General features: G+C 69.8%; 38 protein-coding genes (1 of these 38 running past the window's edge). 16 read left to right on the plus strand and 22 right to left on the minus strand.

Going from position 1 to position 57,671, the window contains the following annotated elements; all coding sequences use genetic code 11:
* Positions 1-202 precede the first annotated feature (202 nt).
* Complete coding sequence (locus QSK35_RS00005) at positions 203-460, minus strand: hypothetical protein (RefSeq protein WP_285741068.1); 258 nt, start codon at positions 458-460, stop codon at positions 203-205.
* Between the two features lie 109 nt (positions 461-569).
* On the opposite strand from QSK35_RS00005, the gene QSK35_RS00010 reads away from it, so the two are divergent.
* The 7 genes from QSK35_RS00010 to QSK35_RS00040 all read left to right on the plus strand — a co-directional run bounded on the left by QSK35_RS00010 (position 570) and on the right by QSK35_RS00040 (position 6,594).
* The gene (locus QSK35_RS00010; RefSeq protein WP_285741069.1) at positions 570-773 is read left to right on the plus strand and encodes a DUF1918 domain-containing protein; all 204 of its coding nucleotides are present in this window, start codon (positions 570-572) and stop codon (positions 771-773) included.
* A gap of 6 nt (positions 774-779) precedes the next feature.
* Positions 780-1,985, plus strand: coding sequence for an MgtC/SapB family protein (locus tag QSK35_RS00015; protein WP_285741070.1), 1,206 nt, complete (start codon positions 780-782; stop codon positions 1,983-1,985).
* A 71-nt stretch (positions 1,986-2,056) separates the two neighbouring features.
* Positions 2,057-2,545 carry a universal stress protein gene (locus tag QSK35_RS00020; RefSeq protein WP_285741071.1) on the plus strand — a complete coding sequence of 163 codons (489 nt, stop codon included), beginning with the start codon at positions 2,057-2,059 and terminating at the stop codon, positions 2,543-2,545.
* Positions 2,542-5,118: a bifunctional acetate--CoA ligase family protein/GNAT family N-acetyltransferase gene (locus tag QSK35_RS00025; RefSeq protein ID WP_285741072.1), complete on the plus strand. Its 2,577-nt coding sequence runs from the start codon at positions 2,542-2,544 to the stop codon at positions 5,116-5,118. Before QSK35_RS00020 ends, QSK35_RS00025 begins: the two co-directional genes overlap by 4 nt.
* On the plus strand, positions 5,115-5,534 hold the full coding sequence (locus tag QSK35_RS00030; protein WP_285741073.1) for an OsmC family protein: 420 nt from the start codon (positions 5,115-5,117) through the stop codon (positions 5,532-5,534). Before QSK35_RS00025 ends, QSK35_RS00030 begins: the two co-directional genes overlap by 4 nt.
* Positions 5,531-5,974, plus strand: a complete 444-nt coding sequence (locus QSK35_RS00035; RefSeq protein ID WP_285741074.1) for a universal stress protein — start codon at positions 5,531-5,533, stop codon at positions 5,972-5,974. The genes QSK35_RS00030 and QSK35_RS00035 overlap by 4 nt, the downstream gene beginning before the upstream one ends.
* A complete protein-coding gene (locus tag QSK35_RS00040; protein ID WP_285741075.1) occupies positions 5,971-6,594 on the plus strand; it encodes a CBS domain-containing protein in 624 nt (207 codons plus the stop codon). Before QSK35_RS00035 ends, QSK35_RS00040 begins: the two co-directional genes overlap by 4 nt.
* A gap of 309 nt (positions 6,595-6,903) precedes the next feature.
* Here the strand turns inward: QSK35_RS00040 and QSK35_RS00045 are convergent, their stop codons facing one another.
* Positions 6,904-7,059, minus strand: a complete 156-nt coding sequence (locus QSK35_RS00045) for a hypothetical protein (protein WP_352242929.1) — start codon at positions 7,057-7,059, stop codon at positions 6,904-6,906.
* 215 nt (positions 7,060-7,274) lie between these two features.
* Between QSK35_RS00045 and QSK35_RS00050 the strand changes: the two genes are divergently transcribed.
* Positions 7,275-7,847, plus strand: a complete 573-nt coding sequence (locus tag QSK35_RS00050; RefSeq protein WP_285741076.1) for an Rv1733c family protein — start codon at positions 7,275-7,277, stop codon at positions 7,845-7,847.
* 1 nt (position 7,848) lies between these two features.
* Here QSK35_RS00050 and QSK35_RS00055 read toward each other — a convergent pair whose 3' ends face one another.
* Together QSK35_RS00055 and QSK35_RS00060 are read right to left on the minus strand one after the other, a co-directional pair.
* Complete coding sequence (locus QSK35_RS00055; protein ID WP_285741077.1) at positions 7,849-8,325, minus strand: flavodoxin domain-containing protein; 477 nt, start codon at positions 8,323-8,325, stop codon at positions 7,849-7,851.
* Between the two features lie 163 nt (positions 8,326-8,488).
* Positions 8,489-9,040: a DoxX family membrane protein gene (locus tag QSK35_RS00060; protein WP_285741078.1), complete on the minus strand. Its 552-nt coding sequence runs from the start codon at positions 9,038-9,040 to the stop codon at positions 8,489-8,491.
* Positions 9,041-9,173: 133 nt separating this feature from the next.
* Here QSK35_RS00060 and ppk2 point away from each other — a divergent pair, with 133 nt between their 5' ends.
* Positions 9,174-9,974 (plus strand): polyphosphate kinase 2, encoded by an 801-nt coding sequence (gene ppk2 / locus QSK35_RS00065; RefSeq protein ID WP_285741079.1) that lies wholly within the window; start codon positions 9,174-9,176, stop codon positions 9,972-9,974.
* Here ppk2 and QSK35_RS00070 read toward each other — a convergent pair.
* From QSK35_RS00070 to QSK35_RS00100, 7 genes are read right to left on the minus strand one after another with little or no spacing between them, the layout of a single operon-like run.
* The gene (locus QSK35_RS00070; RefSeq protein ID WP_285741080.1) at positions 9,961-10,710 is read right to left on the minus strand and encodes an O-methyltransferase; all 750 of its coding nucleotides are present in this window, start codon (positions 10,708-10,710) and stop codon (positions 9,961-9,963) included. The two genes, ppk2 and QSK35_RS00070, sit on opposite strands and share 14 nt — an antisense overlap.
* Complete coding sequence (locus QSK35_RS00075; RefSeq protein ID WP_285741081.1) at positions 10,707-11,858, minus strand: aminotransferase-like domain-containing protein; 1,152 nt, start codon at positions 11,856-11,858, stop codon at positions 10,707-10,709. Before QSK35_RS00075 ends, QSK35_RS00070 begins: the two co-directional genes overlap by 4 nt.
* Positions 11,855-12,976 (minus strand): enoyl-CoA hydratase/isomerase family protein, encoded by a 1,122-nt coding sequence (locus QSK35_RS00080; RefSeq protein ID WP_285741082.1) that lies wholly within the window; start codon positions 12,974-12,976, stop codon positions 11,855-11,857. Before QSK35_RS00080 ends, QSK35_RS00075 begins: the two co-directional genes overlap by 4 nt.
* Positions 12,973-13,581, minus strand: a complete 609-nt coding sequence (gene dpgB, locus QSK35_RS00085) for an enoyl-CoA-hydratase DpgB (protein ID WP_285741083.1) — start codon at positions 13,579-13,581, stop codon at positions 12,973-12,975. Before dpgB ends, QSK35_RS00080 begins: the two co-directional genes overlap by 4 nt.
* On the minus strand, positions 13,578-14,594 hold the full coding sequence (gene dpgA / locus QSK35_RS00090) for a 3,5-dihydroxyphenylacetyl-CoA synthase DpgA (RefSeq protein WP_285741084.1): 1,017 nt from the start codon (positions 14,592-14,594) through the stop codon (positions 13,578-13,580). The genes dpgB and dpgA overlap by 4 nt, the downstream gene beginning before the upstream one ends.
* Entirely contained in the window at positions 14,591-14,806 is a 216-nt protein-coding gene (locus tag QSK35_RS00095) for an MbtH family protein (protein WP_285741085.1), read from the minus strand. The genes dpgA and QSK35_RS00095 overlap by 4 nt, the downstream gene beginning before the upstream one ends.
* Positions 14,803-40,392 carry a non-ribosomal peptide synthase/polyketide synthase gene (locus tag QSK35_RS00100; protein ID WP_352242934.1) on the minus strand — a complete coding sequence of 8,530 codons (25,590 nt, stop codon included), beginning with the start codon at positions 40,390-40,392 and terminating at the stop codon, positions 14,803-14,805. The genes QSK35_RS00095 and QSK35_RS00100 overlap by 4 nt, the downstream gene beginning before the upstream one ends.
* An 86-nt stretch (positions 40,393-40,478) precedes the next feature.
* Between QSK35_RS00100 and QSK35_RS00105 the strand changes: the two genes are divergently transcribed.
* On the plus strand, positions 40,479-41,483 hold the full coding sequence (locus tag QSK35_RS00105; protein WP_285741087.1) for a MupA/Atu3671 family FMN-dependent luciferase-like monooxygenase: 1,005 nt from the start codon (positions 40,479-40,481) through the stop codon (positions 41,481-41,483).
* 1 nt (position 41,484) lies between these two features.
* Here QSK35_RS00105 and QSK35_RS00110 read toward each other — a convergent pair whose 3' ends face one another.
* The 3 genes from QSK35_RS00110 to QSK35_RS00120 all read right to left on the minus strand — a co-directional run bounded on the left by QSK35_RS00110 (position 41,485) and on the right by QSK35_RS00120 (position 44,293).
* A complete protein-coding gene (locus QSK35_RS00110) occupies positions 41,485-42,945 on the minus strand; it encodes a pyridoxal phosphate-dependent decarboxylase family protein (protein WP_285741088.1) in 1,461 nt (486 codons plus the stop codon).
* A gap of 72 nt (positions 42,946-43,017) precedes the next feature.
* The gene (locus QSK35_RS00115; RefSeq protein ID WP_285741089.1) at positions 43,018-43,860 is read right to left on the minus strand and encodes a PaaX family transcriptional regulator; all 843 of its coding nucleotides are present in this window, start codon (positions 43,858-43,860) and stop codon (positions 43,018-43,020) included.
* Positions 43,861-43,867: 7 nt separating this feature from the next.
* On the minus strand, positions 43,868-44,293 hold the full coding sequence (locus QSK35_RS00120) for a RidA family protein (protein ID WP_285741090.1): 426 nt from the start codon (positions 44,291-44,293) through the stop codon (positions 43,868-43,870).
* 52 nt (positions 44,294-44,345) lie between these two features.
* Between QSK35_RS00120 and QSK35_RS00125 the strand changes: the two genes are divergently transcribed.
* Genes QSK35_RS00125 through QSK35_RS00140 form a run of 4 tightly spaced genes read left to right on the plus strand, consistent with a single transcriptional unit; the run spans position 44,346 to position 49,698 of the window.
* A complete protein-coding gene (locus QSK35_RS00125; RefSeq protein ID WP_285741091.1) occupies positions 44,346-44,816 on the plus strand; it encodes a cupin domain-containing protein in 471 nt (156 codons plus the stop codon).
* Complete coding sequence (locus QSK35_RS00130; RefSeq protein ID WP_285741092.1) at positions 44,813-45,718, plus strand: acyl-CoA thioesterase; 906 nt, start codon at positions 44,813-44,815, stop codon at positions 45,716-45,718. The genes QSK35_RS00125 and QSK35_RS00130 overlap by 4 nt, the downstream gene beginning before the upstream one ends.
* Before the next feature lie 24 nt (positions 45,719-45,742).
* On the plus strand, positions 45,743-47,326 hold the full coding sequence (locus tag QSK35_RS00135) for an AMP-binding protein (protein WP_285741093.1): 1,584 nt from the start codon (positions 45,743-45,745) through the stop codon (positions 47,324-47,326).
* On the plus strand, positions 47,323-49,698 hold the full coding sequence (locus QSK35_RS00140) for a bifunctional salicylyl-CoA 5-hydroxylase/oxidoreductase (protein ID WP_285741094.1): 2,376 nt from the start codon (positions 47,323-47,325) through the stop codon (positions 49,696-49,698). The genes QSK35_RS00135 and QSK35_RS00140 overlap by 4 nt, the downstream gene beginning before the upstream one ends.
* On the opposite strand, the gene QSK35_RS00145 is transcribed toward QSK35_RS00140, so the two are convergent.
* Complete coding sequence (locus tag QSK35_RS00145; RefSeq protein ID WP_285741095.1) at positions 49,667-50,152, minus strand: glutathione peroxidase; 486 nt, start codon at positions 50,150-50,152, stop codon at positions 49,667-49,669. The two genes, QSK35_RS00140 and QSK35_RS00145, sit on opposite strands and share 32 nt — an antisense overlap.
* Before the next feature lie 14 nt (positions 50,153-50,166).
* Entirely contained in the window at positions 50,167-50,802 is a 636-nt protein-coding gene (locus QSK35_RS00150; RefSeq protein ID WP_285742430.1) for a LysR family substrate-binding domain-containing protein, read from the minus strand.
* A 105-nt stretch (positions 50,803-50,907) separates the two neighbouring features.
* Between QSK35_RS00150 and QSK35_RS00155 the strand changes: the two genes are divergently transcribed.
* Positions 50,908-51,288, plus strand: a complete 381-nt coding sequence (locus tag QSK35_RS00155; protein ID WP_285741096.1) for a DUF5997 family protein — start codon at positions 50,908-50,910, stop codon at positions 51,286-51,288.
* A gap of 9 nt (positions 51,289-51,297) precedes the next feature.
* Here QSK35_RS00155 and QSK35_RS00160 read toward each other — a convergent pair whose 3' ends face one another.
* Both QSK35_RS00160 and QSK35_RS00165 read right to left on the minus strand, forming a co-directional pair.
* Entirely contained in the window at positions 51,298-52,101 is an 804-nt protein-coding gene (locus tag QSK35_RS00160) for an SDR family NAD(P)-dependent oxidoreductase (protein WP_285741097.1), read from the minus strand.
* A 25-nt stretch (positions 52,102-52,126) separates the two neighbouring features.
* Positions 52,127-53,767 (minus strand): ankyrin repeat domain-containing protein, encoded by a 1,641-nt coding sequence (locus tag QSK35_RS00165; protein WP_285741098.1) that lies wholly within the window; start codon positions 53,765-53,767, stop codon positions 52,127-52,129.
* Between the two features lie 83 nt (positions 53,768-53,850).
* On the opposite strand from QSK35_RS00165, the gene QSK35_RS00170 reads away from it, so the two are divergent.
* Entirely contained in the window at positions 53,851-54,642 is a 792-nt protein-coding gene (locus QSK35_RS00170; RefSeq protein ID WP_285741099.1) for a hypothetical protein, read from the plus strand.
* Here the strand turns inward: QSK35_RS00170 and QSK35_RS00175 are convergent.
* The 4 genes from QSK35_RS00175 to QSK35_RS00190 all read right to left on the minus strand — a co-directional run.
* On the minus strand, positions 54,639-55,157 hold the full coding sequence (locus tag QSK35_RS00175; protein WP_285741100.1) for a hypothetical protein: 519 nt from the start codon (positions 55,155-55,157) through the stop codon (positions 54,639-54,641). The two genes, QSK35_RS00170 and QSK35_RS00175, sit on opposite strands and share 4 nt — an antisense overlap.
* A gap of 36 nt (positions 55,158-55,193) precedes the next feature.
* A complete protein-coding gene (locus QSK35_RS00180; RefSeq protein ID WP_285741101.1) occupies positions 55,194-55,625 on the minus strand; it encodes a hypothetical protein in 432 nt (143 codons plus the stop codon).
* The gene (locus QSK35_RS00185; protein ID WP_285741102.1) at positions 55,622-56,275 is read right to left on the minus strand and encodes a hypothetical protein; all 654 of its coding nucleotides are present in this window, start codon (positions 56,273-56,275) and stop codon (positions 55,622-55,624) included. The genes QSK35_RS00180 and QSK35_RS00185 overlap by 4 nt, the downstream gene beginning before the upstream one ends.
* Before the next feature lie 241 nt (positions 56,276-56,516).
* Positions 56,517-57,671: the 3' portion of a choice-of-anchor B family protein gene (locus tag QSK35_RS00190; RefSeq protein ID WP_285741103.1), read on the minus strand. 720 nt of this gene lie beyond the right edge of the window; only the last 1,155 of its 1,875 coding nucleotides appear in the window; the start codon falls outside the window, past its right edge; it ends in the stop codon at positions 56,517-56,519.

Here is a 57,671-nt window from a genome sequence, read left to right on the forward strand (position 1 = left end):
CGGAACCGTTGCAGCGCCCGGAGTTGGGCACCCGGACCTTGATCGGGCAGACTATGAGCCACGGCCACCACTTGTCATGATCGAGTTCTTTGGACGGAACCCGAAAATGATCAAGCGGTGGCCGTGCTCATGTCAAAGATCAGGAGCTTCCCGGTTAAAACACCAGCCAGCGGTCAGCGCTGGGAAAGCTCCCCCCATAGCGCTATGTCATCGCGAACCGGGAGGCGCGGGCCAGTTCGTGGGACGCGTCGCCGACGATGGTGACCTCGGTGACTTCCGGTGCGGCCGGCAACTCGGCCCGGACGTCCTGCACGAGGTTGTGCAGCTCCTGGGCGGGGTGCCGGCGCGGCTTCTCGCCGTACGGGTTCAGCCCCATCAGCGTCGCGGGAACGAAGTTCTGTTCGTGTTTCCACGCCAGCATCGCCTCGACCTCGGCGCCGCTGCGGACCGCCTCCCGCAACGCCCAGCGCGTGCGACGAGCGCGAACCCGGTGGCAGGGACCAACGTCACCTCACCGGTGAGCCGATCCGCTCTGCTGAACCGCCGGAAGCCGGCGAAACCTGGGACCCATGAACGCGAAACCGGGCGACTGGCTCGTCGTCAAAGGAACCGGCGGCAGACGCGGGCAGATCGTGTCCGTGCGGCACGAGGACGGCACGCCGCCGTACGTGGTGCGGTGGGCCGGCACCGACCACGAGGTGCTGGTGTTCCCGGGCCCGGACGCCCACGTCGTGACCGCGGAGGACGAAGCCGCGCGACTGCGCGCGGGCTGATCCGAGGTGGGCACCACCACCGCGCTCGCGCACCTCGCCACGGCACTGGCCATCGGGCTGTTGCTGGGCGTGGAACGCGAGCACGACAAGACGAGATCTCCGGCGGGATCACGCACGTTCCCGCTGATCGCGCTCGCCGGCGCGGTCGCGGCGGCGGTGTCCCCGGTGGCGCTCGGCGTTGGGCTGGGCGCGGTCGCGTTGCTCGTGCTCGCCTGGTATCTGCGCTCCGACGACCCCGGTGCGACGACCGAGGTGGCGGCGATCGCGGCGTTCCTGCTGGGCGCGCTGGCGTGGCAACGGCCGGAGCTCGCCGTACCGGTCGGGGTGGTCATCACCGCGCTGCTCGCCGCGAAACGCCCGCTGCATCGGTTCTCCCGCAAGGCCGTCACCGACCGGGACGTGCGGGACGCGATGATCCTGTTCGTCGTCGCGTTCGTGGTGCTTCCGCTGCTGCCCAGCCGGCCGCTCGGCCCGTACGGCGTGCTCAACCCGGCGCGCGTGTGGTGGCTGGTCGTGGCGGTCACGCTGATCGGCTGGGCCGGATACGTGGCGGCGCGCGCACTCGGGCAACGCTGGGGACTGCTGGTCACCGGGTTCGCCGGCGGCTTCGTGTCGGGGTCCGCGACCACCGCGGTGATGGCGCGGAAGTTCCGGACGGAGGGCGAAGCGGCGTTTCCGGGTGCGGTCGCGGTCAACCTGGCCACCCTCACGCAGATGGTCGCGGTGACGGCGGTCGCGAGCCCGCCGGTGGCACTGCGGCTGCTGCCCGCCGCCGTCGCGGGCGCGGTCGTGCTGGCCGGCGAAGTGGCGTGGCTGGTGTGGCGGACGAAGCGCGTCGAGCCGGCCGATGACGAGCCCGTCGTGGCCAGGCCCATGTCGCTGCGCGCGGCGTTGTCGCTGGCCGGGATTCTGGTGCTCTTCCTGGTGGTCACCCGGTCCGCCGCGGACTGGCTGGGCGGCGGGGGAGTGGTGGCCGCGTCCGCGCTCGGCGGCCTGGCGGACGCCCATGCCGCCGCGATCGCGGCCGCTTCGCTTGCCCCGCAGTCGATCTCGGTGCACACCGCCGTCGTGGCCTGTGGCGCAGCGTTGGCCACGAATACCGTGGTGAAGCTGACGCTCGCGACGGTCGCGGGTGGGCCGCGGTTCGCGCTGCGCCTGGCGGCGTGGCTCGCACCGGCCGTCGCGGCGGTTGCCATTGGCATCGTCTGGTAGGACGAAGGTCCCGCGTGGTGCGGGACCCGTGCCACTGAACACCGGCGTCGCCGGGGGCGACGCTGAAGTACATGAGCGACAACGAATCCCGGCCCATCGTGGTCGGTGTGGACGGATCACCCGCCGGCCAGGCGGCCTTGCGCTGGGCCGTTGACGAGGCCCGGCGCCGGAACTGCCCGGTCGACGCGGTCTCCGCGTGGCACCGCGACTACGGCATGGTCATCGGCCCGCTGCCCGCCGAGGTCGGCATGGAGCTCTCGCCCGAACGGATGCGCGAAGGCCAACAGGCCGTGCTCGACGAGGCCACCCGCGGCTTCGACGGGGTCCGCCTGGTCCTCGTCGAGGGCGACCCGAGGACCGTCCTGACCGAGGCGTCGGAGAACGCCGAACTGCTCGTCGTCGGCAACCGCGGGCACAGCCCGTTCGTCGAGGCGATCCTGGGCTCGGTCAGTGCCCACTGCGTGCACCACGCCGCGTGCCCGGTCGTCGTGATCCGGGCGGTCGAGACCGAGGCCGAGCGGGAGGCACCCGAGCCGCTGACGCCCGGTCCGCTGCTGTGAACACGCTGGAGGAGCTGGCACTGCTCACCGACGGGTCGGTCGTCACGCTCCGGGAGCTGGGTCCGCGCGACGTCGGCACGCTGCTGACGTTGCACCGGTCACTGCCGATCGAGGACCAGTACCTGAGGTTCTTCAGCACCTCACCGCGGCAGCTCGAGGACTTCGTGCGGCGGATGGTGTCGCCGGAGGAGCGGCGGCACGTGGTGATCGGCGCGTTCCTGGGCGAACGGCTCCTCGGCGCGGCCAGCTACGTGCTGGCCGGTGACGGTGCCGAGGTCGCCCTGGTCGTGTCGCACGCCGACCAGAAGCACGGCGTCGGCACGTTGCTGCTGGAGCACCTGGCGTCGCTCGCACGCGGGCGGGGTGTGCGGCATTTCGTGGCCGACGTGCTGACGATCAACTCACGGATGCTGCGGGTGTTCACCGACATGGGGCTGGTGTCGCGGATCGTGCCCGACGGCGAGGTGGTGCACGTCGACCTCGGGCTCGAACCCGACGAGCATTATCTCGACACCGTCGCGGAACGCGAGCTGACGGCCGATGTGGCCAGCCTCGCGCACGTGTTGCGACCGGCCTCCGTCGCCGTGGTCGGCGCGAGCCGGTCGCCCGGTTCGGTCGGCAACGCCGTGCTGCGCAACCTCGGCGGCTTCACCGGAGACCTCTACGCGGTCAACCCGCACGCGACGTCCGTCGCGCACGTCACCTGCTACGCCTCGGTCGCGGAACTGCCGGAGGCGCCGGAGCTGGCCGTGTTGTGCGTGCCCGCGAAGGCCGTGCCAGAGGTCGCCGACCAGTGCGGACAGCGCGGCGTCAAGGCGTTGGTGGTCATCTCCTCCGGTGTCGTGGCCGACGACCTGATGGAACCGGTGCGCAGGCACGGTATGCGGCTGGTCGGGCCCAACTGCCTCGGTGTGTCGACGAGCGCGCCCGGTGTCCGGATGAACGCGACGTTCGCCGCCGACGGCATACTTCCCGGCGACATCGGGGTGGCGACGCAGTCCGGTGGCATCGCGATCGCGGTGCTGGAGGAGCTGCGGCGCCTCGGGCTCGGCACGTCGAACCTGGTGTCCACCGGGGACAAGTACGACGTGAGCAGCAACGACCTGTTGATGTGGTGGGAACGCGACGAGCAGACCCGGATCGTCGTGCTGTACCTGGAGTCCTTCGGCAACCCGCGCAAGTTCTCCCGCGTCGCCCGCCGGGTCGCGCGGCGCAAGCCCGTGCTCGCGATCCGGTCCGCGAGCAGCGAGGCCGGTCAGCGGGCGGCCGCGTCGCACACGGCCTCGACCGCCACCCCGTCGGCCACGCGCGACGCGTTGTTCCGCCAGGCCGGGGTGATCGCGGTGGACGGCGTGCCGGAGCTGACCGACGTCCTGACGGCACTGAGCCGGCAGCCGCTCCCGCGCGGCCGGTCCGTCGCGGTGCTGAGCAACGCCGGTGGGCTCGGCGTGCTGGCCGCTGACGCGTGTGTCCGCCAGGGGCTGCGGATGGCCGCCCTGTCGGACGAGACCGGCGCGGCGCTGGCGAAGCTGGTGCCCGCCACCGCGAGCGTGCACAACCCGGTTGACACGACCGCCGTCGTCACCGGCGAGAGGTTCGCCCGGTGCCTGGACATCGTCGGCGCGGACCCGGCCGTCGACGCGGTGATCACGGTGACCGTGCCGACCGCGCTGGGCGATCCGACCGGCGGCGTGCATCCCGTCGACGGCAAGCCCGTACTGGCCGTGCGCACCGGGCAGACCGGCCGGCTGGCGGGGGAGGTGCCCTGTTACGCGGAGCCCGCCCGTGCCGCCGCGGTGCTGGCCCGGCTCGCCGAACGGGCCGAATGGCTGGCCCGGCCCGATGAGCGGCCGATAGTCCAGGTGGACTTGGATTCCGCGCGGTCCGTTGTGGACGGACACGCCGAGGGCTGGCTCGCGCCGGACGAGGTCGTGACGCTGCTGAGGGCGTTCGGCCTGCCCGTGCTCGGCGGAATGCTGACCACGACCGCGGCGAGCGCGATCGCCGCGCAACGCGCCTATGACGCTCCGGTCGCGCTGAAGGCGGTGGCGTCGGGACTGCTGCACAAGAGCAGGGGCGGCGGAGTCGAGCTCGGTGTGCGGACCGCCGACGGCGTGGCGACCGCGTTCCGCGGGTTCCAGCAGCGGTTCGGCGACCGGCTGCGCGGCGTGTTCGTGCAGCCGATGGCGTCGGGCGGCCGTGAGCTGCTCGTCGGCGTGGTGAGCGATGAGAAGTTCGGTCCGCTGGTGGTGACCGGGCTGGGCGGTGTGGACACCGACCTGATCGACGACCGGGCGGCCCGGCTGGCACCACTGTCCACAGCGGACGCCGACGAGCTCGTCCACGGGTTCCGCGCGGCGGGCAAGGTGATCGCCGAACCCGACGAGGCGGCCGTGCGTGACGTGCTGTTGCGGGTGGCGAAGCTCGCCGAGCTCCTGCCCGAGGTCGCCGAGCTCGACATCAACCCGCTCGTGGTGTCGGAGTCGGGCTGCATGGTCGTCGACGCGCGGGTGCGTGTCGCGCGGGCGCATCCGTCTGATCCCTTCCTGCGCAAGCTGAGGACAGGCCGATGAGGACAACCGAGGAAGTGCCACTGTTGCGGCAGATCAGGGTCCGGCACGTGCGCGGCGACGAGTACATGATCCGGTTGCGCGGCCACGAGCTGCACACGGACCAGCCCGAGTTCGACCAGGGCGTGTCGCCGGTCGAACTGTTCATGGCTTCACTGGCCACGTGTGCGGCGCACTACGCGGGCAGGTTCCTCCGGCGGCACGAGCTCTCGCTGGACGGACTCTCCGTGCTCGCGGAGTACGGGATGGCCGACCACCCGGCCCGCGTGGGACGGATCCGGCTGACCATCGACCCGCCCTATTCCCTCACGTCGCACCAGGCGACCGCCATGCGTGCCGTCGTGAGCAACTGCACGGTCCACAACACGCTCCGGCGGCCGCCGGAGGTCGAGATTCGCATCGGCGAGGAGGAACGATGAGCACCGACGGAAACGCCATCGTGGTGGGGATCGACGGCACCCCCGCATCCGAACGGGCGTTGCGGTGGGCGTTGGACGAGGCGGTCACGCGAAAGTGCCCGCTGCATGTGGTGCACGCGTGGGCGTACGAGCCGCTCACCGACTGGTCCGAGACGAACGAACAGCAGGTGCGGCTGCAGTCCGACGCGGTCATCGACGGCGCATTGCGCGCGGCCGCCGTCGGGCGCCTGGAGTTCCCGCAGGTCGTCCGGCGCAGCATCCGCGGCTCGGCGGCGGAGGTGCTGGAGAAAGTGTCGCAGGAAGCGGCGATGCTGGTCGTCGCCTCGCACGCCGGGCACCGCCTGCGCAAGATCGTGCTCGGTTCGACGAGCACCCACTGTGTGCAGCACTCGTCCGCCCCGGTCGTGGTCATCCCGGTCGCCGAAGGAGCCCGTCGATGAGGACCCGTGATGTCATGACCACGTCCGTGGTGACCGTGCGGCCTGGCGACTTCGCCCGCCACGCCGCGGGACTGTTGTCCGACAACGGGTTCACCATGCTGCCGGTCGTCGACGACTCGGGCGCGTTCGTGGGCGTGGTCACCGAGGCGGACGTGCTGCGCGACCGGCTGCCGGTCGACCCCAGGTCCCTGGTGCACGGCAGGCCCGTGCCCGAACGTCCCGCGGCCGCCACCACGGTCGAGCAGGTCATGTCGCAGCCGCCGGTGGTCGCGAGCCCGGCGATGGACGTCGCGGCCCTGGCGGACATCATGCGTGACCAGGATGTGCGCAGCGTGCCGGTCATCGACGGGCCACGGCTGGCCGGTGTCGTCACCCGGCGCGACATGTTGCGAGCGATCAGCCGCGACGACGATCTGATCGGGACCGAGATCCGGCACCGGTTGCGCATGGTCGCCGGGCCGGACCGCTGGACGGTCTCGGTCACCAACGGCTGTGCGTCTATTGTGGACTCGATGGACGACCCGACGGACCGGCACATCGCCGAGGTGCTCGCCCGAGCGGTCGCCGGGGTGGTCGAGGTGCGGTTCCCGGAGGCCAGCCGTGCCGCTGAGCACGGCTGACTCCGGTGCGGCGGCTGTGCCCAGTGCGCGTGTGTTCAGTGCCTGCGTGAGAGCAACAGCCGCCGTTCCGCCGAACGGACGTGATGCCCAGTTCGACGAGTTTCTCGGCGAACTCGGAGTGGGTGGAGGGGGCTTGCCCGCAGAGCGATGAGGTGATGCCAGCGTCGCGTGCGGCGCCGAGCATCGGTTGGGTGAGGTCGTTGCTGCTGCCTTGCGGACCAGCGCCTGCATGCGCTCGAGGTTGGCTCCCTTGCCGCCCGCGACGTCGGTGTCGGTCCTGCCCAGCTCGGTGAAGGTCCGGCGTATGGCTCATCGCAGCTCCTTGAGGACGTCGATCAGGGGCCGGCGCGGTGTCGGGGGCAGGGGGTCGGCGTTGAACCCGGCCCAGCCGATGCGCAGCACCATCTGCGGGCAGCTGGTGCCGCCGAGCACGTGGTTGCGCACGAGGTCCTTGGTGCTGAGCACTTCCAGGGGCTGGCTGAGCGGGCAGGTGGCGAGCCCGGCGCGGCCCGCAGGGTCTTCTCGTCCGGCTGCATCCTGCTCACCTCCAGGTAATGGTTCTCTTGACCGTGTCACCGCCGGATCGCCGGGTTCAGGGGAGTAGGTCCCGGCAGTTCAGGGCATGCCGTCCCTAGGAGCGGACCGCGTCCGCGGCGAAGTCTTGAACGTGGAGGTGAGCCATGAACCTGTTGACCCGACTCGTCCGCTTCGCCGGCCGTAACCCACTGGCCACGGCGGGCGACCGGTTGGAGGCGGCGGTGCTCGTCGGCGCGATCGCGGTGGCGCTGCTGGCCGTCCCGATCGCGGGGGCCACGGGCTCGGAGATCTACGCGACGCAGAAGGCGCAGGCGGCCGCACAGCAGAACACCCGGCACTGGGTCGAGGCGGTGCTCATCCAGGACGCACCTCCGACGATCGGATCCACCGAACGTGGCGGCGTGGTCGAGTCGACTCCCGTGCTCGCCGTCTGGCGACTGCCGAACGGTATGGCGCGCGAGGGCATGGTGCAGGCGCACTACGACGCCAAGGCCGGTGCGACCGTCCCGATCTGGATCGACGACCAAGGAGAAGTCTCCTCACCGCCGCTGACAGCGGAGGGTGCCGCGATCAACGCGATCATCCTCGCGCTGCTGCTGTGGGGCGGCACGTCGGGCGCGATGGCGCTGCTGTACCTCGTGGTTCGCTTCACGCACCAACGGATCCGCATGCGCCGGTTGAGCGCCGAATGGGATCGGATCGCGACCGGGCAGTGAGTCAGCCGGTTACATGGGCCGCGATCTGGTCGGCCCACGCGTTGATCGCGTCCCAGTCGCGATAGTCCCCGGCCATTTCGCCCTGTGCCATCTTCCGCGCGATGAATCCCTTGGCGGTCTTCGCCTCCAGCCGTCCCGGAAAGGTCGTCGGTGCTTCGGTGCCGACCCGCGCCGCGAGCCTGCGCACCTTGGCGGGTGCCTTCTGCGGTGACAGATCTTTGCCCAGTGGCCCGCTGTGGAACAGCCAGACCTTCTTACCGCTCAACCGCTTCAGCAGCTTTACCGCGTCCCCACGCCAGCGCGTCGCGTAGAGGGCACTGCCGAGCACGACCGCGCTGTATCGGTCCAATGAGCGGACCTCGCCCGCCGGCAGCACGGTGACGGAGTGGCCCGCGGCGCGGATCCGTTCGCCGATCGCTTCGGCGATCTCCTTGGTGGAACCCATTTTCGTCGCGTACGCGACCAGAACTTCAGCCATACCACCACGGTGTCGTCCGGAGCATCGCGATGGACAGGGCACTTCGACTCACCGTGGCCGGGCCGCGTTGCTGTTCACCGGCCGCTACCCTCGCGCCCTGTTCGACCTCGTGCTCGGCATGGACCGCTGGGCGCCGCGTTCGCGGCGCCCGTTTCGCGTTCCGTCACCGCAGCCAAGGGTTGGCGCGGACGACCGGCAGGCCGGACCACCAGCGGGCGAGGCCCCACGTAGCACCGGCCGCCGTGGCCGCGACCACGACCAGCGCCACCGCGTAGATGACGTGGTAGTCGATGACCGGGTTGGTGGACATCGTCGGCTGGCCCGCCGAGTCGTGCTGCGCGGGCGGCCATTCCGCGACCCACATGAGCAGCATCATCAGCGCGCCGCTGACCGCCGCGATCCGCAGGCCGATGCCCAGGGTCACCGCGACCCCGATCGCGAGCAGGCCGAGCATGAACAGCGTGTCGGCCCACCAGGTGCCCGCCCAGTCGTGGAACATCGACTGGAACGGACCGACGTCGACCCGGCTCAGGAATCCCTTCGTGGGCGAGCCACCGTTGAACCACGCGTTCTTGCTCTGCGTGGCGTAGCCGAGCCCGAACGCCTTGTCGAAGAACGCCCACAGGAACACCAGTCCCGTGGTGATCCGCAGCACGGCGAGCGACTTTTCGCCCACGTCGGTGCGGGTCGTCGCGGGGACTTTCAGAGCGGACATCGTTGCCTCCTCGTGAATGCGTGTCGTCCCCGAGTGTTGGCACCGGTGATTCGAGACAACGCGGGCACTGGTCCCGACCGGACCGGGACGTCCCACCCTGTGCCGGGTGCACGCCACGGCTGACGCTGGTGGCATGCGACTGGGCCGCGAGCAGTACGAGCGTGAGTTGTTCCGCCTGCAGGTGGAGCTGGTGAAGCTGCAGGAGTGGGTGCGCGCCGAGGGTGCCCGGCTGGTCGTCGTGTTCGAGGGACGGGACGCGGCGGGCAAGGGCAGCGCGATCAAGCGGATCACCGAGCACCTCAACCCGCGGGTCGCGCGGATCGTGGCGTTGCCCGCGCCGAGTGAGCGTGAGCGCACGCAGTGGTACTTCCAGCGTTACGTCGCACATCTACCCGCGGCGGGGGAGATCGTGCTGCTGGATCGCAGCTGGTACAACCGCGCGGGCGTCGAACGGGTCATGGGGTTCTGCACGCCCGAGGAGCACCGGTTGTTCCTGCGGCAGTGCCCGGTGTTCGAGCGCATGCTCGTCGAGGACGGCATCCTGTTGCGCAAGTACTGGTTCTCGGTGAGCGACGCCGAGCAGGAGCGTCGTTTCCGCAAGCGGCTGGACGACCCGCTCAAGCGCTGGAAGCTCTCACCCATGGACCTCGAGTCGCTGACCCGCTGGGAGGACTACTCGCGGGCCAAGGACGAGATGCTGGTGCACACCGACGTTCCCGAGTCCCCTTGGTACGTCGTGGAAGGCGACGACAAGCGGCGGGCCCGGATCAACATGATCGCGCACCTGCTGAGCACCATCGAGTACCGGGACGTTGCGACGCCGGTGTTGAAGCTGCCGAAACGGCCGCCGTCGACCGGGTACCAGCGCACTGCCCGGAGCCTGCAGACCGAGGTGCCAGATCACGCGTCGACGCTGGCGCTCACAAAGCTTTGAACACCGTGGCGTAGTCCACCTGCCCGCCGCGCGACGACAGCGGAGCCGGACGGGATTCCGTGCGGCGCAACACGGTCAGACTGTTCTGGGTCAGCTTGTGCGGCTCAACCAGATTGACCATCTCCAGCTCACCGGGATGCGCGTGCAGCACGTCGGCGATGTAGTCGACGATCGCCTCCCCTTCGGGATAGGTCATCAGGTAGTGCATGACGACCAACCCGCCCGCCGGATTGATCAGATCCCAGAAGTTCTCGAAGAAGTACAGACACTCCCACGCGTCCACCCAAGCCAGGTCGATCGGCGCGAACCCCGCGGGCAGCAGAGCACGGCACGACTGCAGAGGCGCGTTGATCACGGTGACGTCCAGATCCAACGAGTCCAGCACCGAACGCACCAGCGGCGCGGACGACGTGGGCAGCGACAGGTCGTCGACCGCCACGAACTCCGGCCGATACGGCGACGCGTAGAACGAGGGCGCCAGCAGCGCCGGCGGCTCGTACAGCCACGCGTCGTCGATCGGACGATCCTGCTTCGCGACCAGTCCCGAGTGCTCGGCGCGGACCTGCGATTCCAGGGCGGCGAGCGCGGAGGCGATGAACGGCGTGGTGTACCCCATGCCGACCTCGAGCACCCGGCGCGGCCGGACGAGCTGGATCAGCAGTTGCAGCAACGGCGCCACGACCTCTGTGCCCATGCCGGGCACCCGCAGGCGCGCAACGGCTTCCTCGAATGTCACAGCGCCTCCACGAACCGTGCCAACCGGATCACACCCTCTTCGATGTCCTCGGGGTCGAGGTAGCTGCACGCCAGCCGCAGGGCGTGCGTGCCGCCACCGCCGAGGTGGAAGTGCCGCATCGGCGTCCAGATCACGCCGAACGAGTCCGCGCAGTGCTCCAGCAGTTCGTCCGTGACCGGCACCGGGAGCGTCGCGACCACGAAGAACCCGCCCGCCGGCCGGTTCCACGTGATCGGCAGACCGGTGAGGTGACGGTCCATCGCGTCGAGCAGCATTCGCAGGTTGCGCCGGTACAGCACGGCCTTCCCGCGGGCCATGGCGTTGATCGACCCGCCGTGCTCCAGCAGCATGCCGCCGATCACGGCCTGACTCAAAGCCGAGGTGTTGACCGTGACCATGCTCTTGACCGTGGCGATGGCATCTGCGAGCCCCGGTTGGTCCGCGACGACGAACCCAACGCGCGCGCCGGGGAAGCACGTCTTGGCGAACGTCCCGAAATGGATCACCTGACCGGACGTGTCGAGCGCCTTCAAGGGAGGCAGGTGATCGGCCGCGGTGAACCCGTAGGCGTTGTCCTCCAACAGGATCACGCCCCGCCGCCGCGCGTCCGCCAGCAGCCGCTGGCGGGCGGCCAGCGACATCCGGTTGCCGGTCGGGTTCGCGAAGTCCGGTGCGACGTAGAGCACCGGGAACCCGTCGAGCCTGGTCAGGTCCCGCACCGGGACGATGTCGATGCCCAGCACCCTGGCCGCGCCCGCGACTCCGACGTAGCTCGGGTCCACGATGCCGACCGCGTCGCAGCCTAATGCGCGCAGCGTCACGAACAGCGCCTCCTGGCAGCCGACCGTGACCACGATGGACTCGGGCCCCACCTCGATGCCCTCGTCGCACCGCAACGCGTTCGCGATCAGGTCGTTGATCAGCCCACGGCTCGGCCCGTACTGGTACAGCCGCCGCCGCACCTCCGAGTCTGTGAACCCCTTGCCCCGCAGGTGATCGCAGTAGCGATCGATGTATCGCGCGACGGAGATGCCCGCGAAGAACCGTTCGTGCGGGGCGCCGGGCGCGAACGAGATCGACTTCGGGTAGCGGTCCACGACCTCGTTGAGGAAGTTCAACGACTGCAGCACGGGATCGTCCAGGTTCACCGGCGCGCCTTCCTCGCCACGGACGCGAGCACATCCGGGCTGTACATGCGTTTCGCCTGCTCGAACGAGAACGCCGCCAGATACCGGCGGAACAGTTCGGGCGGCTCCTCGGCCAGGTTCAGCATCCGCCGGTTCGCCAGCACGGCCGGCGCGGAGAGGTCGGCGACCGCGGCGTCGACGGCCTCGTCCATGAGCTGAGCAGGCACGATCTCGTCGCACAGCAACCGGGCGTCGGGATCGGAGGTGTGCACGCGCCGCCCGCCGAGGATGATCCGCCGGGCTAGCCGGCCGCCGGTCAGCCGGGTGAGCCGCAGGTTCGCCACACCCGGCACGATGCCCTCGTGCGCGGCGGGCAGGCTGAAGTACGCGCCCTCCTCGGCGATCACCTTGTCCAGCACCAGAAGCAGCTGCAGCCCGCCGCCGATGGCGAACGAGTCCACCGCGCCCACCCACGGCTTCTCGGCGCCGGACAGCAGGCCGCGCACGATCTTGTGGATGAACCCGGCCTCGCGGCGCAGCAGGAAGTCGACGAACGAGATCCGCCCGTGGTGCAGGTCGGTCAGGTTGATGCCCGCGCTGAACACCCGCCGCCCCACGTACTTCGGATGCGACACCACACCGCCTCGCAGCACGCCGACCCGTACCTCGTCATCGAGCAACGCGAGGTCGACGGCCGTTTCCAGGTCCTCCACGAGCTGGTCGTTCTCGGCGTTGAGCACCTGCGGGTTGTGGATCGTCACGTGCGCCGCGCCGTCGCGGCGTTCCAGGTGCACGGTCTCCAGCTTGAGCTGTCCGTTCGCGCGGAACTCCGGCAGCAGCGCGATCGACCGGTCGGTGGGCTGCCGCATCGTGTCGAGCAGGTGCCCACCAGAACGCGCCGAGCCGAACAACCCGGAGAACAGAATGCCCTGCTCGATCTCCCGGCCTGCCTTGTCCGCCTGGTCGTGCCGGCGCTCCTCGGCGATCTCGTCCCAGGTGGGCACGAGACCGGGGAACAGTTCGGCCGCCCGATACGCGACGTCGGCGAGGACGAGCCGTTCACCGGCGGTGACCTGGGCGTAGATGTCGTCGGCGCGGTCGGTGACGAACCGCAGCCGCGAATCGGTGTCCCACCTCATTCGGCCTCCCCGGCGCGCAGGTACCGATCGCACGCCGCGAGGTGCGCACCCAGAGCCTCTTCGAACTGCATGCTGCCCGCGTCGAGCATGAGCCGGCGCCGGATCGCGATCTCCTTGCCCGCCAACGTCTTGAGCTCCGTGATCGCCGCGTCCGGGTTGTCGGCGATCTCGTCAATCAGGCCCAGGGAAGCGGCCTCGGACGCGTCCAGTTCGCCGCCGAACAACGCGAGCCGCCGGGCGCGTGCCGCGCCGGCCTGCACGACCAGGCGGTAGAGCGCCATGCCGGGCCACGGGTGCAGATGCAGCCGAAAGCCGGGTGCCGCGAGCCGATAGTCCGTCACCAGCAACAGTTCCGCCGCCGCGCCCGCACAGCCGCCGGACGCGATCGCGATCGTGGTGGCGGGAACGCGTTCGAGCTTGCGCAGCGCCTGTTCCCACTTGCCGACGAGGTGCACGTCGACCTTGCCGGGCCACTCCACCGACCCGGATCCCAGTCGCACGACGAGCATTCCGTCGTCCTCGGCCCGAGCCCGCGCACGGTCGACGCGGTCGATCAGCTCGGTCGTGAGCGGCTCCGCGCCGCTGATCTCCAGTTCCACGCTCACCACCGCACCAGTGCGGTCTCGATGGTCGATCCCGGTCCCATGGTGACCAGCACGCCGTGGTCGCCGGGACGGGCGACGTCCTCGGCGAGCAGGCGCTGGTAGGAGAACAGGAACGACCCGCTGGACAGGTTGCCGTGGTCGTGCAGCACACCGGTGGTGTGCCGCAGGTCGTGCACGGTCAGCCCGAGGTTGATCTTCATGGCGTCGATGACCTTCTTGCCGCCGGGATGGACCACCCAGTGCGCGATGTCGGACCGCCGCAGGCCGGTGCCCATCAGGAGTCCGTCGATGGCCTGCTCGGCGTGTGCGCCGACTACGTACGGCACGTCGCGGTCGAGGTGGAAGCTGAACGCGCCGTGGCCGGAGTCCCAGTCGTACCGCATCGCCCCGATCGCCTCGGGGATCAGGCAGCTGGCGAACTTCAGCACTTCCGGCCCGTCCCCGCCGGCCTGCACGGCCAGTGCCGCGGCGCCGTCACCGAACAGGCTGTCCACAACGGATGTCCGCATGGTGCCGTCGATGACGTAAGCCGCCGAGCACACCTCGATGCAGACGAGCAGCGCGACGCGGCCGGGGTTCGCGGCGGCCCAGCCGCTCACGGCGTTGAGGGCGTTGAGCCCGGCGTTGCAGCCCATCCCGACCACGTCGAGCCGTTGCGTGCCGGTCGAGAGTCCCAGCTCCTTGATCAGCAACGCGCTGAAGCCCGGTGTGATGAACCCGGTCGACGACACGCAGCACAGGTAGCCGATGTCGCGGTCGAGGAACGACTTCATCGCCTCGCTGCCGAGCCGCACGCCCCACGACTGGTGCTTCGCGAGCAGCTCGCCCTGCGCCTCGCGGCACGGGCGGCCGTCCGCGTCGAGCGGGGGCAGCACGAGGTTGCGCCGCTCGATCGCGCTGTTGAGGAACAGCGAACGGATACGCGGGTCGTCGATGCCGAACAGGTCGAGGACCTCGCGCTGGGTATAGGAGTCTGGCGGGGTGGCGGTGCCCACGCCGAGCAGGGCTGTCACTGCTGGGCGTCCATCTGTTGACGAAGGCTCTCCGGACGCATGTCCGTCCAGTTCGTCTCGACGTACTCCAGGCAGGCCGCTCTGGTGTCCTCACCGAACACGGTCGTCCATCCCTCGGGCACATCGACGAACGACGGCCACAGCGAGTACTGCTTCTCCTCGTTGATGAGCACGAGGAACCGGCCGTCCTCGTCGTCGAACGGGTTCGTCATGGCGTGATCTCCTTCAGGATCCGGCCAACCGCGGCGAGTGGCTCGGGCCGCGTCATGGCGTCGTGCGTGCAGGCGACCCGGTGTCGCCGCACCTGTCCGGTGACGTGCGGTTCCCACGCGTCGGCCGTGGGAGCGCCGGCCGGTTGGTCCTCGGTGGCGGCGATGTGCACCAGGTCGCCCCGGAGGACACCGGGCACCGCCTCGCGCGTGACCGCGACGTTCGCGCGGTACACGCGGGCCTGAGCCTCGAGCCGGTCGCCCAGTTCGACCTCCTCGGCGTAGGCGCGCATCGCCGTCAACGCCTCGTCGGGTGTCGGCACCGGCAGCGGCGTGGCCGCGGGCGGGTACGCGTCGAGCAGCACCACCTGGGCGACCTCGTGACCCAGTTCCTGCAACCGGACCGCGACCTCGTGCGCGAGGAACCCGCCGAGCGACCAGCCGAGGAGGTGGTACGGGCCCTCGGTGGCCAGGATGTCGGCCACATACCGGTCGACGAGCTCGCCGAACGTCTCCGCGGGCGTCGCCGCCTGCAGACCGATCACGGGCCGGTCTAGATGCCGGACGAGCCCGGCGTAGCACCAGCTCAACCCGCCGACCGGCGGCAGGCAGAACAACGGCGGCCCGCTGCCGTCGCGCCGCAACGGCAGCACGGTGTCCACCGCGGGACGCGGGTCGGCCAGCTCCGCGACCGTCGGCGCGTGGAACAGGTCCGCCACCGTCAGCTCGACGCCGAGCACGGCGCGGATCCGGTTGACCAGCCGTACCCCGAGCAACGAATGGCCGCCCAGGGCGAAGAAGTTGTCGTCCACGCCCGCCTCGCGGCCGAGGACCTCGCTGAACAGTCCACAGAGGACTTCCTCGTGCGGCGTGCGGGGGCCGCGTGAAACCGGCATCTCCGGGTCGGGCAGGGCGGCGCGGTCGACCTTGGCGCTGCTGGTCAACGGCAACGCGTCGAGTTCCACGATGACCGCGGGCACCAGGTAACCCGGCAGCTGTTCGGCAAGGAGTCCACGCAGGCCGGTGCTGTCACCGGTCACATACGCGACGAGCCGGTCGTTCCTCGCGACGACGGCGGCCTGCGACACGTGCCGCAGCAGCGCCGCCTCGATCTCGGCCGGCTCGACCCGGATGCCGCGGATCTTGATCTGGTCGTCGGTGCGGCCGGCGAACTCCAGCTGCCCCTTGGCGTTCCACCGCGCCAGGTCGCCCGTGCGGTACATCCGGCCCCCGAACGGACAGGCCACAAATCGTTCCGCGGTCAGACCGGGCTTCCCGTGGTATCCGCGTGCGACCTGCGCACCCGCCAGGTAGAGCTCACCGACGACACCGGGCGGCACGAGCCGCAACCGCTCGTCCAGCACGTACGCCCGCGTGTTCGGGATCGGACGGCCGAGCGCCGGACCGTCTACCGGGGTGTCGATCGTGTAGACCGTGGTCTCCGTGGGCCCGTAGGAGTTGCGGCTGCCCGCCGGCAGTGACCGCGCGAGTTCGGGATCGAGGTACTCGCCGCCGGTCCGCGTCACCGGCACCGAGCCGAGGTGCCGCACGAACGTCGGAGTCGCCGAGAGCAGGTCCACGTCACCGACCTCATCATCGACCAGGTGCAGCTCATGGCCCGCGAACATGAGCAGCAGGCCTTCCCACGACATGTCGAACGTGAACGCCGAGGCGTTCGCGACCCGCAGCCGGCTTCCGACGGCCGTGTGGTGGTGGAACAGGTTCGCGAGCGAACGGTGTTCGACAATGACGGCCTTCGGCCGCCCGGTCGAGCCGGACGTGTAGATCACGTACGCGGCGTTCGCCGGGTCGATCTCCACGTCCGGTGCGGTGCTCGGATACCCGTCGAGCGCCGGGAGTTCGTCCAGCACGAGGAAGGGCTTGGCGTCGTCGAGCATGAACGCCGTTCGCTCGGTGCCGGCGTCGAGCGGCAGGTACGCGGCGCCCGACTTGAGCACGCCAAGAATCGCGACGATCAGGCCCACCGACCGCGGCAACCGCAACGCCACGATCCGCTCCGGTCCGGCACCTCGCGAGATCAGCCAGTGCGCCAACCTGTTCGCATGGGCGTCCAGTGCGGCCGCCGTCAGGTGCGAGTCCCCGTGCACCACCGCGATCTCGTCGTGCACGACGAACAGGTCGGGCACGGTCCGCGCCGGGTACGGCGTGCTCGTCCACTCCAGCAACGCGGTGCGTTCGTGATCAGAGAGGAGGTTGGCGTCCCCGATCGGCAGATCCGGCTGCGCGACGACATTGTTGAGCAATCGGACGAACCGTTCGGCGATGTCGAACGCCGTTCGACGGTCGAACAGGTCGGTGCGGTAGTTCAACGCGAGGTGATCGTCGGCGACGGTGAACGCGAGGTCGAACTTGGCCACGCCGAGGTCGGCGAGCGCCGGGCTGACCGTGACGCCGGGCAGGTTGAGCTCGGGCGCGACGGTGTTGCGCGTGCCGAGCATGACCTGGAACAGCGGGTGCCGGGCCAGGGTGCGCGACGGGTTGAGCAGCTCGACGAGCCGTTCGAACGGCAGGTCCTGGTGCGCGTACGCGGCGAGGTCCGTGGTCCGCACGCGGTCGAGCAGCTCGCGGAACGTGGGGTCGCCGGACGTGTCGATGCGCAGCACCAGCGTGTTGAGGAAGCAGCCGACCAGGTCGTCCAGCACCTCGTCGGTGCGGCCGGCCACGGCGGTGCCGATCGGGATGTCGGTGCCGGCGCCGAGCCGGGTGAGCAGCGCGGCGAGTACGGCGTGCAGCACCATGAACTCGCTGACCTGCGCGTCGCGGGCCAGCCCGGAGACGTCCGCGGTGAGCGGAACCTCCACGACGTCACCGCGGTGGTCCGGCACCGCGGGCCGCGGCCGGTCGAGCGGCAGGGCCAGCTCCTCGGGCAGCCCGGCCAATGCCGACGTCCAGTGCGCGGCCTGCTCGGTGAGGTCGAGATCCTGTTGCCATAAAGCGAAGTCCGCGTACTGCACTGGCAGCGGCTCCCACGCCGGCGGCGCTCCGGCGAGCCGCGCGGTGTAGGCGGTCGACAGGTCGCGCATCAGCGGCGCCATCGACCAGCCGTCGGCCGCGATGTGGTGCAGCACGAGGACCAGCACGTGCTCGTCGCCGTCAGCGAACAGGTGCACCCGCAACGGAAGGTCCGTGGTGAGGTCGAACCCCTGCCGCACTGCGGCGGTCACTGCCTCCGCTGAATAGTCCAGAACGGACAGTTCTGGTAGGGCATCCGTCAGTTGCTGAACGGTGTCCGGATAGATCGTGCGCAGGATCTCGTGCCGCCCCACCACGTCACGCAACGCGAGACGCAGCGCGTCGTGGTCGAGCGGTCCGGTGAGCCGCAGCGCGGTGGGCATGTTGTACGCCGACGCCATGCCGTCGAGCCGGTTGAGGAACCACAGCCGTTGCTGCGCGAACGACAGCGGCACCCGCTCCGGCCGCGGCACGGGCCGGACACCGGCGCGCCCGGTACCACTGGCGATGTGCTCCAGCAGCGCGGCGGGAGTGGCGGCCTCGAATACCGTTCGGATGGCCACCTCCGCGCCGAACGCGACCCTGATCTTCGACACCAGTCGCGTCGCGAGCAGCGAGTGCCCGCCGAGGGTGAAGAAGTTGTCATCCGGTCCGACCGCCGGCAGACCGAGCACCTCGGCGAACAGCCCGCACAGCAGCTCCTCGCGCGGCGTGCGCGGCGCGACGTCCGACGCCGTGAACTCCGGATCGGCCAGCGCGTCCCGGTCGAGCTTTCCGTTGACCGTCAACGGGAACGACTCCACCGCTACGATCGCTGACGGCACCATGTGCTCGGGCAGCCTGGCCCGCAACGCCTCCACGAGCCCGTCCGGCACGGCGAACGGCACGTTGGTGAACGCGCTCAGGTCCCCGGCCGGCGTGCCGGACGGACGCAGCACGACGTCGTACCGGTAGCGGCTCAGCTCGTTGTCGTAGCCCGTGCCCTTGGCCAGGATCTCCGCAGTCCCGAGCCGGCGGAACAGCTCGGGATCGATGATCAGCTCGGCTTCACGGGCCATGGCGCGCTCGACGCCGGACGGGTTGATCTCGGTGTGCAGCGCGCGCAACGACCGCAGATCGCGCACGTCACCGACGAAGATCGTGCCGCCCGGCGCCAGCAGCTCCCGCGCCTTGGCCAGCACGTCGGCGAGGTACCCGGCGTTCGGGAAGTACTGCACCACGGAGTTGAGCACGACGACGTCGAAGAACCCGCGCGGCAGACCGGTGATGTCGTCGGCCGCCTGGGTGCGCAGCACGACGTTCGGCGCGGGCCGCAGCCGGTTGATCGCGACCGGCGAGAGGTCGGTGCCCCAGTAGGTTTCGCATTCCGGCGCCAGCTCGGTGAGCAGCAGACCGGTGCCGACACCGATCTCCAGCAGGCGTTTCCCGCCGAGGGCACGGATGCGCGATACCGTGTCGTCCCGCCACTGCCGCATCTCGCGGAGCGGGATCGGCTGCCCGTCGAAGGAGTTGTTCCAGCCGACGAACGGGTCGTCCGCGCCGCGGTACACGGAGCCGAACAGCTGCCGCCACTGCTCGACGTGCGCGGCACCGGCGGTACCGGGCACGACGTAGGCGACGAGCCGGTCGTCTCGCACCGCGACCGCCGCCCGCGCGACACCCGGCTGCGCGGCGAGCACGGACTCGATCTCGCCGGGCTCGATCCGGATGCCGCGGACCTTGATCTGGTCGTCGGTACGGCCCGCGAACTCCAGCTGTCCCTTGGCGTTCCACCGTCCGAGGTCGCCGGTCCGGTACATCCGGCCGTGCGGCGACGCGACGAACCGCTCGGCCGTCAGGCCCGGTTGCTTCAGGTAACCGCGTGCGAGCTGCGGGCCCTCGATGTACAGCTCACCCGTGACGCCCGGCGGCACCGGCCGCAGCGCGGAGTCCAGCACGTGTACCCGCATGTTCGAGATCGGCGTGCCGAGCGTGGCGCCGTCGACCGGCATCTCGACGGCGTACACCGTCGTCTCCGTTGGGCCGTAGGAGTTTTGGCCCGGCAGGTCCTGGTGCAGGTACTCGCCGCCGAGCCGCAGCATCCGCGGCCGGTGGGGGAGCAGCTGCGCGAACGACGGCGTGAGCGCGACGAGGTCGATGTCGTGGTCGCGCAGATACCGGCCGAGCAACTCGGGATCGCGCCGCGTGTCGTCGTCGACGAGGTGCACCTCGTGGCCCGCGAACAGGAACAGCAGGCTCTCCCATGCCATGTCGAACGTGAACGCCGCCGTCGCCGCGACCCGCAGGCGTTCGCTCGTGTCCGTGTGGTGCTGGAACAGGTTCGCGAGCGAACGGTGTTCGACAATGACGCCCTTCGGCCGTCCGGTCGACCCGGACGTGTACATGACGTACGCGGGATGGCGCGGATCCCGGGCCACAACCGGGTCCGTGGCCGGGTAGCCGGTCAGGTCGGGCAGCGCGTCCAGGACGAACACCGGGTCGGTGTCGTCGAGCAGGAACGCGATGCGCTCGTCGGGCTGCGTGACGTCGATCGGCAGGAACGCGGCGCCGGACTTCAAAACAGCCAGAATCGCCAAGACGAAGTCGGCCGAACGCGGCAACGCGATCGCGACGATCTTCTCGGGACCGGCGCCTTGTTCGACGATGTAGTGCGCAAGCCGGGCGGCCCTGGCGTCGAGGTCGCTGATGCTCTCGTCGCCGAACACGAGCGTGGTCTCTTCCGGTACCCGGAACAGCGGCTGCACGGGGAAGGAGCGGCTCGTGTCGTTCCAGCGCGCGAGGGCCGCGTGCTCCCCGGCCGTGAGCACGTCGGGGTCGCGCAGGTCCGCGACGCCTTCGAACACCCGGACCAGCCGGTCGGCGATCGTGCGGACGGCGTCCTCGGCGAACACCTCCGGCCGGTAGACCAGGCCGAGGCTCAGTGCCTGGCCGGGGCTCGCGACGAGCGCCAGCGGGTAGTGCGTCGAGTTCTGGTCGGTGATCCGCCGCACCGGCAGTTCTTCCGTGCTGTGCGGGTAGTTCTGCAGCACGGTGATCGTGTCGAACAGGTCGCCGAGATCCGCGAGGTTGACGTGCTGGTGCGGCGTGAGCGCGGCCTGCTCGTCCTGCAGACTCCGCAGCATCTCGGCCATCGGCCGGTTCAGCCGCACCCGGACGGGCAGCGTGTTCAGCAGCAGCCCGACGATGTTCTCCACGCCGGGAATGTCCGCCGGACGGTTCGCGGCCGTGCCGCCGAACACCACGTCGTCGCGGCCGGTCAGCCGGCCGAGCAGGATCGCCCACGCGCCCTGAACCAGCGTGTTCAGCGTGACCCCGAGCTGCCGTGCGCGGGCGCGCAGCCGTTCGGACAGGCCCTCGGACAGCGCCAGCCGGACCTGTTCGGACGCTCCCGGCGTGCGGTCGGCCCCCGGAGCCAGCAGCGTCGGGTCCACTCCGGACAGTGCGGTCCGCCATGCTTCGAGAGCTTGTGTGCGGTCCTGTGTCTGCAGCCACGCGAGGTACTCGCGGTACGACGTGACCGGTCCGGGTTCGCCGCCGAACAGCTCGGTGAGCACGATCGGCAACGACCAGCCGTCGAGCAGCACATGGTGGTGGCTCAGCACCAGCAACCGGCCGTTGACCAGCGTGAACCGGATCAACGGCGGCCGCGCCGGGTCGAACCTCCGCGCGCGGTCCGCGGCGAGGAACGTCTCGACGTCCGTGGTTTCCACCTCTGCCCACGGCAGGTCGACGTCGCTGATGAACTGCAGCTGTTCGGAGAACCCGGCTCGCAGGCTCGGATGCCTGCGCAGCAACTCCTCCGCGTTCCGGCGCAGCGTCACGGGGTCGGGATGGTCCAGCGCGAAACAGATCTGCGACGTGTACGGGTCGGCCGTGTCGTCGTGGAACAGGTTGTGGAACAGCAGGTTCTCCTGCAACGGCGCGAGCGGCCAGATGTCCGTGACGCCCGGCCGGGCCGCCACCAGCTCGTCGATCTCGGCCTGCGACACCGGCGCCAGCACGTCGGACGGCGTCAGGCCGCCTTCCATCGGGCGCTCGAGGTGGCGGGCGAACCGGTCGGCCAGCTCGCGGATCTCGGTCTCGGTGAACGCGTTGGCGCGCCACGCCCAGGAGATCTCCAGCCGCCCGTCCCGCGTCAGTGCGTTGATCTCCAGCGCGTGCGCTAGTTCTGGGTCGCCGCCGGCGTGGAGCTCGCTGTCGAGACGGCCCAGATAGTTGAAGCCCACCAGCGGTTCCGGTCCGTCGAGCTCGCCGGTGATGTACCGGAGGATGCCGTAGCCGATGCCGTTGTCCGGGATCGCGCGCAGCTGTTCCTTGACCTGCTTCAGGTCGCCGTCGAGCCGGACGGGGTGGTGGCTGGTGAACCAGCCCACGGTCCGTTCGAGATCGCGGCCTTCGCGGCCGTGCCGTTCGACATTGACGAACAGCGTTCGACCCCAAGCCTGAGCCAGCGCGGTGAGCAGCACCTCGTCCACCCGATATCGCTCGGGTGGGGTGATGTTCGGCAATGTCGAACGCAGTTCGCGCCGAGGCCCGGAGATGTCGCGGTCGGTATCGACGCACATCCCGGTCCACAGGGGAATCTCGTGCGAACGGTCCTGGGTGGCCAGGTCGAGAGCCCACGAGCGGAACGACCGGCCGACCGGGTCGAGCGACCGGCCGTCGAGCGCGGCCTCGAGGTCCGGCAGCAGGATGCGCCACGAGACGCCGTCGACGACGAGATGGTGCGCGACGAGCAGCACCCGCTCGTCCTCGCAGACGGCTTGGAGCATGACACCGTCGGCGGGGGACAACCGGTCCAGCGCCGACTCCAGGCTGTCAGCGAGGCAGTTCTCGGCGTTGACGTGGTCGAGTACCTCCAGCTCCCAGCCGGGGCTCAGTCGCATGCGCAGGGCGTCGTGATGGTCGAACAGCACCTGCAACGCCGCGGTGAGCCGCTCCGGCGTCGTCCGCACCGCCAGCTCGGCCGACTGGTGGAACCGGTCGATCGAACCGCCCTGTGCGCGTAGCCGATGCATCGCGGGGGTGAGCGGAACCGGCCCGACGCCGGTGTCGTGCACCGTGGCGGTCGTGGTCGCGACACGGGCGAGTGCAGCGATGGTCTTGTGCTGGAAGACGTCCTTGTACGTCAGCCCGAACTCGGCCCGCCGAGCCTGGTTCACGAGCTGCATGCTCATGATGCTGTCGCCGCCGAGCGCGAAAAAGTCGTCGTCGACACCGGCGGACACGCCCAGCACCTCGGCGAACACCGTGGCCAGCACACGTTCGGCCTCGGTGCGCGGCTGGCCGTTCGACGACGTGAACACGGGTTCGGGAAGTGCGGCTCGATCGAGCTTGCCGTTCGACATGAGCGGAAGCCGTTCGACCATGACGAACGCCGACGGGATCAGGTGGTCCGGTAGGACGTCGGCCAGCAACGCCCGGAAGTCTCTCGCGACACCGGTGACATAGGCGACGAGCCGGCCGTCGCGCGCGATCACGGCCGCCTGGTCGGTGTGCCGGAGCAGGGCGGTCTCGATCTCGGCGGGTTCGACCCGGATGCCGCGGATCTTGATCTGGTCGTCGGTGCGGCCGGCGAACTCCAGCTGTCCCTTGCGGTTCCATCGTCCGAGGTCGCCCGTCCGGTACATCCGGCCGTGCGGCGTCGCGACGAACCGCTCGGCCGTCAGTCCCGGCTTGCCGTGGTACCCGCGGGCGACCTGCGCACCGGCGAGGTAGATCTCACCCGTGACACCGGGCGGCACCTCGCGGAGCCGATCGTCCAGCACGTACGCCCGCATGTTCGGGACCGGGCGTCCGAGGACCGATCCGTCGACCGGCGTGTCCACCGCGTAGACGGTCGTTTCCGTTGGCCCGTAGGAGTTGTAGCCCTGGAGGTCCTGCTGCAGGAGCTCGCCGCCGAGTCGCAGGATCCGCGGGTGGTGCTGCAGCTGCCGCGCGTACGACGGGGTGGCGGACAGCAGGTCGATGTCGTGCTCGCGCAGGTAGCCGGCGAGCGCCGCGGGATCGCGGCGGGTCGCTTCGTCGATCAGGTGCAGCTCGTGCCCGGCGAAGAGCAGCAGCAGCGACTCCCACACCATGTCGAACGTGAACGCCGCCGTGCACGCGACCCGCAGCCGTTCCTCGACCGCGGTGTGGTGCTGGAACAGGTTGGCGATGTTGCGGTGTTCGACGAGCACGCCCTTCGGCCGGCCCGTCGACCCGGACGTGTACATCACGTACGCCGCGCTGCGCGGGTCGATCCGCACGTTCGGTGCCGTGCCGGGATATCCGCTGGTGTCGGGCAACGCGTCGAGTACGAGGACCGGCCGCGTGTCGTCGAGCAGGTACGCGATGCGTTCGGCCGGGTGGTCCGGGTCGAGCGGGAGGAACGCGGCGCCGGACTTGAGCACGGCGAGGATCGCGACCACGTAGTCGGCGCTGCGCGGCAGTTCCAGAGCCACCACGCGCTCGGATCCGGCGCCCCGCTCGATCAGGTGGTGCGCGAGCCGGTTCGCCCGCGCGTCCAGTTCGGCACCGGTGAGCGTGGTGCCCTCGAACACCAGCGCGGGCCGGTCGTGCACCTCGAACCGCAGCACTTCCTGCCGCAGGGGCTGGGCAGTGTCGTTCCACCGCGCCAACGCGTCCCGTTCGGCCGGGGCGAGGAGGTCGATGTCGCCGAGGCGGACCGACGGATCGGCCACGACCTGGCGCAGCACCCGGACGAACCGTTCGGCGATGTCGAACGCCGTTCGACGGTCGAAGAGGTCGAGGCTGTACTCCAGCATCCCGCGCTCACCGGAGACGCTGAACGACAGGTCGAACTTGGCCACGCCGAGGTCGAGCAGTTCCGGTTCGACGGTCAGCCCAGGCAGGTCGAAGGTGGCGCTGTCCGCGTTCTGCAGCACCAGCATCACCTGGAACAGCGGGTGCCGCGACAGCGACCGCTCGGGGTTGATGAGGTCGACGAGCCGTTCGAACGGCAGGTCCTGGTGCGCGTACGCGGCGAGGTCCGTGGCGCGCACACGGTCCAGCAGCTCGCGGAACGCAGGGTCGCCGGACGTGTCGGTGCGCAGGACGAGCGTGTTGAGGAAGCATCCGACCAGGTCGTGCAGCGCCTCGTCGGTGCGGCCGGCGATCGCGGTGCCGATCGGGATGTCCGTGCCCGCCCCGAGGCCGGTGAGCAGCGTCGCGAGCGCCGCCTGCAGGACCATGAACACGCTGGTCTGCGTGGACCGCGCCAGCTCGCCGATGCCCTGGGGCAGCTCGAACTCGACCGTGCCGCCCCGGTGGCTCGCGACCGCCGGACGCGGTCGGTCCCGTGGCAGCTCCAGCTCCTCGGGCAGGTCGGCGAGCTGCCCGGTCCAGTAGTTCTCCTGCTCGGTGAGGTCCAGTTCCCGTTGCCACAGCGCGTAGTCCGCGTACTGGACCGGCAGTGGCTCCCACACGGGCACGGTGCCCGCGAGCCGGGCGGCGTAGGCCTCGGACAGGTCGCGGATCAGCGGTGCCGCCGACCACCCGTCGGCCGCGATGTGGTGCAGCACCAGCAGGAACACGTCACCGCACAGTTCCGCTCGGATCGGCAGGTCAGTGGTCAGGTCGAACGGCCGCCGCACGTCCAGATCGTCCACAAAGGACAGTACGGGTGACGCGGACACGACGATCTGCTCGCCGTCCGCGAAGACCGTGCGCAGCGACTCGTGCCGCGCCACGACATCCGCAAGCGCGGCTTGGAGCGCGGCGCCGTCCAGTTCGCCGGACAGCCGCACGGCGATCGGCATGTGGTACGCCGAGCCGTCCAGCCCGTTCAGGAACCACAACCGCTGCTGCGCGAACGACATCGGGATGCGTGCGGGCCGCTCGATCGGACGCACCGCCGGCCGGGAGGCGCCGGCCCGGTCGAGGCGGGACAGCAATGCGGCCGGAGTCGGCGCGTCGAACAGGTCCCGCACGGACAGCTCGGCGCCGAACACCGTTCGGACGCGGTTCACGAGCCTCGTGGCCAGCAGCGAATGCCCGCCGAGCGCGAAGAAGTCGTCGTCGGGCGCGACCGGCGCGTTCAGGATGTCGCCGAACAACCCGCAGAGCAGTTCCTCACGCGGGCTCGATGCAGCCCTGGAGGCGGTAGCGGACGGGTCCGGCAGCGCGGCCCGGTCGACCTTGCCGCTGCTGGTCAACGGAAGCGCGTCGAGTTCCACGATGACCGAGGGCAGCAGGTAGCCGGGCAGCTGTTCGGCCAACCGCGCGCGCAACTCGGCCGCGTTGGTGGTACTTGCGGACGTCACGTAAGCCACGAGTTGGTCGTTTCGGGCGATGACCGCGGCCTGCGACACGTGCCGCAGCAACGCGGCCTCGATCTCGGCCGGCTCGATCCGGACACCGCGGATCTTGACCTGGTCGTCCGCCCGTCCGGCGAACTCCAACTGCCCGTCGGCGTTCCACCGCGCGCGATCGCCCGTGCGGTACAGGCGACCCGGCCCGAACGGGTTGGCGACGAAGCGTTCCGCCGTCAAACCCGGCTTCCCGAAGTAGCCGCGCGCGAGCTGCGCGCCCGCCAGATAGACCTCGCCGACGACCCCCGGAGGCACGGCCCGCAGCCGGCGATCGAGCACGAACACCCGCGTGTTCGGGATCGGCCGCCCGAGCGCGGACCCGTTGACCGGCGTGTCGACCGTGTAGACCGTGGTCTCGGTCGGGCCGTAGGAGTTGACGCTGCCCTCCGGCAGCCGGTCCGCCAGGTCGGGGTGCAGCAGCTCGCCGCCGACCCGCACGATCCGCGGCAACCGGGTCAGCTGCCGCACGTGCGACGGCGTCGCGCAGAGCAGGTCGGCGTCGCCGAGGTCCTGGGTGTCGCCGACGAGGTGCAGCTCGTGGCCCGCGAACAGCAGCAGCAGACCTTCCCACGACATGTCGAACGTGAACGCCGCCGTGCTCGCCACGCGCAGTCGTCCGGACACGTCCGTGTGGTGGTGGAACAGGTTCACCATGTTGCGGTGCTCGACCAGGACGCCCTTCGGCCGGCCGGTCGAGCCGGACGTGTAGATCACGTACGCGGCGTTCGCCGGGTCGATCTCCACCGGAGGCGCGAAGTCCGGGCCGTCCAGGACCGGCAACTCGTCGAGCACGAACACCGGCCGCGTGTCGTCGAGCAGCAACGCCGTGCGTTCGGCCGGGTGGTCGGGGTCGAGCGGCAGGTACGCGGCGCCGGTCTTGAGCACCGCGAGGATCGCCACGACGAAATCCGCTGAGCGCGGCAGGCGCACCGCGACGATCCGCTCGGGCGCGGCGCCGCGCGCGATCAGCCAGTGCGCCAGGCGGTTCGACCTGACGTCCAGCTCGGCCGCGGTCAGCTTGACGTCCTCGCACACCAGCGCGGTCTCGTCGTGCACGCGGAACAGCTCGGGCAGCGTCGCGGCCGGAACCGGGTGCGCGGTGTCGTTCCACGCGGCCAGCGCACGGCGTTCGTCGACGGTGACGACGTCAGGCTCGCGCAGGTCGGCGATCGCGTCGAAGACGAGGACGAGCCGTTCGGCGATGTCGAACACCGTTCGACGGTCGAAGACGTCCGGGTGGTGGCTGAACCGCAGGTGCAGCCGCCGGCCCGGCGTCACGCCCAGCGCGAGCGGGTAGTGCGTGGTGTTCTGCCCGGCCACCGCGCTGATGCGTTGCCCCGCGGGGGATTCCGGGAAGTTCTCGAACACCAGCAGCGTGTCGAACAACGGCGTCCGCTGGACCTCCGCGAGGCTCACGTGTTGCGGCATCGCCGACTGCTCGTCCTGCAGCCGCCGCAGCATCTCCAGTGGCGGCAGGTCGAGCCGCACCCGCACCGGCAGCGTGTTGATCAGCAGGCCGAGGACGGTGTCGATGCCCGCGACCTCCGGCGGCCGCGTCGCGACCGTCCCGCCGAACACCACGTCCTCGCGGTCGGTGAGCCGGCCGAGCAGGGTCGCCCACGCGCCCTGGACCAGCGTGTTCAACGTCAGATCATGCTTGCGCGCCAACGCGGTGAGCCGCTCGGTCAGGTCCTCGGTCAGCGCGACCGCGTACTCGTCGGGCACCACTGTCGTGCGGTCGCGCGGACCGGCGAGCAGCGTCGGCTCCACATCGGACAGTGCGTGCCGCCAGACTTCGACCGTCGGCTCCTGGCGCTGGAGCCACGCGAGGTACTCGCGATAGGACGTGGCGGGTTTCAGTTCTTGCGCGAACAGCTCCGCGACGAGCATCGGCGTCGACCAGCCGTCCAGCACGAGGTGGTGGTTGGTGAGCACCAGCAGCCGCCGGTTGACCAGCGTGAACCGCAGCAGCGGCGGGCTCGCCGGGTCGAACGGCCGCGCCCGGTCGGCCGCCAGGAAGGCCTCGACGTCCCGAACGTCCACTTCCTCCCACGGCAACTCGACGTCCCCGACGAACTGCACCGGCCGGTCGAACTGCCAGAACCCCGCGCGCAGCCCGGGATGCCGCCGCAACACCTCGGCAACCCGCAGCCGCAACGCGACTAGATCCGTGTCGTCAGGCAGCTCGATGGTGATCTGCCGGACATACGGGTCGGGGCCGTCGTCGAGCTGCGTGTGGAACAGCAGGCCTTCCTGCAACGGCGAGAGCGGCCAGATGTCGGTGACGGGCCGGACGGCCTCGATCGCCTCGATCTCCTGCTGTGACACGTCCGCGAGCACGTCGGACGGAGTGAGGCCGCCGCTCGTCAGCCCGGCGAGTTGCCGCAGCTTACGAGCCCACTGCTCGGCGAACGCGCGAACCTCGTCCTCGGCGAACAACGCCTCCGGCCACGTCCAGTGCATGACCAGCCGCCCGTCGACCGTGCTGGCGTTGATCTCCAACGCGTGCGCCATCGCCATGCCGCCCGCGGCGCCGCCGCCGAGCCCCTCGATCTTGCCGAGGTAGTTGAACCCGATCTGCGGCGTGGTTCGCAGCGGCGCGTTCCTGAGGTACCGCAGGATGCCGTAGCCGAGGCCGTGGTCCGGGATCGCGCGCAGCTGTTCCTTGATGTGTTTGAGGGCCGTCGCCGCGTCGGCGGATCCGGCGTCCAGCCGGACCGGGTGGATGGTGGTGAACCAGCCGACCGTGCGGTCGAGGTCTTGCCCCTCGCGGCCGTGGTGCTCGAGGTCGACCAGCAGCGGCCGGCCGAACGCGAGCGCGAGCCCGGTGAGCAGCACGTCGTCGACACCGGCGTGGAACGCGGCGGGCACCGTGGTCAGCAGCGGTTCCGTGTGTTCGGGCGACAGCGTCACCGTGAGGAACCGCGAGGTGGCCTCGGTGTCGGTCGCCGGGGCGAGCGGACGACGGCCGAGCAACGGATCCGGCGTGCTGAGAATGTCGGTCCACAGTGGGAGTTCCGCGCTGCGGTCCTCGGCGTTGAGCTGCTGCGCCCACGACCGGAACGACGTGCCCACCGGGTCGAGCGGCCGCCCGTGCAGCGCGTTGTCCAGGTCCTGCAACAGGATGCGCCACGAAACGCCGTCCACGGCGAGGTGGTGGATGAACAGCGTGACCTTGCCCTCGGCCCGCACCGCCCGCAGCATGATCCCGTCGCGAGGCGACAGTTGTTCGGCGGTCAGGCACTCGGCTGCTGTCACACTGCCGCGGTCGCGGATCCGCAGCCGCCACCCCGGTTCCAGCTGCATCCGCAGCACGTCGTGGTGGTCGAGCAGCTTCTGCAACGCGTCCTCGAACGCGGGGTGGTCCGGGACCGTGACGGACTGGTGGAAGTCGCCGCCGCCGAGCCCCCGGAACCAGTGCATGATCGGCGTGAGCGGGACGATCCCGGTACCCGGATCCTGCTTCTTGGCCGTGGTCACGGGTTTGGCGACCACCGCGAGCGCGGCGACCGTCTTGTGCTGGAACACCTCGCGTGCGGTGAGCACCAGCCCGGCCCGGCGCGCGCGGCCGAGCAACTGCAGGCTCATGATGCTGTCGCCGCCGAGCGCGAAGAAGCTGTCGTGCACGCCGACCGCGGGCACGCCCAGCACGTCGGCGAACAGCCCCGCGAGGACCTCCTCCTGCGGCGTGCTCGGCAGACCCGGCGTGGGCGCCGAGAAATCGGGTGCGGGCAACGACTTGCGATTCAGCTTGCCGTTCGGCGTCAGCGGCAGCTCGTCGAGAACGACGAACGCCGCGGGCACCATGTACTCGGGCAGCGTCGTGGCGAGCTGCTCGCGGACGGCGCCGACGTCGACCTTGGTGCGCGGCTCGGGCGCGATGTACGCGACGAGCTGGTCGTCCCGCACGACGACCGCCGCGCGGGTCACGGCCGGGTGCTGCCCGAGCACCGACTCGATCTCACCCGGTTCGATGCGGAACCCGCGCACCTTGACCTGGTCGTCGACGCGGCCGAGGAACTCCAGCTCGCCGTCGCGCGACCACTTCGCGAGGTCGCCCGTCCGATACATTCGCCCGCTCGGGCAGGCGACGAACCGTTCCGCGGTGAGGCCGGGTTTGTTGTGGTAGCCGCGTGCCAGCTGGGGACCGGACAGGTACAGCTCACCCGTGACGCCCGGCGGCACGGGCCGCAGCCCGGCGTCCAGAACGTGCGCCCGGACGTTCCACAGTGGACGGCCGATCGTCGGGCGTCCGGTGACCTCGGCCGCCGTGGCCCAGATGGTCACCTCGGTCGGGCCGTACAGGTTCGTGACGCTGTTGTGTTCGGCCAGTTTGGCGGCGAGCGGTTCGGGCAGGGCTTCGCCGCCGACGAGGATCCTGATGCCGCGGGGGTCCAGCGTCTGCCACAGGGACGGCGTGGCCTGCATGATCGTCGTGTTCGGTAGCAGGTCCGGCGCGGTCTCGGCGTCGCCGAGTACCACGGTCGCGCCGCTGACGAGTGGCACGAAGATCTCGAGCGCGGCGATGTCGAACGACACGGTCGTGACGGCGAGGAACCGGTCCGCGGCGGTGAGGCTTAGGCGATCGCGCATCGTGCACACGAACGTGACCAGCGCGTCCATCGGCACGGTCACGCCCTTGGGGCGGCCAGTGGACCCGGAGGTGTAGATCACGTACGCCGGCTGGCTGCCGTGAAGATCGCTTTCCTCGACCCCGGCCTGGCCCTCCTCTCCACCTTCGACCTCATTGCCCTCACGAAGAACCAGGAGAGGCTCGGCGTCGTTCAGCATCAGTGCGATCCGCTCGGCCGGCAGATCCGGATCGATCGGCAGATAGGCCGCGCCGCACTTGAGCACCGCGAGCATCGCGACGACCAGTTCGGCCGACCGCGGCATCCGCAGCGCGACGATCCGCTCAGGCCGCGCACCCTGCGCCGCCAAACGCTCCGCGAGCCGGTCGGCGCGAGAGTTCAGCTCCGCATAGGTGAGCCGCTCGTCCCGCCACACCAGAGCGATCGCGTCCGGCGAGCGTTCCGCCTGCTCCTCGAACAACCGGGACAGCGGCACGTCCGGCACCGGGCGCGCGGTGTCGTTCCACTCGGCCAGCCGCACGCGTTCGGCCTCGAAGAGCACGTCGCCGATCCGCCGATCGGGATGCGCGACGACATTGTCGAGCAATCGGACGAAGCGTTCGGCAATGTCGAACGCCGTTCGGCGGTCGAACAGGTCGGCCCGGTAGTTCAGCATGCCGTGGCTGCCGGTGATGCTGAACGACAGGTCGAACTTCGCGACGCCGGGGTCGTGGAACTCGAAGTCCGCCGACTCCTGGTTCTGCAGCAGCAGCATGACCTGGAACAGCGGGTGCCGCGACAGCGACCGCTCGGGGTTGAGCAGCTCGACGAGCCGTTCGAACGGCAGGTCCTGGTGTGCGTAGGCGGCGAGGTCCGTGGTTCGCACGCGGTCGAGCAGCTCGCGGAAGGTGGGGTCGCCCGACGTGTCGGTGCGCAGGACGAGGGTGTTGAGGAAGCAGCCGACGAGGTCGTCGAGCGCGTCGTCGGTGCGGCCGGCGATCGCGGTGCCGATCGGGACGTCCGTGCCCGCCCCGAGCCGCGTCAGCAGCATCGCGAGCGCCGCGTGCAGCACCATGAACGCGCTGACGCCACACTCGCGCGCCAAGCCGGCGACGTCGGCGCCGAACTGGAACTCGACGGTCCCGCCCGCGTAGTCCGTCTCGGCCGGACGTGGCCGGTCGCGGGGGAGCGACAGCTCCTCGGGCAGTCCGGCGAGCTGCGCCATCCAGTAGACGGCCTGCGAAGCGAGGTCGAGATCCTGCTGCCACAGCGCGTAGTCCGCGTACTGCACGGGCAGCGGTGCCCACGCCGGGGCGGTCCGCGCGCGCCGGGCCGCGTACGCCTGCTCGAAGTCGCGGATCAGCGGCGCCATCGACCAGCCGTCGGCCGCGATGTGGTGCAACACCAGCAACAGCACGTCACCGCACAGCCACGCGCGCACCGACAGCTCGGTGCTCAGATCGAACCCCTGGCGTGCGGCCGCGTCGAGATCGTCGGTGTCCACGATGGACAGATCGGCCTCGATGACGACCTGATGGTTGCCGGGGTAGATCGTGCGCAATGCCTCGTGTCGCGCGAGCACGTCGTTCAGCGCCGCCTGGAGCGCCGGCCGGTCGACGGTGTCGAGCCGCAGCTTGATCGGCATGTTGTAGGTCGCGGCCGGACCCTCCAGCCGGTGCAGGAACAGCAGTCGCTGCTGTGCGAACGACAGTGGCACCCGCTCCGGGCGTTCGGCGCGGCGCAACCGCGGCGTGGTGCTGGTGGTGAGTCGATCGGCGATGCCCGCGACCGTCGGCGCGTCGAACAGGTCGCGTACGGTCAGCTCGGCGTCGAACACCGTTCGGATGCGGTTGATCAGCCGCGTCGCGAGCAGCGAGTGGCCGCCTAGCGCGAAGAAGTCGTCGTCGATGCCGGCGGGCACGCCCAGCACCTCGGAGAACAGGCCGCACAGCAGTTCTTCCCGTGGCGATCGCGGCGCCCGGCTCGTCGCCGGGGCGGGGAGTCGGCCCCGGTCGAGCTTCCCGTTCGACGTCAACGGCAGCCGTTCGACACTGACGAACGCCGACGGGAGGAGATAGTCGGGGAGCGCGAGCTTGTCGCGCAGGCCCGTGGGGTCGCCGACGACGTACGCGACGAGGCTGTTGCCGCGGGCCACGACGGCGGCCTCGGACACGTGCTTCAGCAGCGCCGCCTCGATCTCGCCGGGCTCGATGCGCACGCCGCGGATCTTGATCTGGTCGTCGGTGCGGCCGGCGAACTCCAGCTGTCCCTTGGTGTTCCACCGGGCCAGGTCGCCGGTCCGGTACATCCGGCCGTGCGGCGCGGCGACGAAGCGTTCCGCCGTCAGGCCCGGTTTGCCGTGGTAGCCGCGGGATACCTGGGCGCCGGACAGGTACAGCTCACCGGTGACACCCGGCGGCACGGGCCGCAGCCGCGCGTCCAACACGTGCGCCCGCATGTTTGCGACCGGCCGGCCGAGCGCCGACCCGTCGACGGGCGTGTCGACCGCGTAGACCGTGGTCTCGGTGGGGCCGTAGGAGTTGCGGCTCCCGTCGGGGAGCTCGGTCGCGAGGTCCTCGTGCAGGAACTCGCCGCCGACCCGCACCAGCCGCGGCCGCCGCGTGAGCTGCCGGACGTAGCCGGGTGTCGCCGTGATCAGGTCGATGTCGTGTTCGTCGATGTAGTCGGCGAGCGCGTCGGGGTCCTGACGGGTCTCCTCGGCCACGAGGTGCAGCTCGTGGCCGGCGAACATCAGCAGCAGGCCTTCCCACGACATGTCGAACGTGAACGCCGCAGTGCCCGCCACCCGCAGCAGCTCGCCGGACGCGGTGTGGTGGTGGAACAGGTTGACCACGTTGCGGTGCTCCACGACGACGCCCTTCGGCGTGCCGGTGGAGCCAGACGTGTGGATCACGTACGCCGCGTGCGCGGGATCGATCTCGACACCCGGTGACGTGTCGGGATAGTCGTCGAGTTCGCCGATCTCGGTGAGCACCAGCACGGGTGCGGTGTCGCGCAACAGCGTCTCGACGCGTTCGGCCGGGTGCGACGGGTCGATCGGCACGTACGCGGCGCCGGACTTGAGCACCGCGAGGATCGCGATCACGAGGTCGGCCGAGCGGGGCAACGCCAGCGCGACGATCCGCTCCGGTCCAGCGCCCCGCGCGATCAGCTGGTGCGCCAACCGGTTCGCCCGCTCGTCGAGCCCGGCGTAGGAGAACTCGGTGTCCTCGAACACCAGCGCGGTGACGTGCGGCGTCCGCGCGACCTGCGCGGCCCACAGGTCTGGCAGCGTCCGGGCCGGCACCGGTCGTGCGGTGTCGTTCCAGCGCGCCAGGGCCTCGTGTTCGGCCGGCGTGATCAGGTCGACCTCGCCGATGCGCAGGTCGGGATTCTCGGTCAGCGCGGTGAGCAGGGTGGTGAACCGTTCGGCGATGTCGAACGCCGTTCGACGATCGAAGAGGTCGGCCCGGTAGTCGAGCCGCGCGTGCGTGTCCGTGATGCTGAACGAGAGGTCGAACGGCGTTGTGCCGGTGTCGACCGTGGTCATCCGGGTCGGCTGCAGCGCCAGCATCACCTGGAACAGCGGGTGCCGCGTCAGCGACCTCGCCGGGTTGACCACCTCGACGACCTGCTCGAACGGCACGTCCTGGTGCGCGTACGCGGCGAGGTCCGTGGCCCGGACCCGGTCGAGCAGTTCCCGGAACGCCGGATCGCCACTGGTGTCCGTGCGCAGCACGAGCGGGTTGACGAAACAGCCGACGACATTGTCGAACGCCTCGTCGGTGCGGCCGGCGGTCACTGTGCCGATCGGGACGTCGGTGCCCGCACCGAGCCGCGTGAGCAGGGCCGCCAGCGCCGCGTGCAGCACCATGAACACCGTCACCTGATGTTCGCGGGCGAACGCCGTGAGGCCGGGGATCTCGAACTCCACGGTGCCGCCGCGGTGCGAGGGCGTGCGGGCGTGGTCACGCGGTAGGGAGATCTCTTCCGGCAGTCCGGCGAGCCGTTCCGCCCAGAACGCGGTGTCCGGAGTGGACTCCCGCTGGGCGATCGCGTGGTCGGCGTACTGGACGGGCAGCTCCGGCCAGTCGGGCGCCCGGCCTTCGCGCCGGGCCGCGCAGGCCGTCTCGAGGTCGTGCGTCAGGGGCCCGAGGGACCAGCCGTCGGCCGCGATGTGGTGCAGGACCAGCGTCAGTTCGCCATTGTCGAACGACGCACGGATCGGCAGGTCGGTTGTGAGGTCGAACGGCCGCAGCGGGTCGTCGGTGAACGTCACCCGTGCCTCCGGCAGCACGACCTGGTGCTCGGAGTCCGGGTAGATCGTGCGCAGCGACTCGTGCCGCGCCACCACGTCGTTCAGCGCGGCCTCGACGATGCTCGGGTCGTGCGGCAGGTGGATCTCGACCGGCATCGTGTAGCCGGTGTCGTGCACGCGGTTCAGGAACCACAACCGCTGCTGCGCGAACGACATCGGCACGCGCTCGGGCCGTTCCCTGCGGCGCATCGGCGTGGTGCCGCGGGTGAGGCGGGTGGCGAGCCCGGCGACCGTCGGTGCCTCGAACACGTCCGCGACGGTGAGCTCCGCACCGAGCACCGACTTGACGCGGTTGACCAGCCTGGCCGCCAGCAGCGAGTGGCCGCCGAGGTCGAAGAAGCTGTCGCCCGTACCCGCTTCCACCCCGAGGAGCTCGCTGAACAGCGTGGCCAGCACGACTTCCCGCCCGGAGCGTGGTCGTTCGACCGTAAAGGTTTTCAGCGTCGGCAAAGCCGCGCGGTCGAGCTTGCCGTTCGGTGTTGTCGGCAGCCGTTCGACAATGACGAACACCGGAATCATGTGGTCCGGCAGCACCTCGGCGAGTCGCTCACGAAGACCCGTGGTGTCGCCGACGACGTAGGCGATGAGTCGTTCGTCCCGGACGATCACGGCCGCCTGTTCGGTGAACCGCGCCAGCACGGATTCGATCTCGCCCAGCTCGACTCGGTGACCGCGGATCTTGACCTGGTCGTCGGCGCGGCCACAGAAGTGCAGCACTCCAGTCGAATCCCACCGGGCCAGGTCGCCGGTCCGGTACATCCGGCCGTGCGGTGACGCGACGAACCGGGACGCGGTGAGTCCCGGCTGGTTCAGGTATCCGCGGGCCAGCTGAACACCCGTCAGGTACAGCTCACCCGTGACGCCCGGCGGCACCGGCCGCAGCGCGGCGTCCAGGACGTGGGTCCCGGTGTTCCAGATCGGCCGGCCGATGGCCGCCGACTCGGAGCAGGTGACGTCGACCGAAGCCTCGGTCGGGCCGTAAAGGTTGACCAGGGGGACGTCCAGCACCTCGCGGAACCGCTGCCGCAGCGGCTCGGTCAGGGCCTCGCCACTGGAGATCACCCGCCGGAGATGTGTGGGCATGTCGGGCTCGGCGAGGAACTCACGCAACATCGACGGTACGAAGTGGACGGTCGTGATCCGCTGGTCCTCCAGCAGCTTCGCGAGGACCGCGGGATCCCGGTGCGCGCCGGGCGGCGCGACGACCAGCGTGGCGCCGGAGATCAGCGGCCAGAAGAACTCCCACACCGACACGTCGAACCCGGCGGGCGTCTTCTGCAGCACGCGGTCGTCGGCGGCGAGCCCGAACCGAGCCTGCATCCACGCCAGCCGGTTCACGATGCCCGCGTGCGGCACGCTCACACCCTTGGGCCGCCCGGTCGACCCGGACGTGTAGATCACGTAGGCCGGGTGCTGCGGTTTCGGTTCGGGCCGCTTACCGACTGAAGTCTCGTGCAGCTCTCGGAGAACCAGGAGGGGCCGGGCGTCCTCGAGCATGAGGGCGATGCGGCCGTCGGGCAGGTCGGGGTCGATCGGCAGGTAGGCGGCGCCGGACTTGAGCACCGCGAGCAGCGCCACGACCAGCTCGATCGACCGGGGCAGGGCGACCGCGACGACCTGTTCCGGCCCGGCGCCCTGTTCAACAAGCCACGCCGCGACACGGTCCGCTCTGGCATTGAGGTCCACATAGGACAGCTCGGTATCGCCCAATACGACGGCCGTGGCGTCCGGCGTGCGGGCGACCTGTTCCTCGACGAGCCGGTGCAGGGTCCGGTCCGGCACCGGGTGCGCGGTGTCGTTCCATGCCGCGAGAGAACGGTGTTCCTCGGGCGTGAGCACGTCGATCTCACTGAGCCGCAGCCCCGGCTGCTCGCACACCGTCTCAAGAATCCGCACGAGGCGGCCGGCGATGGCCTCGACCGTGGCCGGGTCGAACAGGTCCGCCGAGTACTCGAGCACGATCCGGTCGCCCGCGAGGCCGAACGTGAGGTCGAACTTGGCCAGCGGCGGCCGCTCCAGCGAGCTGCTCGCGCGCACACCGGGCAGATCGAACGTCGGCGTCAGATTGTCCTGCCGCACCAGCATGACCTGGAACAGCGGGTGCCGGGCCCGCGCGCGGGCCGGGTTGAGCAGCTCGACGAGCCGGTCGAACGGCAGGTCGGAGTGCGCGAACGCGGCGAGGTCGGTGTGCCGGACGCGGTGCAGCAGCTCGCGGAACTCCGGGTCGCCGCCGGTGTCCGTGCGCAGCACCAAGGTGTTGAGGAAACACCCGACGAGGTCGCCCAGGGCCTCGTCGGTGCGGCCGGCGACGGCGGTGCCGATCGGGATGTCCGTGCCCGCGCCGAGTTTCGTGAGCAGCACGGCGAGCGCCGCGTGCACGACCATGAACTCGCTGACCTGCTCACGCCGCGCGAGCCCCGCGATGCCGGCGCCGAGCCGGAACTCGAGCACGCCGCCCCGATGACCATCCGTGGCGGGACGCGGCCGGTCGTGCGGGAGGTCGAGCTCCTCGGGCAACCCGGCGAGCCGGTCCGTCCAGTACACCTCCTGGCCGGTCAGGTCGAGTTCGCGTTGCCACAGCGTGTAGTCCGCGTACTGGACCGGCAGCTCGGACCAGGCAGGCGCCCGGCCGGCGAGGCGTGCCGCGTAGGCCGTGGAGAGGTCGCGTGCGAGCGGTGCGACCGACCAACCGTCGCCGGCGACGTGGTGTAGAACCAGGAGCAGTCCGGCATTGTCGAACGCCGTTCGGATCGGCAGCTCGGTGGTGAGATCGAAGGGGCGCAGCGGCGAGTCGGTGAACGCCACCCGCGCCTCGGGCAGCACGACCTGGTGATCGCCGGGGAAGATCGTGCGCAGTGACTCGTGGCGCGCGACCACGTCGTTGATCGCCTCGAGCAGCGCGTCGCGGTCGACGTCGCCGTCGAGCCGGACTCGCACCGGGATGTGGTAGGCGTCGCCCTCGATGCGGTTGAGGAAGAGCATCCGTCGTTGGGCGGCCGACACCGGGATCTGCGGAGGCCGTTCGGCGCGACGTAGCGGCGAGCGGCTGGGCGCGGCGCCGGGCAGGTGCGCGGCGAGACCGGCGGGAGTCGGCGCGTCGAACACCGTTCGGATCGTCAGCTCGACGCCGAACGCCTGCCGCACGCGGCTGATCAGCCGGGTGGCCAGCAGCGAGTGCCCGCCGAGTGCGAAGAAGCTGTCGTCCGCGCCGACCTCGGCGTGCCCGAGGACGTCCGCGAAGAGCCCGCACAGCAGCTCCTCCTGTGGCGTGCGCGGGGCCGTGCCGGACGAGGTGATCTCCGGGTCCGGCAGCGCCTTGCGGTCGAGCTTGCCGTTGGCGTTCAACGGCATCGCGTCGATCGTGCGGATCATCGACGGCACGAGGTGGCTCGGCAGGCGGTCCCGCAGCCACCGATCCAGCGCGGCCGTGTCGAGCGCGACGGCCGGAGTGTTCGTGAGCCCGGAGGTGTCGCCGGTTTGGGAGCCCGGCCGGAGAACGACGTCGTAGCGGTAGCGGCTCAGCTCGTTGTCGTAACCCGTGCCTTTCACGAGAACCTCGGCGCGGCCGAGGCGCCGGAAGAACTCGGGATCGACGAGCAGCTCGGTCTCCCCGCCGGCCGCCCGGTCGATCTCCACCGGACTGGTGATGCCCTTGCGCGACAACATGTCCGCGTGGAAGTCGCGCAGCAGCCGCAGGTCGCGGATGTCGCCGAGGAAGATCGCGCCGGTCGCCGTGAGCAGCTGCGCGGCCTTCGAGATGACGTCGCGCAGGTAGTCCGCGTGCGGGAAGCACTGCACGACGGAGTTGAGCACGACGACGTCGAAGAACCCGCGCGGCAGCCCGGTGATGTCGTCGGCGGGCTGGGTGCGCAGCACGACCTTGTCGTGCGAGCGCAGTTTGGCGATGGCGACGGGGGAGAGGTCGGTGCCCCAGTAGGTCTCGCAGTCCGCGGCGAGCTCGTCGAGCAGCAGCCCCGTGCCGACACCGATCTCCAGGATCCTGCGCGGCCGCAACGCGCGAATGCGCGCGACCGTGTCGTCGCGCCACTGCCGCATCTCGTCGAGCGGGATCGGCCGGCCGTCGTAGCTGTTGTTCCAGCCGGCGAACGGGTTGTCGCCATCGGCGTAGACGGAGTCGAACAGCTGCTGCCACTGGTCGACGTGGTCACCGAGCGCCGACGGCACGACGTACGCGACGAGCCGATCATCGCGTGCCGTGACCGCGGCCTGCGCGACCGCCGGGTGCGAAGCGAGTACGGCCTCGATCTCGCCGGGTTCGATCCGCAGCCCGCGGATCTTGAGCTGGTCGTCGGCCCGCCCGGCGAACTCCAGTCGCCCGCGGTCGTTCCACCGCGCGAGGTCGCCCGTGCGGTACATGCGACCGTCACCGAACGGGTTCGCGACGAATTTCTCCGCGGTGAGATCAGGACGGCTGTGATAGCCGCGAGCAAGTGCCGCACCCGCGATGTACAGATCGCCGACGGTTCCCGGCGGCACCCGTTTCAATTCGTCATCGAGAACGTGCGCTTCGGTGTTGCCGATCGGAACGCCCAATACCGATCCGTCGACCGGAGTGTCGACGACGTATACCGTAGTTTCGGTCGGACCGTACGAATTGTAGTCTTTCGATTCACCGAGCCCAGCCGTCAGGTATTCGCCGCCGAAACGAACGGTTCGCGGTCGGACGGGCAGCTGCTGCGCCAGTGATGGCGTGAGAGTGGCCAGGTCGATGCCGTGCCGCTCGATGTAATCGGCGAGTTTGTCCGGATCACGCCGCGTGCCGTCGTCCACGAGGTGCAGCTCGTGGCCCGCGAACATCAGCAGCAGGCCTTCCCACGCCATGTCGAACGTGAACGCCGCCGTGCCCGCGACCTTGAGCCGTCCCGCCACGGCCGTGTGGTGGTGGAAGAGGTTGACGACGCTGCGGTGCTCGACCACCACACCTTTGGGGTGCCCGGTCGAGCCGGACGTGTGGATGACGTAGGCGGGGTTGGCCGGGTCGATACCCACATCCGGACTGGTCAAAGGCTCGTTGGCGAGAAAAGGTAGTGCGTCGAGGGTGAGCACTGGCCGGACGTCGTCGATCAACTGCGCGCGGCGGACGGGTGGGTCGCCGGCGTCGATCGGCAGGTACGCGGCGCCGGTCTTGAGGACCGCGATGATCGCCACGACGAGGTCGGCGGTGCGCGGCAACGCCAGCGCCACCACACGCTCGGGACGGGCGCCGCGGGCGAGCAGCCAGTGCGCCAGCCGGTTCGACTTTTCGAGCAGGTCCCCGAAGGACATTTCAATGTCCTGAAAGACCAATGCGGTCGCACCGGGAGTTCGTGCCACCTGTGCGTCGAAGAGTTCGAGCAGAGTCCCCCAGCGAGAAAACATGGTTTCAGATCCTTGGTAATCGCCTTTCCCGCACATACCGCCAACCAGGCGTAAAACCAATCAAGACTAGCCTAATGAGATGATTCTGGACGTGTCCAGCGGGACCGTTCATCATCGGGTCGGTGGACTTCAGCCTTTTCTACTTCGCGCACGACAGCACCGGCGAACGCGACCCCTACCGGCTGTTGCTCGACGGTGCCAGATTCGCGGACACGCACGGATTCACCGCGGTGTGGACCCCGGAACGGCATTTCCACCCCTTCGGCGGCCTGTACCCGAACCCGTCCGTGACCAGCGCCGCGCTCGCCGCCGTCACCGAGCGCGTCGCGATCCGCGCGGGCAGCGTCGTGGCGCCGCTGCACCACCCGCTGCGCATCGCGGAGGAGTGGTCCGTAGTGGACAACCTCTCGGGCGGCCGCGTCGGCGTCGCGTTCGCGTCCGGCTGGAACGTCGACGACTTCGCGCTGAACCCGGCGAACTACGCGCACCGCAAGAAAGTGCTGACCGACACGGTCAAGTCCGTCCGAAACCTGTGGCAGGGCAAGGAGGTCTTCCTGCCCAACGGCTCTGGCGACGAGGTCCCCGTGCGAGTCTATCCGGCGCCGGTGCAGGCCGAGCTGCCGATCTGGCTGACCACGGGCGGCACGACCGAGACGTTCCTCGCGGCGGGCGAACTGGGCGCGGGTGTGCTGACCCACTTGGTCGGCCAGGACCTGGACGTCCTCGCGTCCCGCGTCGCGGCCTACCGCGACGCTCTGCCCGCGGACAATCCAGGCCACGTGACGTTGATGCTGCACGCCTACCTCGGTGCCGACGGCAGCGAGGTGAAGTCGTTGGTGCGCGGGCCGATGACGGAGTACCTGCGCGGCCCGATCGAGCTCTTCCTCAAATCCGAGGACGCGCCCGAGGAATCCGACCTGGAATGGGTGGTGGAGCAGGCGTTCGAACGCTTCTACGCGGACAGCAGCCTGCTCGGCACGGTCGAGGAGAACCTCGAGGTGCTCGACCGGGTCGCCGCGGCGGGGGTCGACGAGGTCGCCTGCCTGATCGACTTCGGGCTCGACGCGAAGCTCGTGCTGGACGGCCTGGGCCGCCTCGACGAACTGAGGCGGCGCTGGCGCGGCTGACCTACCTCGTTGCTGCCACCGAGCGACCGGCCTCGAGGATCTCGGCGACGAGGGTTTCGATGTCGGCCTTCGTGGTGCGGTGGCCGCAGATCGACACCCGCAGGGTGAGCTCGCCTTGCACCCGGACGGTCGCCACGAAGGCGGCGCCGCGCCGCTGGATCTCCTGGGCGATGCGTGCGTTGAGGTCCTCGACGTCACCGTCGTACCCGGCCGGCCGGTACCTCAGGCAGGTGATCGACCACGGTCCCGCGGCGACGAGTTCGAGCTCGGGGATCTCGTCAACGAGGCGGCGCAGATGCTCGGTGTGGGTGAGGTAGCCGTCGATCAGGGCGGTCACTCCCCGCTTGCCGAGCTGGTGCAGCACCGCGTGCACGGCCAGCGCGCGGTCACCGGGCCGGGTCAGCTCGACGGTGTAGTCCGAGAGCCACGGCCACTCTTCGTTGCCTTCGAGGTAGGACGCTTCGACGGTGAACGTCTCGCGCAACCGCGCCGGCTTCGTGACCAACGCGGCACCACAGGCGATCGGGGTGTTGAGTGTCTTGTGTGGATCGATGGTGAGCGAGTCGAGCTCGGCGATTCCCTCGTAGTGCGGAGCCAGGGCGGGATGCGTGGCGCCGAGGCCTCCGTAGGCGCCGTCGCCGTGGTGCCACATGCCGAACTCACGGCACACCGCGGTGATCTCCGCGATCGGATCGATCGCGCCCGTGCTGGTGGTGCCGAGGCTGGAGACGACGCAGAACGGCAGAAGTCCGGCCGCCAGGTCGGCTTCGACGGCGGCGCGCAATGCCGCGACGTCCATCCGCTGATCGGAAGTCGTTGGCACAGCCCGGATCCGGGACGCCGGCAGTCCGATCGTCCGGGCGGACTTGCTCACGCTCATGTGCGTCTCGGTGGACTGGTAGCACACCAGACGGGCATGGGCCTCGTCGTAAGCCGCACCGTCCACGGCCCCCCGGATCCGCAGGAACCAGCTGCGGGCAGCCGCCAGGCACAGCAGGTTCGCCATGGACCCGCCACTGGTCAGTACCCCACCGGTGGCCGCGGGCAGTCCGGCCAGCTCGGCGAGGGCGCGAACCGCGCCACGTTCCAACTCCACCAACGCGTTCTCGCCGTAGCCGCAGCTGGCGTTCAACGTCGCTCCGAGCAGATGGGCGATGATGCCGGCCGGCGCGGGCGGCGTCGTGATCCACGCGAAGAACGCCGGATGTCCGTTGCCACCGGGATACGGAGCAACCTCGGAGGCCACGAAGTCGAGGAATTCCGGCACCGGCCTTCCGTCGTCCGGCAACGCCGGAGCGGACAAGGCCCGCCGGTGGTCGTCGGGCATCGGAGTCGTGACCGGAGTGCCGGGCAGAGCCTGCAGGTAGTCGGCTGCCCAGTGTGCCGCCCTGACGAGCTCGTCGCGGAAGCTGTCCGGCTCGAGTGTCAGCGGTGAGTTGTCGGGCGAGTGCGTTGTGAACACATGATCAACAGTAGGTCGTCCTATTGAGACCAAATGGTTCTGAACGTCGCGAGGCTCACAAAGTCCGGATGATCACAGTTTGTGGATCACGGCCAGGGCGTGCTCGCGGGCCGGTGCGCTCAGCGTGGTGTTCAGCTCCTCGAACAAAGCCTCGGCGGTTACCCCGTTCCAACCCGGCGGAAGTAGCGACAAGGGGAGCCCGGGATCGCTGTAGGGCAGGCGTCGCCACTGGGTCAGCATCGGCACGTACAGCTGGAAGGCCTGCTCCGGGGTGATGTCGCCGACGTCGAGTTCGGGACGGTGGCGGCGCAGGAAGTCCGCGTACAGGTCGGCCAGCTCGTCGAGGTCCCACCACGCGCGCACTTTCGACCGCAGGTCACCGAAAGCGAAGTGGTGGCCGGTGAAGATGTCGACGTACTCGGACAGTCCGCGGCGCTCCAGGGTTCGCCGGGTCTCCGTCGCCAGGTTGCCCGGTGCGACCCACACGCCGGGCGTCGCGGTGCCGAAGCCGAGCTGGGTCAGGCTGGTGCGGAGCGCGTGGCGCTTCTCGCGTTCGGACTCGGGCACGGAGAACACGACCACGAGCCACCCGTCCTCGACGGTCGCCCGCCTGCGCTCGAAGATCCGGGCGTCGCCCTCGGCGAGCATCTCCAGGGTCGCTTCAGCGAGGGCGTAACCCGCGGCGCCCTCGCGGCGGTCGCTGCGGACCACGCCACGGCGCTTCAGGCGGGAGATCGAGGACCGCACGGCCTGGGCTTCCACGCCGAGCTCCGCCATGAGCTGCACTACGGACGCCACGGAGAGCCAGTTGTCCTCGCCGCGCGCGTAGAGGCCGAAGATCGTGACGATGAGCGGGCCGAGCCGGTCGCGCCCGGCCGCAGCCGCCGGATCTGGCGCCTGCATTTCGGAGATCACGGAAGCACTATTCCATATTCCCGGGCACGATCAGCCGATGCTCCGGGATCACGGCGACCCCGAGGATCTCGATCATTGCCTCCGGTTGCCACAGCGCGGTGCAGCCGATGCCTGCCATGGCCGGGTAGACGGGGCCGGCGAGCTCGCGCCACACCTTGCCGATCTCCTTGCCGTGGGCCTGGTAGTCGGGGATGTCGGTGAGGTAGATCGTGATGCTGACCAGGTCTTCCGGCTCACCGCCCGCCTCGCGCAACGTGGTCAGCACGTTGCCGAACGCCTGGCGGAACTGCTCGACGATGCCGCCCGGAACGATCTTCATCTGAGCGTCGAGGGCGGTCTGTCCGCCCAGGTGGAGCGTGTTGCCCACGAGCGTTCCGTGCGAATAGCCGCTCGGCGCGGGGAGGCTCGCCGGGTTCACCGCTACAGGCTTCATGCGTATTGACAATATCTGACGGCGGTGAAGAATGCGATATATGGAGCCCGACATGAGCAAGTACCAGCTCGAAGGCGACAACTCGATGTACCGCCTGCCCAGCGGGATCGTCGCCCCGGTGGTGACGCGAGGTGGCATGGAGAACCCGGACACCGCGAACTCGGGTGGCGCGATCCGGATCTCCGGCGTGAGCATCCAGCACACCCCGGCCACGAAGCTGTGGTTCGGGAAGGTCACCAACGAGCCCGGCTACCGTTCGGTCACCCACCACCACGGCGAGGCCGAGACCGGCGGTTACGTCCTGTCCGGCCGGGCGCGCATCTACTTCGGCGAGAAGTTCGAGGACTACGTCGACATGGAGGAGGGCGACTGGGTCTTCGTGCCACCCTTCATGCCGCACATCGAGTGCAACCTCTCCCGCAACAAGCCCCTCACGTGGATGACGACGCGGACGCCGGAGAACATCGTCGTCAACCTGGACGACATCCCCGACGAGGGCCTCCGCGATTGGCTCGACCGATGACGGCCGGGACGCTCGCGACCTCCGAGGTCTTCACGTCGGCCATCACGCTGGAACCCGCCCCGCCACAACACTTCGACCTGGCCTTCACCGCCGTCACCCAACCCTGCCCGTGGCCGAAGGCGTATGGCGGCGACCTGGTCGCCGCGGCGGCGGCCGCGGCCATGCGATCGGTGACCGACGGCAAGTCGATGCACTCGATGCACAGCTACTTCCTGCGCCCGGCCGACATCGGCGCGCAGGTGCGCTACGAGGTGGAGGTCCTGCGCGACGGCCGGGGCTACAGCACCCGTCAGGTCCGCGGTTACCAGAACGGCAAACCCCTCTACGTCTGCCTGGCGAACTTCGCCGCCGGCGAGCACAGCGGCAGCTTCCAGGCGTCGTTCGGCGAAGACCTGCCCAACCCCGAAGACCTGCCCAGCTCGGCGGACTACCTCACCGGGCGCAGCGGCGGCTCGATGACCGAGGAGTCGAAGGCCTACTGGTCCGGCGGCCGCAGCTTCGACATGCGGCACGTGCCGGGCCCCGTCTACCTCGCGGTCGAGGGCGAGCAGATCCCGCACCAGGCGGTGTGGATCAAGCCGTTCGACCCGCTGCGCCCGGTCGCGGGACTGACCGACACACAGCGAGACCTCGCCGCGCTGGCATATGTCTGCGACTACACGATTCTGGAGCCCGTACTGCGGGTGCTCGACCTGCCGTGGGCGAAGCCCGGACTGGTCACCGCGAGCCTCGACCACGCCATGTGGTTCCACCGCGAGGGCCCGGTCGACGACTGGCTGCTCTACGCACAGGAGGCGGTCGCCGCCGACGCGGGCCGCGGCCTGGGCTTCGGCCGCTTCTTCACCCGCGATCACCGTCATCTCGCCACCGTTGCCCAGGAGGGCATGATCCGCGCTTCCTGACCCGCCGCCCGGGAAGGACTCATCATGGACACCTTCGCTCGTGACCACCTTCCGCCCGCGGCGCTGTGGCCGACGATCGAGTTCACGACGCCGGAGCTGAAGTACCCCGAACGCCTCAACGCCGCCACCGAGCTCATCGACGTCCCGGTGGCGCGGTTCGGACGCGACCGCCCGGCACTGCGTACTCCCACCGGCGAGGTCTGGACGTACGGCGAACTGCTCACTCGCGCCGACCAGGTGGCCCAGGTGCTGACCGAGGACCTCGGTCTCGTTGCGGGACAACGGGTTCTGCTTCGCTCACCGAACAACCCGTGGACCGTCGCCGCGTGGCTCGGCGTGCTCAAGGCGGGCGGTGTCCTGGTGACCACGATGGCGGCGTTGCGCACCCGCGAACTCATACCGATCGTGGAGCGGACCCGGCCGACGATCGCGTTGGTGGACAACCGGTTCACCGACGATGTGCGCACTCTGCCACTGACTGTGGTCGACTACGACGACCTCGCGTTACGCGCCGGAACCAAGCCGGGGGAGTTCACCGCCGTGGACACCGCCGCCGACGACGTGGCGCTGCTGGCGCCCACGTCCGGGAGCACCGGATCCCCGAAGATCACCATGCACTTCCACCGCGACATCCTGTCGATCGACAACACCTTCGGGCGGCACGTGCTGCGGCTGAACGAGAACGACCTCGTCGCGTGCACGGCCCCGTTCGCCTTCACCTTCGGTCTGGGCATGCTCGTGGTGTTCCCTTTGAGAGCGGGCGCCTGCGCCCTGCTGACCGAGACCGCCACCCCGGCGCAGCTCGCGGATCTCGTTGCACAGCACGGCGTCACGGTGCTCGCGACCGCGCCCACCGCCTACAAGGCGATCCTGCGGGACGGTATCGAGGAGAAGCTCAGCGGCCTGCGGACCGCGGTGTCGGCCGGCGAGCACATCCCGTTGGGGACGTGGGAACGGCTGCGGGACCGGCTCGGACTCAAAGTGATCGACGGCATCGGCGCCACGGAGCTGCTGCACATCTTCATCTCCGCCGCCGGTGACGACATCCGCCCTGGTGCCACGGGAAAACCGGTGCCGGGGTACCGCGCCACCGTGCTCGACTTCGACGGCACGGAGCTCGGCCCCGGCGAACCGGGACGGCTGGGCGTCATCGGCCCGGTCGGCTGTCGCTACCTCGACGACGCGCGCCAGAAGGACTACGTGGTGGGCGGCTGGAACGTCACCGGTGACATCTTCCACCGCGACGAGGACGGGTACTTCTACTACCACGCCCGCAGCGACCACATGATCGTCTCCTCCGGGTACAACATCGGCGGGCCGGAGGTCGAGGAGGCCATCGACACCCACCCCGACGTGCTGGAGTCCGCCGTCGTCGCCAAGCCCGACGAGGAACGCGGCTCGGTCGTGTGCGCCTTCGTGGTGCTGCGCGACGGCGCTGCCGGTGACGCCGCGAAGGCCCGTGAGATCCAGGATCACGTCAAGCGGACGATCGCCCCTTACAAGTACCCGCGCGACGTGCGGTTCCGCACCTCGTTGCCGCGCAACGCGAGCGGCAAGCTGCAGCGCTTCGCACTCCGCAAGATCGTCGAAGACGAGGTTCTGCCGTGAAGATCGCGATCGTCGGCGGTGGCCCCGGTGGCCTCTACTTCGCCGCGCTGATGAAGCAGCTCGACCCGAGCCACGACATCACCGTATGGGAACGCGACGCCGCGGACGTCACCTTCGGCTTCGGCGTGGTGTTCTCCGACGAGACCCTCGGCGGAATCGAGAACGCCGACCCGGAGTTCGCCGACGCCATGTCGCGGAGGTTCGCCCGGTGGACGGACATCGACATCCACTACCGGGGCGAGACGCACACCGTCGGCGGCCAGGGGTTCGCCGCGATGAGCCGCAAGGAGCTGCTCGGCCTGTTGCAGGAACGGTGCCGCGATCTCGGTGTGGTGGTGCACTTCTCGACCCCCGCACCTGACGGCCTCACCGAGTCGTACGACCTGGTGGTCGGCGCGGACGGCGTCAACTCGCAGGTACGACAGTCCTTTTCGGACGTTTTCCGGCCGAACTTGGACCGCAGGCACAACAAGTACATGTGGCTCGGCACGGATCGCGTCTTCGAGGCGTTCCAGTTCTTCATCAAGGACACCGAGTGGGGGACCATGCAGGTCCACGGCTACCCCTACTCCGACAGCGGTTCCACGTTCATCGTCGAGATGCACGAGGACGTCTGGCGCCGGGCCGGTTTCCAGGACCTCGCGCTCCCGCCCGGAGTATCCGACACCGCCGCCGTCGACTGGGTCCGCTCGCTGTTCGCCGAAGAGCTGGCGGGCTATCAGGTGTTCGCCAACAACTCGAAGTGGCTCAGCTTCACCACCGTGCGCAACGAGCGCTGGCACCACGGCAACCTGGTCCTGGTCGGCGACGCCGCGCACACCGCGCACTTCTCGATCGGGTCCGGGACCAAACTGGCGATGGAGGACTCGCTCGCCCTGGCCGCCTGCCTGCACGAACAGCCGGACATCGAGACCGCGCTGACGGCCTACGAAGCCGAGCGGCGGCCCGTCGTGGAGTCGACGCAACGAGCCGCCCAGGCGTCCCTGGAATGGTTCGAGAACATCGGCATGTACGCGGGGCAGGAGCCGACCCGGTTCTGCTTCAACCTGCTGACGCGGTCCCGCCGCATCACCTACGACAACCTCCGCACCCGTGACTCGGAGTTCGCCGACCGCGTGGACGCCGCTTTCGCCGCCTCCCAGGGACTTCCGACGACGGCTCCGGCCATGTTCCAGCCGTTCCGCCTGGGGCGCCTCGAACTGAAGAACCGCGTGATCGTCTCGCCGATGGACATGTACTCCGCGGTCGACGGAGTGCCGGGCGATTTTCACCTGGTACACCTGGGTTCCAAGGCCATGGGCGGCGCGGGACTGGTGATGACCGAGATGGTGTGCGTGTCGCCGGAGGGCCGCATCACCCCCGGCTGCACCGGTCTGTGGACCGACGAGCAGCGCGACTCGTGGGCGCGCATCGTGTCGTTCGTCCACTCGCGGAGCACCGCACGGATCGGTCTCCAGCTGGGCCATTCCGGCCGCAAGGGTTCGACCCGCCTGATGTGGGAGGGCATGGACGAACCGCTGCCCGAGGGCAACTGGGAGACCATCGGCCCGTCACCACTGCCGTACGGTCCCGGATCAGCCGTCCCGCGCCTGGCCGATCGCGAGGACCTGGACCAGATCACCGCGGACTTCGTCGCCGCCGCCCGACGCGGTGCCGAAGCGGGCTTCGACCTGCTGGAACTGCACTGCGCACACGGCTACCTGCTGTCCTCTTTCCTCTCGCCGATCTCCAACCAGCGCACCGACTCCTACGGCGGCTCGCTGGAGAACCGGCTCCGCTTCCCCCTGGAGGTGTTCGACGCCGTCCGCGCGGCATGGCCGGCCGAACGGCCGATGATCGTGCGCATCTCCGCGACCGACTGGGCGCCCGACGGCAACACCGAGCACGACGCCGTCGAGATCGCCCGCGCGTTCATCGCCCACGGCGCGGACGCGATCGACGTCTCCTCCGGCCAGGTCACGGCGGACGAGCGCCCGGCGTACGGCCGCTCGTACCAGACCCCGTTCGCCGACCGGATCCGGCACGAGGTCGCCGCCGCCACCGGTGCGGCGGTCATCGCGGTCGGCGCCATCGCCTCCTACGACGACGTCAACTCGATCCTGCTGGCGGGCCGCGCCGACCTGTGCGCGATCGGCCGCGCGCACCTCTACGACCCGCACTGGACCCTGCACGCGGCGGCCGAACAGGAGTACCGCGTTCAGTGGCCGGTTCAGTTCCAGGCGGGCAGCCGCAAGCCGCCGACCTCGCGCACCGACGCCGTGCGGCCGCGTCTGTCGCTGCTACGGGCGGAGCCGCAGGACCGGAACGTGCACCTGCGCTGGACCCCGCACCGCGAACCGGCTAGCGCAGGGCGGCCTCGATCGCCTCGGTGATCGCCGCGTCCTCGGGCTCGACGTTGGGACGGAAGCGGCTCAGCACCTTTCCGTCGCGCGACACCAGGAACTTCTCGAAGTTCCACTGCACGTCGCCGGCGACCCCTTCCGTGTCGGCGTGCTGGACCAGCTCCTGGAAGACGGGGTGCCGGCCGGAACCGTTGACCTCGACCTTCTCCAACAGTGGGAACGACACCCCGTAGGTGGTCGAGCAGAACGTGGCGATCTCCTCGGAGGTACCCGGCTCCTGTCCCGCGAACTGGTTGCAGGGGAAGCCGACCACGGAGAAGCCTTCCGCACCGTACTTCTCCTGGAGCCGCTCCAGGCCCGCGTACTGCGGGGTGAGACCGCAGCGCGAAGCGACGTTGACGATGAGCAACACCTTGCCCCGCAACGCGCTCAGGCCGCCTGGCTCGCCCGCGAGAGTGTTCACCGGGATGTCGAAGATCTCCATGCCATGAACGTAGTTCATCGCTTCCGACGGGGCTTACGGTGCTTGCTCGTATCTTGCTGCCTGCTGTTGCCCGGCTTGGGCTTGCGGGCTTTGGGCTGTTCGCGTTTCGGCGGTTCCGCCGGACGGCCGCGCGTGCTGTTCATGGTCCGCCCACGGACGATCCCGATCAGCTGCTCCATCAGGTCGGACGTCTCGTCCTCCAGCCACGACAGCGCGACCCGCGACTCGGGAGCCTCCGACAGCGGCCGGTAGGTGAGGTCCTTGCGGTGGTGCAGCCGGGCGAGCGACTGCGGCACGACGAGCAGCCCCACCCCGGCGGCCACCAGCTCGATGGCGTCCGCCGTCGTGGCGGGGCGTTCGATCGCGGGTCGTCCGGGCGGACGCTCCCAGTCGAGGGTGTCGTCGAGGGGGTGCAGCACCAGCTCGTCGGCGAGGTCCTCGGGAGACATCTCCTCGGCCGCGTCGCGGTCCTTCGGGACCACGACCACGGTCGTCTCGGTGTAGAGGGGAATCGCGTGCAGACCCGTCCGGTCCGTCGGCAGCCGCAGCAGCACCGCGTCCGCCCGGCCGTCACGCACGAGGTCGGCGGCCTCCGCGGCGGGCACCTGAACCAGGTTCAGCGCCACCTCCGGCACCCGTTCCTCCCACATCCGGACCCATTTGCCCGGCGTCACCCCAGGGACGTACGCGAGCGTGAAAGAGTCCGTCACGAGGGCAGACTACCTGGCGTAACCGGAACCGTTACGCTGCACGTCATGAAGTCGCAGAAGACTCCCCAGACGATGAAGCCCGCGACCGCGGCGAAGAAGCTTGGGGTGTACCTGGACGCCACCCCCGAGGAGTTCCGGGAGGGCGTCGTCTCGCGCGACGAGCTGAACGCACTGCAGGCAGATCCGCCCGAGTGGCTGCGCGAGCTGCGCCGCAACGGCCCGCACCCCCGGCAGGTCATCGCGGCGAAGCTCGGCATCTCGATGAGCGGTCTGGCGCGCAGCGGGATCACCGACGCCCTCACCACGGACCAGATCAACGAGCTGAAGGCGTCCAATCCGGACTGGTTGCAGCGGGAGCGGGCCATCCAGGTGGAGGTTCGCGCGGAGGCGGCGCGGCTGAAGGAGAGGGACGCGCAGGCCGAGTGACCGCGGCGGTCACATCCCCATGCCGCCGTCGACCGGCAGACCGGCTCCGGTGATGAACTTCGACGCGTCGGAAGCCAGGAACACGACCGCGTCGGCCATGTCGTCGACCTGACCCAGCCGGCCGAGCGGGGTCAGGTCCACCACCGCTCCCGCAGCCGCCTCCGGTGAAGGGAACAGGCCCAGTTCGGCGCAGTCCACGGCGAGCTGGTTGCCCATCGCCGTGGGAGTGAGACCGGGGTAGATGCAGTTGACCCGCACGCCGTAGCCGAGCTTCCCGGACTCCGCGGCCGCCACCCTGGTCAATCGGTCGATCGCGGACTTGGTCGCCGAGTACACGCTGATCCCCGGAAACGCGATGGTCGCCGCGACCGACGCGACGTTGATCACCGAGCCGCCCTGTCCCGCCGCACCACCGGGGCGCATGGCGCGCAGCCCGTGCTTGAGGCCGAGCGCGGTGCCCAGCACGTTGACGTCCAGCATCCTGCGCGCGTCGGCGGGGTCGAGTTCGGTGATCAGGCTGGTGATCTCGATGCCCGCGTTGTTCACCAGGATGTCGAGCCCGCCGAGCACGTCGACGGTGGTGCCGACCGCGGAGGCCCAGCCCGCGTCGTCGGTGACGTCCAACGGCACGAACTCCGCCGTCGCGCCGGAGTCGCGCAGCGCCTGGGCGGTGTGCTTGCCTTCTTCTTCGAGGATGTCCGCGATCACGACCGCGGCACCGGCTGCCGCCAGGGCTTCGGCCATTCCGGCGCCGAGTCCGCGTGCACCACCGGTGACCAGTGCTTTTCTTCCGCTCAGCTGATAGCTCGTCATTCGGTCGCCTCCTAGGAGAGTTGGCTCACTCTCTAGGGTCGGATCGCTCGCGACTGTCGCCTAGCAGACGTTCGAGCGAACTACTCTCGCGGAACATCGCGTGCACCGCACAGTCACACGCGTAGTTCTCCGGCTGTGGACAGTCGCGCAGCGCCACCCGCACGCGCTCAACGCCTTCCGGGGTCACCGTGTACACCCTGGCCAGGTCCCACGGCTCGTCCTCGTGGTCGTTCCAGCAGTCGTGGTCGAGCGTCTCGAGCCTGCCCGTCCCGCACGTCGTGCACACGGCGAGGAAGGTGTACCCGTAGTTGACGTTGTGGCCCGGCCGGTTGTGCGGGACGCCGACGAGATGGATCGCCACCAGCAACGTCGCGGTGCCGGGGCAGTCGGCCGCGCACGGCCAGCCGCCGCGGGCGGCGCGCCCCTCGTCGTACGCGTACTCGAACCCGAGCAGCTCGCCCCGCCACGGACGGCTGCCGCGCTTCGGCGTGTTCTCCAGCAGGGCGAGGACCTCCGTCGTGCGGCGCCGCCCGACCAGGTCGCGCGCCGTGCGGCCCTCGGCATCGGTCGCGGAGGGATCCGCACCGGCCCGAAGCAGACGGTCGACGATGCGGGAACAGCCTCGGGTGGCGGCTTCCATGAGCGGTGTGCGTCCGCTGGCGTCGCGCGTGTCGACGGCGGCTCCTTTGGCGAGCAGGAAGTCCACCGCGTCCGCCTCGTTCGACCGCGCGGCGACGGCCAGTGCGGTGTGCCCGTCCGACGTGACCTCTTCGAGGCCACAGCCGGCCGCCAGGAGCAGTTCGGCCACCTCGAGGTGACCACCTCCGGCCGCCGCGACGAACAACGGCGAGGTTCCGACGCTCGCGCCCGCGTCCAGCAGCCGCCGGACCGCGTCGAGCCGGCCGTGGGAAACGGCGTTGTACAACGCGGTCACGCCGGAGTCCTGTGCCTCGTCGGGCGAAGCACCCCGGTTCACAGCGGCGTCGATCAACGGAACGTGGCCGTGGGCGGCGGCTCTGATCAGGACGGTCGTACCCGTGTAGGGCCACCTGGCCCGCACCGACGCACCGCGTTCCAGCAGGCGCAGCGCGAGATCGAGGTGACCGCGGATGACCGCGTGCATCATCGGGGTGCTGAGGCTCAACGGGGTGTCGACGTCGAGTCCGGAGTCCAGCGCCGCGAGGACGGTGTCGATGTCGCCGCGCTTGCAGGCCTGCTCGAGCCGCGCCACCGGCTCGTCGGCGTACGGTCCCCACGCCTTCGGCTCGTCCGCGACGGTGTCGGCGGTGATCCCGCGCTCCCGGCGTGCCTGCTCGACCGCGGCACGCAGCGCGTCCCGGTCGCTCCAATAGGTATCGAACTTGTCGTACCGCTCGTCCACGTACGCCAGCGCGACCGCTTGTGCCCAATGAACCTGGTCCAGCAGACCCTCGTCGTGCCAGTCGGTCGGTGCGCGGAGCATGTCGAGCATCACCGGCGTGAACAGCCCCGGATCCCAGTGATCCTGCAGCAGATTGATCAGCAGGCACTTGTGGAGCCACTTGCTGAGCCGCCAGTACAGCCAGACCAGGTCCTCCAGCACCTCCGGCGTCACGTGGCGCCGGGCGCTCTCGATGCCGTCGAGGTCCTCTTGCCGGATCAGCCAGGCGAAGTCGTCCACGTCCACAGTGGCCACCGTATGCGCGGCGCACCACATCACTGCCACATCCGTGTGGTCGCGATGTGGTGGGCGAAGGCTAGATGTCGTGCATGGATCTGCCCCTGCCGGACACGGCGTACAGCATCGAGTTCGACGAGGAGGGCCCGGACGGGCACGCTTTCGGGCGTCCACCGGGCCTGCACCCCGGCCAGTGGCCCCGCAGCCGGGCGGTCGGCCTGCCGATGCCACATCTGTTCACCGTGCGCGTGCCGGAGCAGTATCGGTGCGCGGGGCCCGACCTGGCCGGGCTGAGCGTGTTCCAGGCGGGCGACGATCGCGCCGATCCGGTGGACGGCGTGGCCGACACGATCGCCGGGGGAGAACCGCCGTCCGACACGGCCTTCTGGTCCGCCCTGACGGAGTACGCCCGGTCCCGCCACCCCGAGGAGCGATACCAGACGGACGACATCGCGGGAGGCTGGGCGTGGATCTGGCTGACCGAGGCCGAGCTCGCGGGGCCGCCCTGCCCGCTGCCCGATCCCGCGACGAGACTCGAGGGCACGGAAGACACCACGGACGCCTGGCGGGCCGACCGCCCACCCCGGCGGCTGCGGCTCGTCGCGCGCGTCGACGACCCCAACGTCGGGAAGACGTACGTCGAGTTCGACAAAACGTCCGGGTACATCGACATGTTCTCCGAGGAAGGCAAGCGCCTCGGGCTCGTCGAGCGGTTCTTCTACCAGCAGCACTTCGGTGGCACCATCGTGCCGCCGAATGGTGGGGAGGACATCGGCCCGTTCTTCCTCGCGTTCGACGAGAAGCTGGGCGACCCGAACCTCGGGGGAGACGGCATGGCGCAGCTGGACCTCGCCACCGAGTACCTCCAGTGGTCGTGCGGCTAGCCCCGGCCGGCGTGCCGCCGGATCCGCATACCGACGATGAAGCCGCCGCCGAGCACGACGAGCGCTCCGCCGATGCCGATCGCGACCTTCACGCCGGGTCCGCCGGCGGTTGACGGCGTCGGAGCCGTGGGTGGCGCGGAGTCCACGGCGTGCGTGCGGGTGCAGATGTTGTCCTGGTACGGGCTCGACGCGTTGAGCGGGTGGAACTCGTAGCGCACACCCTTGGTGAAGGTCCGGTCGACCGAGGTGACCCCGGATTCCGAGGGCGTGCCGACCACGTCGACCTGTCGTCCGTCGTCGGTGCGGACGTGCGCCACGAGCCCGTCGCGTTCGGTGGACTCGACCGTGCCGGTGAACACGGCGGGCGACTCGGGTGGCGGCATGGCGCACGATGCGTGCGCGGCCGGCTGGAAGCCGGTCAGCAGACCTGCCGTGGTCAGCGCGATGACGGCGGCCACGCGCGCGAGGAAGCTCATGCTCCACAGACGGAACAGAACGGCCATCGGGTTGCTCACCCGCACATGGTCGCGCTGTCCCGTCTGGTTCGCATGTCACGTGCCCACGCGCACTGAGCAACCGCCTTCGGCGTCGATGACCACTGTGGCCGCCACGCGGCCGCCGGGGGTCACCGTCGTGGCCGCGCCGCACACCTCCTCGAGCGGGCCGAGGCCGTCCTCACCGGAGGCGGGGCAGGCGCCGGAACACGTTCGGTGCCAGCTGATGACGCGGTATTGGCCCGCGGGCAGCTGTTTGGTCAGCGCGATCGGGGCGTTCGGGTAGGCCGCCTCGGTCACGGACTCGGCCTTCGTGGTCTCGATTCGCACGTACCACTGCGTGCGGGCCGGCGCCGATCCCTCCTGAGCGACGACTATCGTGCCGTCCGATGAGGACGGTGTCGCAGCGGATTCGACAGTGGACGGTGACCCGCCGCAGCCGCCGAGCAGGACGGCTGCGACGGGCACCGCGATGAGCAGGCGGATCATGACGCCCAGGTGATGAGTGTGACGGTGTCACCCGTGCGGATCGTGGTGACGCCCGCCTCGGCGGCCTGGTTCGCCGACCCGTCGGAGTGGTTGTAGATGGCGGCCAGCTGGTCGTAGTCGTGCTGGTTGGGGTGCTGGTTGGTGTTCCAGTTGTTGGTGTAGTCCATGCAGGTGCCGAGGTTCGGGTTGTTGAAGTCCTCGTCCTGGTGGTCCAGGCCGAAGTCGTGCCCGACCTCCTGGCACATCACGCCCTGCCGCTTGGCCGCGTCGGCGTTCGCGAGGTACGTGTCGTTGATCTTCGTGGTGGCCTGGCTGATGTGCTTGGTACCGCTGTAGAGGTTGATCGAGGCCAGGCCGGCCCATCCGTTCTGGCCGTAGGTGTAGTTGCAGACGCGGATCGCGCCCGCGGGCATCCGGCACTGCCGTCGCGTGGTCCTGCTGGTGTCGCTCGCGACGATGGTGTTCTCGAGGTACTGGCTCTTGTTCCAGTCGCTGTTCGCGGTGCTGAGGGCGCCGCTCCAGTCGGAGGTGATGCTGGAGTAGAGCGTCAACTGGGCGACGTTCGTGCGCGGCCAGTGGTAGCCGCCCCACGAGTGGTTCGCTTGTGCGGGGGTGGCGGTGAACCCGATGAGGGCGGCGGCGGCCGCCACTGCGAATGTTGTGTTTCGCAGTCGCAGGTGCATTGGTTCCTCCGGGCGGTTGGTGCAGGGACTGCCACCCGATCGGGTGACAGTTGCCGAGACCATAAGAACGTCCAGAACAGACGGTCAATGCACTGTCGTGGCGGACAATTCCCAATAGCGGGAAAAGATGTGAACGTGCGTGGACATGCTCGGGCACCTCTCTGTCCACATAGGACGAAATGGACAGAGAGGTGCATTCGGCACGTGGTTACAGCGTCAGGGTCCAGCTGTTGATGTAGCCGGTGTCGAGGTTGGCCCGGTCCTGCACGCGCAGCGTCCAGGTTCCGTTGCGTACCTCGCTCGACAGGTTGACGGTGTAGGTCTGGTTGATGTTGTCGGTCGAGCCGCCGGACCGGTTGTGCAGGTTGTACGCGGTGCCGTCGGGTGCGACCAGGTCGACGATCAGGTCACCAATGTAGGTGTGGACGATGTTGACGGCGACCGTCGAGGTCGCCGAGCCGTTGCCCGTGCAGCCGGAGATCGTGATCGGCGACTGGGCCGTGCTGTTGTCCTGGATGGGAACGTCGTTCGAGTTGGTCCCCGAGCATCCGGCCGGACCGTTCACCGTCAGCGAGTAGGCGGCGGTGTGCGTGGCCGAGGGCGCGGTGCCGGTGACGGTGATCGGGTAGGTGCCGGGCGGGGTGGAGGCGCCGACCGAGATCGTGAGCGTCGACGAACCGCCCGCGGTGACCGAGGCGGGACTGAACGATGCCGTCGCGCCCGCGGGCAGCCCGCTCGCGGACAGCGTCACGGTTTCCGCGGAACCACTGCGGACACTGGTGTTCACGGTCGTCGTCACGGAACCGCCGGGGTTCGCCGAACCCGAGGCCGGAGACGTGCCGATCGTGAAGTCGTTCGCCGGGGTCGACAAGTTCGGTTTCACCACGAACAGGCCGCCCTCGATGGTGAAGATCGCGACGTTGCCACTCGGGTAGTACGGATAGTTCGTCCACGTGCCGTTGAACCCGGCGGTGTTGCTCGACGGGTAGATGTCGAAGTACGCGGCTTCGGACATCGACGTCGGGGTGGCGACGTTGGTCAGATCGATGACGCGCAAACCGGCCTTGTAGTTGGACTGGTAGGAGAAGTTGCCCTTGACCCACTGGTTGTGGTCCGTGGCGGCCGTCGGGCCGTTGAACACACCCACCAGGACCGGGTTGGTCAGGTCGGCCGTGCTCCACACGTAGGTGCGGGTGTTGCCACCGAAACGAGTCTCGTCCGTTTCGTCGTCGAGCAGGAAGTACTTGTGGTCCTCGGTGAACACGCCCTGGTGCGTGTAGCCGACGCCGGAGTACGTCTTGCGCGCGAGCTGCACCGGGTTCGACTTCGTGGTGACGTCGAAGAAGGTGACGGTGTCCTCGTT

Origin of the sequence: Lentzea sp. NBRC 105346 (genome assembly GCF_030269605.1) — a bacterium.
Classification (GTDB): Bacteria; Actinomycetota; Actinomycetes; order Mycobacteriales; family Pseudonocardiaceae; genus Lentzea.

Excerpts from the sequence above, each read along its gene's own strand:
- QSK35_RS00125 (WP_285741091.1), top strand. The coding sequence starts at position 44,346 with ATGAGCAAGTACCAGCTCGAAGGCGACAACTCGATGTACCGCCTGCCC.
- QSK35_RS00040 (WP_285741075.1), top strand. The coding sequence starts at position 5,971 with ATGAGGACCCGTGATGTCATGACCACGTCCGTGGTGACCGTGCGGCCT.
- QSK35_RS00100 (WP_352242934.1), bottom strand. The coding sequence starts at position 40,392 with ATGTGCGGGAAAGGCGATTACCAAGGATCTGAAACCATGTTTTCTCGC.
- QSK35_RS00130 (WP_285741092.1), top strand. The coding sequence starts at position 44,813 with ATGACGGCCGGGACGCTCGCGACCTCCGAGGTCTTCACGTCGGCCATC.
- QSK35_RS00060 (WP_285741078.1), bottom strand. The coding sequence starts at position 9,040 with ATGTCCGCTCTGAAAGTCCCCGCGACGACCCGCACCGACGTGGGCGAA.
- QSK35_RS00050 (WP_285741076.1), top strand. The coding sequence starts at position 7,275 with ATGAACCTGTTGACCCGACTCGTCCGCTTCGCCGGCCGTAACCCACTG.
- QSK35_RS00155 (WP_285741096.1), top strand. The coding sequence starts at position 50,908 with ATGAAGTCGCAGAAGACTCCCCAGACGATGAAGCCCGCGACCGCGGCG.
- QSK35_RS00120 (WP_285741090.1), bottom strand. The coding sequence starts at position 44,293 with ATGAAGCCTGTAGCGGTGAACCCGGCGAGCCTCCCCGCGCCGAGCGGC.
- QSK35_RS00095 (WP_285741085.1), bottom strand. The coding sequence starts at position 14,806 with ATGACGAACCCGTTCGACGACGAGGACGGCCGGTTCCTCGTGCTCATC.
- QSK35_RS00170 (WP_285741099.1), top strand. The coding sequence starts at position 53,851 with ATGGATCTGCCCCTGCCGGACACGGCGTACAGCATCGAGTTCGACGAG.
- QSK35_RS00150 (WP_285742430.1), bottom strand. The coding sequence starts at position 50,802 with ATGTGGGAGGAACGGGTGCCGGAGGTGGCGCTGAACCTGGTTCAGGTG.
- QSK35_RS00145 (WP_285741095.1), bottom strand. The coding sequence starts at position 50,152 with ATGGAGATCTTCGACATCCCGGTGAACACTCTCGCGGGCGAGCCAGGC.
- QSK35_RS00030 (WP_285741073.1), top strand. The coding sequence starts at position 5,115 with ATGAGGACAACCGAGGAAGTGCCACTGTTGCGGCAGATCAGGGTCCGG.
- QSK35_RS00055 (WP_285741077.1), bottom strand. The coding sequence starts at position 8,325 with ATGGCTGAAGTTCTGGTCGCGTACGCGACGAAAATGGGTTCCACCAAG.
- QSK35_RS00035 (WP_285741074.1), top strand. The coding sequence starts at position 5,531 with ATGAGCACCGACGGAAACGCCATCGTGGTGGGGATCGACGGCACCCCC.
- QSK35_RS00020 (WP_285741071.1), top strand. The coding sequence starts at position 2,057 with ATGAGCGACAACGAATCCCGGCCCATCGTGGTCGGTGTGGACGGATCA.
- QSK35_RS00160 (WP_285741097.1), bottom strand. The coding sequence starts at position 52,101 with ATGACGAGCTATCAGCTGAGCGGAAGAAAAGCACTGGTCACCGGTGGT.
- ppk2 (WP_285741079.1), top strand. The coding sequence starts at position 9,174 with ATGCGACTGGGCCGCGAGCAGTACGAGCGTGAGTTGTTCCGCCTGCAG.
- QSK35_RS00080 (WP_285741082.1), bottom strand. The coding sequence starts at position 12,976 with ATGAGGTGGGACACCGATTCGCGGCTGCGGTTCGTCACCGACCGCGCC.
- QSK35_RS00135 (WP_285741093.1), top strand. The coding sequence starts at position 45,743 with ATGGACACCTTCGCTCGTGACCACCTTCCGCCCGCGGCGCTGTGGCCG.
- QSK35_RS00010 (WP_285741069.1), top strand. The coding sequence starts at position 570 with ATGAACGCGAAACCGGGCGACTGGCTCGTCGTCAAAGGAACCGGCGGC.
- QSK35_RS00180 (WP_285741101.1), bottom strand. The coding sequence starts at position 55,625 with ATGATCCGCCTGCTCATCGCGGTGCCCGTCGCAGCCGTCCTGCTCGGC.